The organism is Streptomyces sp. NPDC051243 (genome assembly GCF_044455405.1).
GTDB lineage: Bacteria > Actinomycetota > Actinomycetes > Streptomycetales > Streptomycetaceae > Streptomyces.
Genome location: NZ_JBITES010000001.1, coordinates 340,171 through 397,370, shown reverse-complemented (window position 1 = coordinate 397,370; position 57,200 = coordinate 340,171). Strand labels below are relative to the sequence as shown.

At 71.6% G+C, this 57,200-nt stretch carries 47 protein-coding genes and 2 pseudogenes (2 of these 49 only partly in view); 25 read left to right on the top strand and 24 right to left on the bottom strand.

The annotated features are described in order from the left end of the window. On the top strand, positions 1 to 3,268 hold the 3' portion of the coding sequence (locus ACIBAG_RS01775; RefSeq protein ID WP_399099783.1) for a carboxyl transferase domain-containing protein. The gene continues 68 nt to the left of window position 1, outside the view; the window shows 3,268 of its 3,336 coding nt (coding positions 69-3,336); the start codon falls outside the window, past its left edge; its stop codon occupies positions 3,266 to 3,268. Between the two features lie 397 nt (positions 3,269 to 3,665). Continuing rightward, positions 3,666 to 4,814 (top strand): glutathione-independent formaldehyde dehydrogenase, encoded by a 1,149-nt coding sequence (locus ACIBAG_RS01770; protein ID WP_399099781.1) that lies wholly within the window; start codon positions 3,666 to 3,668, stop codon positions 4,812 to 4,814. A gap of 111 nt (positions 4,815 to 4,925) precedes the next feature. Here ACIBAG_RS01770 and ACIBAG_RS01765 read toward each other — a convergent pair. Then, positions 4,926 to 5,848: pseudogene (locus ACIBAG_RS01765) on the bottom strand (AraC family transcriptional regulator). Between the two features lie 114 nt (positions 5,849 to 5,962). On the opposite strand from ACIBAG_RS01765, the gene ACIBAG_RS01760 reads away from it, so the two are divergent. Next, complete coding sequence (locus tag ACIBAG_RS01760; RefSeq protein ID WP_399099779.1) at positions 5,963 to 6,955, top strand: zinc-dependent alcohol dehydrogenase family protein; 993 nt, start codon at positions 5,963 to 5,965, stop codon at positions 6,953 to 6,955. A gap of 77 nt (positions 6,956 to 7,032) precedes the next feature. Here the strand turns inward: ACIBAG_RS01760 and ACIBAG_RS01755 are convergent, their stop codons facing one another. Further along, complete coding sequence (locus ACIBAG_RS01755) at positions 7,033 to 9,984, bottom strand: ABC transporter substrate-binding protein (protein WP_399099777.1); 2,952 nt, start codon at positions 9,982 to 9,984, stop codon at positions 7,033 to 7,035. A 177-nt stretch (positions 9,985 to 10,161) separates the two neighbouring features. Between ACIBAG_RS01755 and ACIBAG_RS01750 the strand changes: the two genes are divergently transcribed. Next, entirely contained in the window at positions 10,162 to 10,833 is a 672-nt protein-coding gene (locus ACIBAG_RS01750; RefSeq protein ID WP_399099775.1) for a TetR/AcrR family transcriptional regulator, read from the top strand. Positions 10,834 to 10,869: 36 nt separating this feature from the next. Here the strand turns inward: ACIBAG_RS01750 and ACIBAG_RS01745 are convergent, their stop codons facing one another. The 4 genes from ACIBAG_RS01745 to ACIBAG_RS01730 all read right to left on the bottom strand — a co-directional run bounded on the left by ACIBAG_RS01745 (position 10,870) and on the right by ACIBAG_RS01730 (position 16,516). Then, positions 10,870 to 12,528, bottom strand: coding sequence for a carboxylesterase/lipase family protein (locus ACIBAG_RS01745; protein WP_399099773.1), 1,659 nt, complete (start codon positions 12,526 to 12,528; stop codon positions 10,870 to 10,872). A gap of 51 nt (positions 12,529 to 12,579) precedes the next feature. Beyond that, positions 12,580 to 13,842 carry a choice-of-anchor Q domain-containing protein gene (locus ACIBAG_RS01740; RefSeq protein ID WP_399099771.1) on the bottom strand — a complete coding sequence of 421 codons (1,263 nt, stop codon included), beginning with the start codon at positions 13,840 to 13,842 and terminating at the stop codon, positions 12,580 to 12,582. Between the two features lie 588 nt (positions 13,843 to 14,430). After that, positions 14,431 to 15,483: an alcohol dehydrogenase catalytic domain-containing protein gene (locus ACIBAG_RS01735; RefSeq protein ID WP_399099769.1), complete on the bottom strand. Its 1,053-nt coding sequence runs from the start codon at positions 15,481 to 15,483 to the stop codon at positions 14,431 to 14,433. Positions 15,484 to 15,508: 25 nt separating this feature from the next. Continuing rightward, a complete protein-coding gene (locus ACIBAG_RS01730; protein WP_399099767.1) occupies positions 15,509 to 16,516 on the bottom strand; it encodes an NADP-dependent oxidoreductase in 1,008 nt (335 codons plus the stop codon). A gap of 369 nt (positions 16,517 to 16,885) precedes the next feature. On the opposite strand from ACIBAG_RS01730, the gene ACIBAG_RS01725 reads away from it, so the two are divergent. From ACIBAG_RS01725 to ACIBAG_RS01710, 4 genes are all read left to right on the top strand, one after another. Continuing rightward, positions 16,886 to 17,284, top strand: coding sequence for a hypothetical protein (locus ACIBAG_RS01725; protein WP_399099765.1), 399 nt, complete (start codon positions 16,886 to 16,888; stop codon positions 17,282 to 17,284). 180 nt (positions 17,285 to 17,464) lie between these two features. Further along, complete coding sequence (locus ACIBAG_RS01720) at positions 17,465 to 17,917, top strand: hypothetical protein (RefSeq protein ID WP_399099764.1); 453 nt, start codon at positions 17,465 to 17,467, stop codon at positions 17,915 to 17,917. A gap of 147 nt (positions 17,918 to 18,064) precedes the next feature. Beyond that, complete coding sequence (locus ACIBAG_RS01715) at positions 18,065 to 19,207, top strand: PLP-dependent cysteine synthase family protein (protein WP_399099762.1); 1,143 nt, start codon at positions 18,065 to 18,067, stop codon at positions 19,205 to 19,207. Positions 19,208 to 19,257: 50 nt separating this feature from the next. Next, a complete protein-coding gene (locus tag ACIBAG_RS01710) occupies positions 19,258 to 20,505 on the top strand; it encodes an MFS transporter (protein ID WP_399100545.1) in 1,248 nt (415 codons plus the stop codon). A gap of 103 nt (positions 20,506 to 20,608) precedes the next feature. Here the strand turns inward: ACIBAG_RS01710 and ACIBAG_RS01705 are convergent, their stop codons facing one another. Continuing rightward, positions 20,609 to 21,256 (bottom strand): TetR/AcrR family transcriptional regulator, encoded by a 648-nt coding sequence (locus ACIBAG_RS01705; RefSeq protein WP_399099760.1) that lies wholly within the window; start codon positions 21,254 to 21,256, stop codon positions 20,609 to 20,611. A 122-nt stretch (positions 21,257 to 21,378) separates the two neighbouring features. On the opposite strand from ACIBAG_RS01705, the gene ACIBAG_RS01700 reads away from it, so the two are divergent. Beyond that, positions 21,379 to 22,815 carry an MFS transporter gene (locus ACIBAG_RS01700; RefSeq protein WP_399099757.1) on the top strand — a complete coding sequence of 479 codons (1,437 nt, stop codon included), beginning with the start codon at positions 21,379 to 21,381 and terminating at the stop codon, positions 22,813 to 22,815. Positions 22,816 to 22,841: 26 nt separating this feature from the next. Here ACIBAG_RS01700 and ACIBAG_RS01695 read toward each other — a convergent pair whose 3' ends face one another. From ACIBAG_RS01695 to ACIBAG_RS01685, 3 genes are all read right to left on the bottom strand, one after another. Continuing rightward, positions 22,842 to 24,851: a spermidine synthase gene (locus ACIBAG_RS01695; protein WP_399099754.1), complete on the bottom strand. Its 2,010-nt coding sequence runs from the start codon at positions 24,849 to 24,851 to the stop codon at positions 22,842 to 22,844. A gap of 209 nt (positions 24,852 to 25,060) precedes the next feature. Beyond that, positions 25,061 to 25,531 carry a GNAT family N-acetyltransferase gene (locus tag ACIBAG_RS01690; RefSeq protein WP_399099752.1) on the bottom strand — a complete coding sequence of 157 codons (471 nt, stop codon included), beginning with the start codon at positions 25,529 to 25,531 and terminating at the stop codon, positions 25,061 to 25,063. Further along, the gene (locus ACIBAG_RS01685) at positions 25,528 to 25,746 is read right to left on the bottom strand and encodes a hypothetical protein (RefSeq protein ID WP_399099750.1); all 219 of its coding nucleotides are present in this window, start codon (positions 25,744 to 25,746) and stop codon (positions 25,528 to 25,530) included. The genes ACIBAG_RS01690 and ACIBAG_RS01685 overlap by 4 nt, the downstream gene beginning before the upstream one ends. A 203-nt stretch (positions 25,747 to 25,949) precedes the next feature. Between ACIBAG_RS01685 and ACIBAG_RS01680 the strand changes: the two genes are divergently transcribed. Both ACIBAG_RS01680 and ACIBAG_RS01675 read left to right on the top strand, forming a co-directional pair. Beyond that, positions 25,950 to 26,276, top strand: coding sequence for a hypothetical protein (locus ACIBAG_RS01680; RefSeq protein ID WP_399099748.1), 327 nt, complete (start codon positions 25,950 to 25,952; stop codon positions 26,274 to 26,276). A 204-nt stretch (positions 26,277 to 26,480) separates the two neighbouring features. After that, positions 26,481 to 27,401 carry an RNA polymerase sigma-70 factor gene (locus ACIBAG_RS01675; RefSeq protein WP_399099746.1) on the top strand — a complete coding sequence of 307 codons (921 nt, stop codon included), beginning with the start codon at positions 26,481 to 26,483 and terminating at the stop codon, positions 27,399 to 27,401. On the opposite strand, the gene ACIBAG_RS01670 is transcribed toward ACIBAG_RS01675, so the two are convergent. Then, on the bottom strand, positions 27,377 to 28,270 hold the full coding sequence (locus ACIBAG_RS01670) for an RNA polymerase subunit sigma (protein ID WP_399099744.1): 894 nt from the start codon (positions 28,268 to 28,270) through the stop codon (positions 27,377 to 27,379). The genes ACIBAG_RS01675 and ACIBAG_RS01670 overlap by 25 nt on opposite strands. Positions 28,271 to 28,411: 141 nt before the next feature. Further along, positions 28,412 to 31,180 (bottom strand): AAA family ATPase, encoded by a 2,769-nt coding sequence (locus ACIBAG_RS01665; RefSeq protein ID WP_399099742.1) that lies wholly within the window; start codon positions 31,178 to 31,180, stop codon positions 28,412 to 28,414. 268 nt (positions 31,181 to 31,448) lie between these two features. On the opposite strand from ACIBAG_RS01665, the gene ACIBAG_RS01660 reads away from it, so the two are divergent. Then, positions 31,449 to 32,102: a sigma factor-like helix-turn-helix DNA-binding protein gene (locus ACIBAG_RS01660; RefSeq protein ID WP_399099740.1), complete on the top strand. Its 654-nt coding sequence runs from the start codon at positions 31,449 to 31,451 to the stop codon at positions 32,100 to 32,102. Between the two features lie 87 nt (positions 32,103 to 32,189). Here the strand turns inward: ACIBAG_RS01660 and ACIBAG_RS01655 are convergent, their stop codons facing one another. From ACIBAG_RS01655 to ACIBAG_RS01635, 5 genes are all read right to left on the bottom strand, one after another. After that, positions 32,190 to 32,933: an SDR family oxidoreductase gene (locus tag ACIBAG_RS01655; protein WP_399099738.1), complete on the bottom strand. Its 744-nt coding sequence runs from the start codon at positions 32,931 to 32,933 to the stop codon at positions 32,190 to 32,192. A gap of 116 nt (positions 32,934 to 33,049) precedes the next feature. Next, entirely contained in the window at positions 33,050 to 34,750 is a 1,701-nt protein-coding gene (locus ACIBAG_RS01650) for an FAD-dependent oxidoreductase (protein ID WP_399100542.1), read from the bottom strand. A 350-nt stretch (positions 34,751 to 35,100) separates the two neighbouring features. Further along, positions 35,101 to 35,598: an Ohr family peroxiredoxin gene (locus ACIBAG_RS01645; protein ID WP_399099736.1), complete on the bottom strand. Its 498-nt coding sequence runs from the start codon at positions 35,596 to 35,598 to the stop codon at positions 35,101 to 35,103. Between the two features lie 101 nt (positions 35,599 to 35,699). Continuing rightward, positions 35,700 to 36,596 (bottom strand): RNA polymerase sigma-70 factor, encoded by an 897-nt coding sequence (locus ACIBAG_RS01640; RefSeq protein ID WP_399099734.1) that lies wholly within the window; start codon positions 36,594 to 36,596, stop codon positions 35,700 to 35,702. Positions 36,597 to 36,680: 84 nt separating this feature from the next. Further along, positions 36,681 to 37,442: a class I SAM-dependent methyltransferase gene (locus ACIBAG_RS01635; RefSeq protein ID WP_399099732.1), complete on the bottom strand. Its 762-nt coding sequence runs from the start codon at positions 37,440 to 37,442 to the stop codon at positions 36,681 to 36,683. A 220-nt stretch (positions 37,443 to 37,662) separates the two neighbouring features. Here ACIBAG_RS01635 and ACIBAG_RS01630 point away from each other — a divergent pair, with 220 nt between their 5' ends. Continuing rightward, positions 37,663 to 38,592, top strand: coding sequence for a UTP--glucose-1-phosphate uridylyltransferase (locus ACIBAG_RS01630; RefSeq protein WP_399099729.1), 930 nt, complete (start codon positions 37,663 to 37,665; stop codon positions 38,590 to 38,592). Positions 38,593 to 38,688: 96 nt separating this feature from the next. Here the strand turns inward: ACIBAG_RS01630 and ACIBAG_RS01625 are convergent, their stop codons facing one another. From ACIBAG_RS01625 to ACIBAG_RS01605, 5 genes and pseudogenes are all read right to left on the bottom strand, one after another. Next, positions 38,689 to 39,636, bottom strand: a complete 948-nt coding sequence (locus ACIBAG_RS01625) for a hypothetical protein (protein ID WP_399099727.1) — start codon at positions 39,634 to 39,636, stop codon at positions 38,689 to 38,691. Next, entirely contained in the window at positions 39,633 to 40,118 is a 486-nt protein-coding gene (locus ACIBAG_RS01620; RefSeq protein ID WP_399099725.1) for a hypothetical protein, read from the bottom strand. Before ACIBAG_RS01620 ends, ACIBAG_RS01625 begins: the two co-directional genes overlap by 4 nt. Before the next feature lie 3 nt (positions 40,119 to 40,121). After that, positions 40,122 to 41,345 carry a macrolide family glycosyltransferase gene (locus ACIBAG_RS01615; RefSeq protein WP_399099723.1) on the bottom strand — a complete coding sequence of 408 codons (1,224 nt, stop codon included), beginning with the start codon at positions 41,343 to 41,345 and terminating at the stop codon, positions 40,122 to 40,124. Beyond that, complete coding sequence (locus ACIBAG_RS01610) at positions 41,342 to 42,307, bottom strand: patatin-like phospholipase family protein (protein ID WP_399099721.1); 966 nt, start codon at positions 42,305 to 42,307, stop codon at positions 41,342 to 41,344. Before ACIBAG_RS01610 ends, ACIBAG_RS01615 begins: the two co-directional genes overlap by 4 nt. A 117-nt stretch (positions 42,308 to 42,424) precedes the next feature. Continuing rightward, positions 42,425 to 42,897, bottom strand: a pseudogene (locus ACIBAG_RS01605) (carboxymuconolactone decarboxylase family protein). Positions 42,898 to 43,236: 339 nt separating this feature from the next. Between ACIBAG_RS01605 and ACIBAG_RS01600 the strand changes: the two are divergent. The 5 genes from ACIBAG_RS01600 to ACIBAG_RS01580 are packed head-to-tail and all read left to right on the top strand — an operon-like array spanning position 43,237 to position 47,219. Beyond that, on the top strand, positions 43,237 to 43,422 hold the full coding sequence (locus ACIBAG_RS01600; protein WP_399099719.1) for a hypothetical protein: 186 nt from the start codon (positions 43,237 to 43,239) through the stop codon (positions 43,420 to 43,422). A 23-nt stretch (positions 43,423 to 43,445) separates the two neighbouring features. Next, positions 43,446 to 44,174, top strand: coding sequence for a hypothetical protein (locus ACIBAG_RS01595; protein WP_399099717.1), 729 nt, complete (start codon positions 43,446 to 43,448; stop codon positions 44,172 to 44,174). Further along, positions 44,171 to 45,181 (top strand): DUF6895 family protein, encoded by a 1,011-nt coding sequence (locus ACIBAG_RS01590; protein WP_399099715.1) that lies wholly within the window; start codon positions 44,171 to 44,173, stop codon positions 45,179 to 45,181. The genes ACIBAG_RS01595 and ACIBAG_RS01590 overlap by 4 nt, the downstream gene beginning before the upstream one ends. Continuing rightward, positions 45,178 to 46,101 (top strand): DUF6895 family protein, encoded by a 924-nt coding sequence (locus ACIBAG_RS01585; RefSeq protein WP_399099713.1) that lies wholly within the window; start codon positions 45,178 to 45,180, stop codon positions 46,099 to 46,101. The genes ACIBAG_RS01590 and ACIBAG_RS01585 overlap by 4 nt, the downstream gene beginning before the upstream one ends. Next, the gene (locus ACIBAG_RS01580) at positions 46,098 to 47,219 is read left to right on the top strand and encodes a serine hydrolase domain-containing protein (RefSeq protein ID WP_399099711.1); all 1,122 of its coding nucleotides are present in this window, start codon (positions 46,098 to 46,100) and stop codon (positions 47,217 to 47,219) included. The genes ACIBAG_RS01585 and ACIBAG_RS01580 overlap by 4 nt, the downstream gene beginning before the upstream one ends. A gap of 319 nt (positions 47,220 to 47,538) precedes the next feature. Here the strand turns inward: ACIBAG_RS01580 and ACIBAG_RS01575 are convergent, their stop codons facing one another. Next, entirely contained in the window at positions 47,539 to 48,906 is a 1,368-nt protein-coding gene (locus ACIBAG_RS01575; RefSeq protein ID WP_399099709.1) for an alpha-lytic protease prodomain-containing protein, read from the bottom strand. A 306-nt stretch (positions 48,907 to 49,212) separates the two neighbouring features. Between ACIBAG_RS01575 and ACIBAG_RS01570 the strand changes: the two genes are divergently transcribed. From ACIBAG_RS01570 to ACIBAG_RS01540, 7 genes are all read left to right on the top strand, one after another. Further along, a complete protein-coding gene (locus ACIBAG_RS01570) occupies positions 49,213 to 49,662 on the top strand; it encodes a Fur family transcriptional regulator (RefSeq protein ID WP_399099707.1) in 450 nt (149 codons plus the stop codon). 24 nt (positions 49,663 to 49,686) lie between these two features. Beyond that, the gene (gene katG, locus ACIBAG_RS01565) at positions 49,687 to 51,903 is read left to right on the top strand and encodes a catalase/peroxidase HPI (RefSeq protein ID WP_399099705.1); all 2,217 of its coding nucleotides are present in this window, start codon (positions 49,687 to 49,689) and stop codon (positions 51,901 to 51,903) included. Positions 51,904 to 52,157: 254 nt separating this feature from the next. Continuing rightward, positions 52,158 to 53,264, top strand: coding sequence for an NAD(P)/FAD-dependent oxidoreductase (locus ACIBAG_RS01560; RefSeq protein WP_399099703.1), 1,107 nt, complete (start codon positions 52,158 to 52,160; stop codon positions 53,262 to 53,264). Positions 53,265 to 53,536: 272 nt separating this feature from the next. Further along, positions 53,537 to 54,226, top strand: coding sequence for a hypothetical protein (locus ACIBAG_RS01555; protein ID WP_399099701.1), 690 nt, complete (start codon positions 53,537 to 53,539; stop codon positions 54,224 to 54,226). Continuing rightward, positions 54,223 to 54,510, top strand: a complete 288-nt coding sequence (locus ACIBAG_RS01550) for a BON domain-containing protein (RefSeq protein ID WP_399099699.1) — start codon at positions 54,223 to 54,225, stop codon at positions 54,508 to 54,510. The genes ACIBAG_RS01555 and ACIBAG_RS01550 overlap by 4 nt, the downstream gene beginning before the upstream one ends. Next, positions 54,507 to 55,274, top strand: a complete 768-nt coding sequence (locus ACIBAG_RS01545) for a metallophosphoesterase (RefSeq protein ID WP_399099697.1) — start codon at positions 54,507 to 54,509, stop codon at positions 55,272 to 55,274. Before ACIBAG_RS01550 ends, ACIBAG_RS01545 begins: the two co-directional genes overlap by 4 nt. A 137-nt stretch (positions 55,275 to 55,411) precedes the next feature. Then, a complete protein-coding gene (locus tag ACIBAG_RS01540) occupies positions 55,412 to 55,939 on the top strand; it encodes a hypothetical protein (protein WP_399099695.1) in 528 nt (175 codons plus the stop codon). A 500-nt stretch (positions 55,940 to 56,439) separates the two neighbouring features. On the opposite strand, the gene ACIBAG_RS01535 is transcribed toward ACIBAG_RS01540, so the two are convergent. Beyond that, positions 56,440 to 57,200, bottom strand: the 3' portion of a protein-coding gene (locus ACIBAG_RS01535) for an MFS transporter (protein WP_399099693.1). The gene runs 502 nt beyond the window's last position; the window shows 761 of its 1,263 coding nt (coding positions 503-1,263); the start codon falls outside the window, past its right edge — the gene reads right to left on this strand; its stop codon occupies positions 56,440 to 56,442.

Genomic DNA, 57,200 nt, shown 5'->3' with positions numbered 1-57,200 from the left:
CGAGCTGGACCTGCTGACGGTGGCGCTTCGCTCCCGCGACGACGCGGACGCTCTGCACACCCGCATGGCGGACGAGGTCGTGGTGCTCGACGGGGAGGGGCCGGGGGCCTTCCTGGACGCGGCCGCCCTGGTCGGCGCGGCGGTGCGCACGGGCTGCGACGCGGTCCACCCCGGCTACGGACTGCTGGCCGAGCACGCCGACTTCGCACAGCGGTGCACCGACGCCGGACTCACCTGGGTCGGGCCGCGCCCCGAGGTGCTGCGCACCCTCGGCGACAAGACCGCGGCCCGTGAACTCGCCGCGCGCCTCGGCGTGCCGGTACTGCCGGCGACGTACCGCGACACCGGCATCGAGGAGGCGCGTGCGTTCATGGCCGGCCTCGGCGAGGGTGCCGCCGTGATGGTCAAGGCGGTCGCCGGCGGCGGCGGGCGCGGCATGCGGCCGGTGTACGAGGCAGGGGAGTTGGAGGAGGCCGTGCGGCGCTGCCGTTCCGAGGCCTCGCGCGCCTTCGGTGACGGCGCGGTCTACCTCGAGCAGTTGCTGCGGCGTGCCCGCCATGTGGAGGTGCAGGTGCTCGGCGACGGCACGGGCGCCGTCGTCGGCTACGGCGACCGCGACTGCAGCCTGCAGCGGCACCGGCAGAAGCTCGTGGAGATCGCGCCGGCGCCCGGCCTTGACCAGGCGGTGCGGACCGGGCTGCACGATGCGGCGCTGCGCATGGCCCGGGAGGTCGCCTACGCCGGTCTCGGCACGTTCGAGTTCCTCGTGGACACCGGCGAGGGGTCCACGGGCTTCTACTTCCTCGAGGCCAACCCGCGCATCCAGGTCGAACACACCGTCACCGAGGAGGTCACCGGCATCGACCTGGTCAAGGCGCAACTGCGGGTGGCCTCCGGCGAGAGCCTCGACCGCATCGGGGCGGGGCAGGCTCCCGTGCCCCGCGGCTGCGCGGTGCAGATGCGGGTCAACGCCGAGACGGTCCGCCCCGACGGGACGGTGCTGCCGTCCGCCGGCACGCTGGACGTCTTCTGGCCGCCGGCCGGCCCGGGTGTGCGCGTCGACACCGCCGCGTTCCCCGGCGCTCTGGTCAGCCCGCGATTCGACTCGCTGCTGGCCAAGCTCGTCGCCCACGACGGTTCCGGCAGCCTGCCCGACACGCTCGTCCGCGCCCGCCGCGCCCTGGCGGAGCTGAGGGTGGAGGGAGTCGCCACCAACGCCGGGGTGCTGCGGCGCCTGTTGGAGGCGCCCGAGGTCGTCGCCGGGCGGCTGCACACGGCGCTCTTCGACGAACTTCTGCCCGCACTGGTCCCGCAGGGGACAGAACGGGAGACAGAACGGGGGAGAGAACGGGAGACAGAACGGGGGAGAGAACGGGAGACAGACCTGGGTAAGGACGCGGAGAAGGACGCGGAGAAGGACGCGGGGTTCGCCGACGCTTTCGAGCCGCAGGGCACGCTCACCGTCACCGCGCCCATGACGGCCACCGTCGTCGACGTCGCCGTCGCCGAGGGCGAGCGCGTACGGGCCGGCAGCACCCTGGTGGTCCTGGAGTCCATGAAGATGGAGCACCTGCTCCAGGCGCCGGGTGACGGCGTGGTCGTCGCCGTACGGGCGGGGCTGGGTGAGCTCGCCGAGCACGGTCAGCCGCTGGTGGTGATGGAGGCCACCGGCGCGGCGGACGGTGAGCCGCGCCCCGAGGAGCGGCCGGACCCGGACGCCCCACGCGCCGATCTGGAGGAGGTGCGGGCGCGCAAGCGGTTCGGCGACGACGCCCACCGTCCCGAGATGGTCGCCCGGCGGCACGCCGAGGGGCGGCGCACCGCCCGCGAGAACATCGCCGACCTGTGCGACCCCGGCAGTTTCATCGAGTACGGCGGCCTGGCCATCGCCGCCCAGCGCAGCCGCCGGTCCCTGGACGACCTCATCCGCCGCACCCCCGCCGACGGCCTGGTCGGCGGCGTGGGCACGGTGGGGGCAGACCGGTTCGGCCCCGAGTCCGCCCGCGTGGTGGCGATGTCGTACGACTACAGCGTGATGGCCGGCACCCAGGGCATCACGGGCCACCGCAAGAAGGACCGGCTCTTCGCGCTGGCCGAACAGGCGCACCTGCCCGTCGTCCTGTTCGCCGAAGGGGGCGGCGGCCGGCCGGGCGATGTGGACGGCACGGTGGTCTCCGGCCTGGACTGCACGGCCTTCGCGCTGTTCGCGTCCCTGAGCGGGAAGGTGCCGCTGGTCGGCATCGGCTCGGGGCGCTGCTTCGCCGGCAACGCCGCGCTGCTCGGCTGCTGCGACGTCATCATCGCCACGCCCGAGGCCACCATCGGCATGGGCGGCCCGGCCATGATCGAGGGCGGGGGACTGGGCAGCTACGCCCCGGAGGACATCGGGCCTGTCGAGGTCCAGCGGGCGAACGGCGTCATCGACCTCGAGGCCGAGGACGACGCGGACGCCGTCCGGCTGGCGCGCACGTATCTGTCGTACTTCCAGGGCCCGGTGACGGAATGGGAGTGCCCCGACCAGCGCCGACTGCGCCACCTCGTTCCCGAGAACCGCCGGCGGGCGTACGACGTGCGCGCGGTCATCGCCACCCTCGCCGACGCGGACTCCGTCCTTGAGCTGCGACGGCACTTCGGACGCGGCATCATCACCGCGCTGGCCCGGGTGGAGGGCCGCCCGTGCGGCATCCTCGCCAATGATCCGCGGCAGCTGGGCGGCGCCATCGACTCCGACGCGGCCGACAAGGCGAGCCGCTTCCTGCAGCTGTGCGACGCGTTCGGGCTGCCGGTGGTCTCCCTGTGCGACACGCCCGGCTTCATGGTCGGCCCCGAGGCGGAGAAGACCGCGACCGTCCGGCATGTCAGCCGCATGTTCGTACACGCCTCGGCGCTCACGGTGCCCTTCGGGATGATCGTGCTGCGCAAGGGCTATGGGCTGGGCGCCCAGGCCATGGCCGGCGGCGGCTTCCGCATCCCCCGGTTCACGGTGGCATGGCCCACGGGCGAGTTCGGGCCGATGGGCATCGAGGGGGCGGTGCGGTTGGGCTACCGCCGGGAGCTGGCGGCCATCGAGGACGCGGACGAGCGCGAGCGGGAGTTCGCCCGCATGGTCGCCGCCGCCTACGAGCACGGCAAGGCCCTCAACGTCGCATCGGTCTTCGAGATCGACGACGTCATCGATCCGGCCGAGTCCCGTCGCTGGATCAGCACGCTGCTGCATGATCCCGAGCCCGGGCAGCGCGGCCCGCGCAGCTGCGTCGACACCTGGTGAAGGCCCGCCGACGCCCGCCCCAAGGCCCGCTTCTTCCGTGGTCGCCGTAGGTCTGCCGGCCGACGTGCGCGGCGACGCCGGAGCACCGCCCCGCCCCCCGGCGGCGGACCGTGACTGGACGGCGCAGGCTCTTGGCCTCGGGCGCGCGCCTGCCTCGTCTCTCTCGATGACACGACGTGTGCAATGGGTAACTCGACGCCGGGGGGTTCCCGGCCTGACGCGGGTTGCAGCGCATGCGTCATCGGCGTTCCCTGGAAGTGTCCGGAGGGGGGAAGCAAGGGCGCCTGGGCTACGACATGGATCGACGGGCTCCGCCTCGACACCCGTTCTCCCGGCAAAGGCCGCGACCGGGGCGGATCGTCGTCGTCACCCGGCGTTCGACGCGGAGGTGATCCAGGTGAAAGCCGTCGTCTACGAGAAGCCCTTCAGCGTCGCCGTCAGGGAGGTCGATGATCCGCAGATCCAGCACCCGAACGATGTGCTGGTACGGGTCACATCGACCGCCATCTGCGGATCCGACCTGCACATGTACGAGGGCCGCACGGCGGCCGAGTCGGGCATCGTCTTCGGACACGAGAACCTCGGCATCATCGAGGAAGTCGGCGCGGGAGTGACCTCCCTGTCGAAGGGCGACCGTGTCGTCATGCCGTTCAACGTCGCCTGCGGATTCTGCAAGAACTGCCTCGCCGGGAGGACCGGCTTCTGCCTGACGGTCAATCCGGGCTTCGCCGGTGGAGCCTATGGCTATGTGGCCATGGGCCCGTACACGGGCGGGCAGGCAGAGCTCCTGCGGGTGCCGTTCGCCGATTTCAACTGCCTGAAGCTGCCGACGAACAACTTCGAGACCGATTTCGTGCTGCTCGCCGACATCTTCCCGACCGGCTACCACGGCTGCGAGCTCGCCCAGGTGTCCCCCGGCGAGAGCGTGGCCGTCTTCGGTGCCGGCCCGGTCGGGCTGATGGCCGCGTACTCCGCGCTGTTGCGCGGTGCGTCGAAGGTGTTCTCCGTGGACCGGGTGCCCGAGCGGCTCGCCAAGGCCGAGGAGATCGGAGCCGTGCCGATCGACTTCACCAAGGGCGACCCGGCCGCGCAGATCAAGGAACAGACCGATGGCGAGGGAACCGACAAGGGCGTCGACGCCGTCGGCTACCAGGCCCAGGCGCACGACGCCAGCCACGAGGAACCCGCCGTCGTCCTCAACACCCTCGTCGAGACGGTGCGGCCGACGGGCATGCTGGGCGTACCGGGCCTGTACGTGCCGTCCGACCCGGGCGGACCCGACGAGAACGCCAAGCACGGCCAGCTCTTGGTCTCCATCGGCAGGATGTTCGAGAAGGGCCAGCGGATGGGCACCGGTCAGTGCAACGTCAAGCAGTACAACCGCCAGCTGCGTGACCTGATCATCGCGGGGCGCGCCAAGCCCAGCTTCGTGGTCTCCCACGAACTGCCGCTGGAGGAGGCGCCGAGCGCGTACGAGAAGTTCGACCAGCGGATCGAGGGCTACACCAAGGTCGTCCTGCATCCCGGTCACGCGCTCGCGGCGTAAGGGCGGACGGTACGCCACACCGTCCATCCAGTGCGGCGGGCCGGCCGCTGGGAGCCAAGCCCAGTGCGGCCGGCCCGCTACCGGCTGCCGGCGCAGACTCGGGCCGCCGACTCACGACGCCCTGCGCCGGTACTGCCCCGGCGCCACGCCGAACTCGCGCTTGAAGGCCTTGGCGAAGGCGAACTCCGAGGTGTACCCGGTGCGTTGGGCGACGAGCCGGAGTGGTGTGTCGTTCTCGCGGAGCAGCGGCCGGCCGTGGTCATGCGCCACCAGGTGAGGTACGTCAGCGGAGGCTGGCCCACCAGGGAGGTGAAGCGGCGGGCGAAGGCGGCGCGCGACAGGCCTGCCCGGAGACCGAGTTCGCCGACCGTCCAGGGATGGGCGGGGTTCTCGTGGACGGCGCGCAGGGCCGCCGCGATGCCGGGGTCGGCGAGGGCGGCCGCCCAGCCCGTGGGGTGCCCGGGGTTGTCCTGGCCCGCGCGCTGCCACCAGGCGCGCAGTATGTAGAGCAGCATGGTGTCCAGGAGGTTCGTGACGATGGTGTCCGAGCCGGGCTGCGGTTCGGTGAGTTCGGCGCCGAGCAGCTCGACCGCCGTGCGCAGGGAGCCGTGCGCTCCGACGCGGGCGGGCAGGTGGACCACCTCGGGCAGTTCCGTCAGCAAGGGGTGCGCCCGGGTGCGGTCCAGTAGATAGGCGCCGCACAGCATCACGGTGTCCGGCGTCGAATCCCTTCGCGGGACGGGCAGTTCGGGCCAGTTGCCCTCGCCGTCCAGCCGTACGTCCTCCAGCGGCGCGTCCAGGGCACTGGCGATCGCGTGGCCGCGCCCGTGCGCCAGGAACGCCACGTCTCCCGGCGCCAGTGCGACCGGCTCGCCGTGCGACGGCATCAGCCAGGCCGACCCCCGCAGCACCACATGGAACCCGGCACCGCCCGCGGCCTCGAACCGCAGCCCCCAGGGCGCGTGTTTCTCCCGCAGTCCCGAGTGCGGCCGGCCGGTGCGTATCGCGGCGACCGCGTCACTGAGCACGTCCATGTCCGCAACGCTAACGGCCGCGCACGGCGCCGTACCGCGTGGAAGACGATCGGACAGGAAACCGAGACAGTGAGGCATGGCTCGTCTCGCGGGCCGCTGCCTAGCGTGGACGGCATGTCAACTACCGCACGTACCGTGCTTTTTCATGAAATCGGCGGACCCGACGTCCTGACCGTCGAGGAGACCGAGCTCCCCGCCCCCGGCCCCGGCGAGGTCCTCGTCCGTGTCGAGGCGCTCGCCCTCAACCGCGCCGAGGCGCTCTTCCGCTCCGGCGGCTACTTCTACCAGCCGACCCTGCCGGGCTCCCGCAACGGCTACGAGGCCGCCGGCCAGGTGGCGCAGGTCGGCCCGGGGGTGACCGCCTTCGCGCCGGGCGATCTCGTGCTGACGGCCGCCAATCACGAGCTGAGCGCCCACGGCGTCTACGGCGACCTGATCCTGATGCCCGAGACCGCCCTGGTCCCGCGCCCCACGGGGGTGGACGCGGTGACCGCGGCCGCGGTCTGGCTGACGTACTCGACGGCCTACGGCGCCCTCGTGGAGCGGGCGGGGATGAAGGCGGGCGACCACGTGCTGATCACCGGGGGGTCCAGCGGAGTGGGTACCGCCGCGATCCAGGTGGCCCGCCGGGCCGGTGCCGTGCCCGTCGTCACCACGCGCACCGAGGCCAAGCGGCAGCGGCTGCTCGACCTGGGCGCGGAGCATGTGATCGTCTCCGAGGGGGAGGACGTGATCAAGGAGGCGAAGCGGCTGACCGGAGGCCGCGGTGCCGAGATCGTCCTGGACGCTGTCGGCGGCGCCTGGTTCGCCGCCCTGGGGGACGCGGCCGTGGAGGACGGCACATTGATCTGCTACGGCTGGCTGAACGAGGAAACGGTGCTGTTGCCCATGCAGTGGCCGCTGACCGTGCTGGGCTACAACAACTTCAGCCTCACCGGCTCGGCGGACGGCCGCCGCCGCGCCGCCCACTACATCGGCTCCGGACTCTCCGACGGCACCCTGAAACCGGTCGTGGCGGAGGTCTTCGACGGCCTGGATGCCATCCGGGACGCCCATCGCCTGATGGACTCGAACGCGCACACCGGCAAGATCGTCGTACGGGTCTGACCTCACCCGAGCGGCGGCTCTCTCGCGCCCGCCCCGCCCCAGACCCGGGCAGCGGGCCCCACCCCTGAACCGTGCGGTCACTCCTCGCTGCACACCGTATCCGGGTCGGCGCCCTTGCGGCCGGGTGGTGCGGAGAGCGGCTGGTCGCTGCCGGCCGGCCGTCCGCACACCGTTTCCGATCGCACCTTGTGATCCCGGTAGGTCACCCGAACGATCTTGTAGCCGTGCCCCCGCTGGTCGGCGTAGGGCTGGCTGCCGGCGAAGCTGACCGTGCCGACCGGCAGGTTCGGGTTGGGGCGCCACCGCAGGTCGGCCCAGGTCTCCGGGGCGGTCTGCGGGGCGTCGCCGTTCTTCGACGCCCGGTACAGCACCGCGGTGGCGCTGTAGGCCAGAACGGTCTGGCCGCTGGAGAACAGCGCGTCGTCCCAGGGCCGGGCAGGGTCGGCGAGCGCGGTCGGCGACGCGCCCGCGGGGAGCAGATCGCCGAGCACGGCGTGGGAGTCCTGGTAGAAGCCCGTGTCACCTACGAGATCCATCGGTGCCAGCGCGAAGTGGTAGAGGGTGACCTCCGCCGGGATACGCAGGCTCTCGCCCTCGGCGTAGTTGCTCTTGGCCAGGTCGTCGCCGGTGAACACGGTGATGTCCCGGCCGTTGCAGCCGGGTGTGGAGCCGAGTTGGGACATCAGGTTGGGCACGTCCTCCACCCGGCCCGCGAAGTACAGGGCCCTGGGCACGGGGCGACTCGCGCAGATCGACTCGACCGGGTCGGTGAGTTCCGGCTCGCCGTTGGGGCTCAGTCCGTAGGACCGGGAGGGCAGCAGGCCGAAGCCGGCCTCATCCAGCATCTGCCGGCCCACCCTGGCCTGTTCGGTCGTGTAGAAGTCCTTCTCGCTGCCGACCTTGCGGGCCAGCACCACGGCCCGGGCGCCGTCCGCACGCCGGGCGAGCTGCCTGGCCAGGACGAGCATCGCGTTCGCCTCCTCCTCGTCGGTGGCGGCCAGACCGAACCAGTTCGACAACTTGCGCGCCAGACGACTGCTGGAATTGGTGGTGCTCACCACGGGCAGCCCCGCGCCCTTGAGGATCTGCACGGCACCGGCGCTCTCCGTGGTGTTGCGTCCCATGCCGACGACCCCGACGATCGACCGGTCGCGCCGGGCCAGGTCCGCTATGTGCCGGGCCATCGGCAGCACGTGGAGCATGTTCTGGCCGCCGTTGGCGAGCAACACCCTTATCTTGGTCGGCTGGTGGGTGCTGACGTTGGCGTAGTGCTGATAGAGGTAGACCCCCGTGATCTCCTCGAGTCCCTTGCGGGTGGCGGCCTCGTCCGCCGCGGTGACCGGGCCGGCGTAGACGATCGTCACGTACTTGTCCTTCGGGCCGATCCGCGCGTTCTCGGCCCTGATCGCCTGCTCGACGGTGTCGAAGGTGATGCCCTTGCCGGCACCGTACAGTTCCAGCCCGTTGCCCGCGGCCAGCCGTACGTCTCCGGTCGCGATGCCCACGCACTCGCCGCCCACCAGAACGGAGTCCGTGTTGGAGCCGATCAGCCGGCCCGCGCAGTAGCGCTCGGCCATCCACCGGTTGCCCAGGAAGCCGAGAGCGAGGGCGATGGTGAGGACCACCGCCAGGCAGGGCCTGGACCACAGCAGCCAGGCGGCCGTACGGCGGATCCTGGTCGTGGAGTGCTGCGCGGAATGCCGGCGGCGCAACTCGTCGGCGGACAGCGGTATCCGCAGGATCCACGGCAGCGCGGCCGACCGCCCGGGGGACTGGCCGACGTTGAGGCCGGTCACCCACTCCTGGTACCTGGCGTCCGCTCCGACTGCGCGCTCCCCGTCGTCCTGCGCCGAGCCGTCGGAATGCGGTACGACGGGCAGCACGGGCCCCTCGAAGCCGGGCGGCCGCAGGCGCTCGGCCGCCGGGATCGCGGCCAGCACCAGCAGCGGGTCCACTTCGCTGCGGCGGCTGCGCACATTGCTGATCGCCCGCAGCAACAGCAGGCCGCCGTCGTCCTCGGTGGCGCACGGCAGGTACACCACGGGCGGCACCGTGCGCTTGCGGCGGCGCAGATCCAGCGTCCTGGGCCGGAAGTTCTCACGCAGATCCTCGAGCAGCGCCAACACCCTGAGCTCCAAGTGGAACTGACGTGCCGTCATATCGCCTGCCTCGGCGGCGACGACCTGCTGAGCCGCCGCGAAGGCCCGGCCCCGGATGGTCTCCCAGGACTTCGTCGGCCGCCACCGGGACCACTCGGCGGCCTCCGGCCGGTCGCTCGACGGCGCCAGGAACGTGGTGGTCGCGAACCACCGGCTGGCCCGGCGCAGCCACAGCAACGGCGGAGCGCTGCGCGCCAGCAGGTGCACCACGCCGAACGCGGCCAGCGCGAGCGCGCCACCCCACACAGCCGTCTGCCAGCCGCCCTCACCGAGCAGCACGCTCAGGCAGGCGATGAACATCGCCCCCACGAAGCCGGACGGGTTCACCACCGCGCCCACGGTGTCCGCCACCGCCGAGACGCGGCTCTCCTCGTCGGCCCCGTCCGGATCGCGCCCCGGCCGCCAGCGCAGCTCGGCCAGCCGTCGCATCAGCCGTTCGCGGCGCTGGGCCGCGGACCACACGGTGCTCACCTCCCCGCCGACCTCCGGCGCGGCCTGCTCGATCGCCCGCAGCAGCCGCGAGCGCGGAAAGGTGAACGGCTTGTACTGCGACTGGCTCTGGTTGTCCCAGGGGTGCTCGCACAGCTGGCGCACCATGTCGATCGCGGACGAGTACGCGTCCACGCCGCCCCCGCCGTCCAGCCGTTTGGCGATCAGCCCCCGCGGCTGATGGCCCTGGCGGACGAACTCCACGACCTGTGCGGCCCGTCGGTCGAGGGTGCCGGTCGGGTCCTCCTCGGTGGCCTGCAGGACCACCAGCGGCGTCACCGGCGGGTTGTCCCGGAAGTTGTCGATGAGCCGTCTCATCAACTCGAACACCGCGTCCGCAGCCTCGATCCCGGCGCTGCCGCTCCATGCCTCTCTCGCCACTTGATCCGCCCCCGTCGCATCCGCCCGACCCGGCACTCCCGGATCCGATGGAGATACCCATACCGGAAGTCGCTGCACCGCACAGGCGTTCCGAGGCTTACGGACTTTCCCGGAACCGGCGTGCGGGCCGATCGGCCGGAGGGCACACCGGCCGGCGCTTCCTCTAGAGTCGGCCGTATGACGCAGGCACCGGCCCAGGGCCGCGGCGCCCGGTCCCGGGACGCGATTCTCGACAAAGCCGGCGAACTGATGGCGCGTTACGGCTATGCCGCCACGTCCATCTCGATGATCTCAGCCGCGTGCGGTCTGCCGGTCAGCTCCCTCTACTGGCACTTCGGAAGCAAGGACGGGATCTACGTCGCGGTGCTGGAGCGGGCCAGGACCACACTGCTGGCGGCTCTGCCCGTGGCCGACATGCCGGGCACCGACATCAACGGGCGCCTGGAGGCCTTCCTCACCGAGGTCGGGGACGCCTTCCAGCGTCATCAGCCCGGTGTGCGGCTGCTGTTGGGGCTGGGCATGGTGCAGCAGGACGCGAGTGAGGCTGCCGTGGCCGAGGTGCGGCACTACCGGGACGCGCTGGTGGTGTGGGCCCGGGACGCGCTGAGCGGTGTCTTCGGGCTGGGTGATCGCCCCGAGGTGGCGGACGAGTTGGCCCGCTTCACACTGAGGATGGCGAGCGGCACGGCCGTGGCCCGCTGGTTCGACGCGGGCGCCGTCCTGGAGACCGGGCCACTGCGTGTGGCGTTGCTGGCACTGGCGGCTCACCACGGCGTCAAGGTGGGGGACGCCCCGGGCGGGGGCGCCCCGTCGCGCGGCCTCACGAGCCGTCCGAAGGCGCAGCCGTAGACAGGGCGAGGCTCTTGTCGCCGGCGTTGGCGTTGATCAAGTGCGCGGCTCCCAGAACGCGCAGTGGTGATCGGCCGCGAACCCGTTGGTGGAGCCGACCCGGTCGGGCGCCAGTACCTGGATGCGGTCCTCGTCGGGCGTGTAGCGCGGCCAGGATGGCGTTCCGGGCCCGTTGGGATCGCCGGTCGCGGCGAACCGGGCCCAGTAGGCGGTCATCGTCGCGGACAGTCGGCGCTGGGCCGGGGTCAGGGGCCGCACCGCGTTCATGGGGAAGAGATAGGCCAGTTCGGAGGCGTGGAAGGCGCCCTGTGGTGTGTGGGGTGCCGGGATGAACGGTGGTGCCTGGGGGTCGGCGAACTCGTAGGCGTAGACGGGCGCCCGAGTGCCGTACAGCCGGCTGTCGGCCCGGGCCGGGCAGGCGAACCGCTGGTCGGTGCCGACGGCGGAGTAGGCCAGGTTCGGGGAGGGATGGGCCGACGCCGGGTACGTGTCGAGGACCGCGGTCGCACGGTCGCCGTGCTGGAGCCTGATCAGCGCGGCGTACGAGGCGGGGGTCAGTGGGCCGCCGCCGAGCAGGTCCACGTACAGCGCGGTGAAGTAGCGGTATTCGTGGTGGGTGCTGCCGCTCAGCGTCGGGACCGCGTTCACTCGTCCCTGCGCCCACGCCGAGTCCGGAGGGTGCGGCAGGACGCGCGGGCCGGTGTTCGGGCCCCACAGGGACGCCGTCCCGGTCCCGGCGGCGCGGATGAGCTCGGTGACCGGCACGGCGCGCAGACAGGCCGCCGCGGTGGTCGGGTCGGGGCAGCCCACTAAGGCCGCGAAGCCGTTCCCCTTGCGCTCCGCCGCGTCGAGGGTGAGGGGTGCGAGAGCGCCGGGTGAGACGCAGCTTCCGCTCTGCTGGATCGCCCGGTGGAAGAGCCCCTTCGCGGTCGGCGAGGCGATGTGGGCGCAGGTGTCCACCGATCCGGCCGACTGGCCGCCGAGCGTCACCCGGTTCCGGTCGCCTCCGAAGGCGCCGATGTTGTGCCGCACCCAGCGCAGCGCGGCCTGCTGGTCCAGCAGACCGTAGTCGCCGGAAGCGTTGTCCGCGCTTTCCGCGGACAGGGCGGGATGGGCGAGGAACCCCAGTGCGCCGAGGCGGTAGTTGACGGTCACCACGACCAGGCCCCGCGCGGCGAGCGCCGAGCCGTCGTAGTCGCTGCCCGCGCCGTAGGCGTTGCCCCCGCCGTGCAGCCAGACCAGCACCGGGAGGGGGCGGCCGGTGATGCGGGCCGGGGTCCACACATTGAGGTACAGGCAGTCCTCCGTGGTGCTGCCGGTGCGGTTGGACTCGCCGGGCAGGACGGGACCGCCGTCGGGGAGCAGGGTCAACGGCAGCTGGGGACAGGGGCGGGCCGGTGCGGTGGCGCCCCGTACGCCGTGCCACCGGGCGGCGGGCCGCGGCGCACGCCAGCGCAGCGCGCCGGTCGGCGCAGCGGCGAACGGCACCCCGTGGAAGACCCGCCCGCCGTCGCGGCCGACCGCCCCGCGCACCCAGCCGCGATCGGTGCGCACGACCAGCGAGTCGTGGCCGGGGCCGGCGTCGGCGCGGGCCGTGGGCGGGGGAGTGGTGAGGGACAACAGCAGGGGCAACAGCAGGACCGCGACGGTGGCCATGGCGCGGGCAAGGGTGTGGCGCGGACTCGGAGAGCTCATCTCATCGCGTCCTCATCAGTCTTGATGCCGGTGCGGGGTCGGGACGCACGGTCACGGCGTGCGCTCGTAGGCGCCGATGTCGCAGGCGGTGCCCTGGGGGCGGGCGATGCCGCGCTGGTCGGTGGCGGGGCAGTCGGCGGCGGCGTCCAGGGCGGGGCTGCCCGGGAGCAGCGCCACGGTGTCCGTATGGCCGCCGTTGTCCGTGAGCGGCCCGACCAGCGGGACACGGCCGGGCAGATCGCCGGCTGCGGTGAGGTGACAGCTTCCGTCGGCGTCGATGTTGTGGCCCAGCGAGGTGATGGTGGCGAAGGCTTTGGCGCAGTCGGCCGCGGCGCCGCCCGCGGTGTTGCCGGCGACGAGGGAGTTGCGCAGGATCATGCGTCCCAGCGGCAGATCGACGATGTCGGGGATCGGCGCCGGCAGACTGTCGAGATAGGCCGGGGCGATGTTGATACCACCCCCGCCGTCGCTGGAACTGTTCCCGGTGATGGTCGAGTTGAGGATCCGGACCGCTCCCGTGCCGCGGATGTCGATGCCTCCGCCGTAACCGCCGAGGCTGCCCGGACGGTCGCCGGGGTCGGTCACCCGGTTGTCGGCGATGGTCGAGTTCGTCACGGTGCCGCTGTCGTCGAACCTGATGCCCCCGGCCTCGCCGGCGGTGTTCCCGCTGACCGTGCTGTCGACGAGATCCAGATGGGAGTCCGGGACGTTGAAGACACCGCCCCCGTAGCCGGCGGAGTTACCCGTCACCGCGACCCGACGCAGTGTCAGATGCCGCCCGTTGGCGATGCCGCCGCCACCGGTGTCGGTGAAGGGCAGCTCGCGCTGCGCGGCCCGACCCCCGGTGATCGTCACGTCCGATATGCCGGTGTCCGCCCGCAGGCGGAAGACCCGGTCCAGGAGGTTGGCGTCGATGACGGTGGTTCGCGCGCCGGACCCTCTGATCGTGGTGGGCGCTTCGACGTTCAAGTCGCCTGTGGTGGGGTCGGGACGGGACCCGATGATCAGTCGGGGGTCGGGTGGGATCGTCAGCCGGTAGTGGCCGGGTGGCAGCGTGATCGTGCTGCCGGGCCGGGCGTTGGCGGCCATCACCGCGGCGCGCAGGCTGCACCTGCCGGACGCGGTGAGGCACCGGCCGTCCGAGGCGTCGGCGTCCACCGCGTCGAACGTGGTGTCCACGGTGAACTCCGCCGGCCCGGCGGACGCGGGCGTGGCGGCGGATGCGGCGGATGCGGCGGTGGCGGGGAGGTGCATCCCCGTGGCGACGGTGACGGTGATGGCGGCCAGTGCCGCCGGGGTGATTCGGACCCTCATGCGATGTACTCCTCTCGGCGAGGAAGCTGGGCGTACGAGGACTCGACTGGTTCGAGGACTTGCCGGCGGTTCGGGGACTTGCCGGCGGTTCGGGGGCTGCGCGCCTCGTGCGGGCGCGTGCCTCGTCGGGTGCGCGGCTTGTCGGGTGCGCGGCTCGTGCGGGTGGGCGGCCGGCGCAGTGGTGCCAGGTCGCTCCGGGCCGCCAGGCGGACCCGGGGAGCAGGGAGGCCGTAGGGATGGAACGACCGGCGTGAATCACCCTGCTCTGGAGCGAGCGTTCCATTCAGACGGGTCCGTGTCTACCGAGGGGTAGGGGAATGACCGAATGGAGGCGGTGCCGCAGGGTGCGCCCGGCACGTCGCCGAAGCCCCGCCCGCCGCGAGTGCCCTGCTCGCCGCCGCCCCGGGCGCAGGCCTCCCATACCACCCACCGACGCGCACAGGCATGGCCAACTCGGCCACCCACGGCTGGTTTGGGTCAAGGGGCGGCAACTGGATGGATACCCGAGGCCTTTCATCCCCGACGGCCCACCAGCGCCGCCCGGTCTTCAGGGAAGCCGCCCGGTCCTCAGGTCTGCCCCCAGGCGGATCAACCGGTGGGGTCGAGGAGGATCTTGCGAACCCCGTCGGAGCGGCCTGCGAACAGTTCGTACGCCGCGGGCCCCTGGGAGAGGGGGAAGCGGTGGGAGACCACGGCCTCGGGCTTGATCCGGCCGGCCTGGGCCAGGGCGATCAGGGCCGGGAGTTCGTAATGGATCGAGCAGAGCCCGATGGCGAACTCGAGTTCCTTGATCTGCGCCAGCCCCATGTGGAAGGGGAACGCCTTGTTCTGGCTGACCCCGATCACGCTGACCCGGCCGGCCTGCCGTACGGCCTTGAGGGCCAGCTCGATGGTGGCGTCCGCGCCCACGGCCTCCACCACCGCGTCCGGTCCGCGTCCGCCGGTCATCTCCCGTATGGCCGCCTTCGTGTCCTCGCCCTCGACCGGCTCGACCCCCATGCCGGCGGCGAAGGCGCGGCGCTCCGCGACCAGGTCCGCCCCGAGCACGCGTGCGGCGCCCATCGCGAAGGCGGACTGGGCGGCCATGAGGCCGACGGGGCCGAGGCCGATGACCAGGACGGTCTCGCCGGGCTGGATGCGGGCGCGGCGGCAGCCGTACCAGGCCGTCGGGGCGTTGTCCGTCAGGACGACGGCGGCCTCGTCGGAGATGCCCTCGGGCAGGCGCACCAGGTTGATGTCGGCGTACGGCACGGCGAGGGCCTGGGCCTGGCTGCCGGGGAGCTGTGGGCTCACGCCGTAGCAGAGCTCCGTACTGGACTTGGCGCGCTCGCACCGGGCGGTGAACCCGGCCGCGCACGACCGGCACCGGGTGCAGCCGGCCGAGGCGGGCACCAGGACGCGGTCGCCGGGCTTGAAGCGGGTGACCTGGTCGCCGGTGTCGACGACCACGCCGACGCACTCGTGGCCAGGTGTGTAACCCAGTTCCGGGCTGAACGGGTTGCCGTGGTAGATGTGCAGGTCGCTGCCGCAGATGCCGGCCGTGGTCACCTGGACGACCGCGTCGGTGGGGCTGGTGACGGCCGGATCGGGGACGTCCTCGAAGCGGATGTCGTGCCGGCCGTGGTAGGTCAGTGCCTTCATCGGATCACTCCCTCCCGCTGCCCGCTCAGTCCGCGATCTTCAGCACGAGCTTGCCGTGGTTCTCGCCGCGGAAGAGGCGCATCAGGGTGTCGGGGAACGCGGCCACTCCACCGGACACCACGTCCTCCAGTGACTTCAGCCGGCCCTCCGCCCGCCACGCGGCCATCCGCGCGATGCCCTCGGCGTAGCGGTCGGCGTAGTCGAAGACCACCATGCCCGTCATGGTGGCCCGGTTGACCAGCAGCGACAGGTAGTTGGCGGGGCCCTGCGGCTTGGTGCTGTTGTACTGGGAGATCGCACCGCAGACGACGACGCGGGCACCGCGCGCCAGTCGCAGCAGTACGGCGTCCAGGACGTCGCCGCCGACGTTGTCGAAGTACACGTCGACGCCGTCGGGGGCGTGCTCGCGCAGCGCCTTGCGGAGGTCCTCGCTCTGGTAGTCGATCGCGGCGTCGAACCCGAACTCGTCGACCACCAGCCGGCACTTGGCCTCGCCGCCGGCGATGCCGATGACCCGGCAGCCCATGATCTTGGCGATCTGACCGACGACGCTGCCGACCGCCCCCGCCGCACCGGAGACGACGACGGTCTGGCCGGGCTCGGGGCGACCGATGTCGATCAGGCCGAAGTAGGCCGTCAGGCCCGACATGCCGAGTGCGCCGAGATACGTCGGCAAGGGTGCCGCCGCCGGATCGACCTTGGTCACGTCGCGCCCGTCCGACACGCAGTACTCCTGCACGCCGAAGGACCCCGTCACATGGTCGCCGACCGCGAAGCCGGGGTGCCGTGAGGAGAGCACCCGTCCCACCGCACCCGCGCGCATGACCTCACCGATCTCCACCGGGCGGATGTAGGACCGGCCCGCGTTCATCCAGCCGCGCATCGCCGGGTCGATCGACAGACAGAGCACCTGGACCAGGAACTCCCCGTCGCCGGGTTGCCCGACCGGCTCCTGCACGTGCTCCCAGTCGGTGGGCCGCGGCTCTCCCACGGGACGTGCGGCCAAGCGCACCTGGCGGTTGGTTCGGCTCATCTTCGGCGGCTCCTCGGACGGTCGCTTCTCAGTGGCGGCGGGCACGCTGGGCAGATCGCCCGTCGTCGCGAGCTGAGACGGCCAGGTGACATACCAGCTGGTCGGTATGGCTGTGAGCGTACGGTGCCGAGGCGTGGGAGGCAAGAGATGCCGGTCCCGTACGAACGGAGGCGGGCGGGGGCCCGCGCAGGCCGGCCGGGGGAAGCGGTCCGCGGAGTCGCCGCAGCAAACCAGCCATTCGCCGGCGAGTTGTCCCGCTGTCCCGGGAGTGGTGGTCGACCGGGGTCGAGGGGCCGCTAGGATCACGGCATGGTTACGGCTCGGTCGCCCTGGCGTATCGTCAGTGCCCGCACAGGTGCGGGTCCACTGGTGCGCGTGCCGGCCCTGGCCGTGCTCCTGTTCGCCATCCTCCTCACGCACGGCGTGCACGGCGAAAGTGTCCAAGGGCACCTCTCCACCAGCGCGACGGCGTCGGCGGTACGGTCGGCCGACGGCGTACACCATGCCGTCGTCGAGACCGCGCCGCTGATCACCGCGGAAGCCGACTATCACCGTGGCGGCCACGAGCCGTCACATCCCGGCCAGCACTGCGCATCCGGGCAGCCGCAGCAGAGTTCCTTCCTCGCGTCACCCTGCTTTGCAGCGTCGGTTCGCGAATCGACCGGTGCCGGCGGCCTCCCGGCTCTGTGGGTGCCGACCTCTGACGGGCCCATGGACGGTGCGTCCACCGCCGCTCTCAGAGCAGCCTCCGTGGTGCGGCAGGTCTAGGAGTTCGGAGTCCGCCGACCGCCCCGCCGTTGGGAACCGGTTCGGCCGACATCGCGCGACGAGCGTCGAATCCCCCGCACATGATGGGGCGTCACGTTCGTCGAAGCCGTCCTGCCACCACCCCATGGCTGCGCCTCACTCCAGCTCCCACCGGACGCGTGGCAGCAGCACGGAGGACCTGTGCCGACACATCCCCCGATTCCCGCGCACGCCGCAAGCCCGTGGGCCCCGTACGGCTCACCCCTGTGGCGCCGACTGCTCCCGTCGATCCGCTCGATCCGCGGTGCCTGCGTGATGGCGCTCATTCTGTGCGCCGTCCTGCATGGTCTGCCCGAGGGGACGCACGTGTCGGTGCCCGTACCCGCCGGAATCCCGGCGACGGCCGCGGCGCCGGACGAGCACCCTCACGGGCCCCATGGCCCCCACGGAGCGGAGGACTGCGCGGCGGACGTGATCGTCCCTACCGCGGCCCAGACGAGTGAGGACCCTTCCCTCGGCGCGATGGCCGTCGTCGTGCTCGTCGCCGTCTCCTTGTCGGTGGGACGACCCCTCGTACGGCGGGAATTCCGCAGGCGTCGCAGCGCACGCACCGGCCGCGCGGCGCTCGTCCGTACGTCGCGGTGGCGGATCTAGACCACTCGCTCGCAGCCGACCGACCTCGTCGGCTGCCGCGCACCCGTGGCGTGAGCGCGGACCCGCGGTCCGCCCGTCGCCAGGGGGCGCGAGATGAACCGCACGCGCATTCATCGGCATTCATCGAGCGAGAGTGACAACACAGACATGCAGTCATTGACCAAGGCGGCGATCGCCTCGGGCCGGTCCGCCCTGTCCGGGCTGGTGGGCAACACCCCGCTGCTGCGGGTGTCGGAGCCGCTGGCCCCCGCCGGACGTGGGTTCTGGGCGAAGCTCGAGGGGTTCAACCCCGGCGGTATCAAGGACCGTCCGGCACTGCACATGGTGGAGCGGGCCCGGGCCCGGGGCGACCTGCGGCCCGGCGGGCGGATCATCGAGTCCACCAGCGGGACCCTCGGCCTGGGGCTGGCCCTGGCCGGGATGGTGTACGGCCACCCGGTCACCCTCGTCACCGATCCGGGACTGGAGCTGTCCATGACCCGGCTGCTGACGGCGTACGGCGCCCAGGTCAACGTCGTCTCCGAGCCCCATCCCACGGGCGGCTGGCAGCAGGCCCGCCGCGACCGCGTGCAGCGGCTGCTGGAGCAGTACCCCGACTCCTGGTGCCCGGACCAGTACAACAACCCCGACAACGTCGCCGCCTACACCCCGCTGGCCCTCGAACTCGCCTCCGAGACGGGCCACATCGACGTGCTGGTGTGCAGCGTCGGCACCGGCGGCCACTCGGCCGGCGTCTCCCGGGTCCTGCGCCAGCTCTACCCGGAGCTGACGGTCGTCGGCGTCGACACGACCGGTTCGACGATCTTCGGCCAGCCCGCGCGGCCCCGGCTGATGCGCGGACTCGGGTCCAGCATCCATCCCCGCAACGTCGCCTACGAGCAGTTCGCCGAGGTGCACTGGGTCGCCCCGCACGAGGCGGTGTGGACCTGCCGCCAACTGGCCGCGTCCCACTACGCCACCGGCGGATGGAGCGTCGGCGCGGTCGCGCTGGTGGCCGGCTGGCTGGCCCGGACCATGCCCGCGGACGCACGGATCGTCGCGATCTTCCCCGACGGCCCGCAGCGCTATCTCGGGACGGTCTACGACGACGACTACTGCACCGCCCACGGTCTGCTGGCCTCCCCGCCGGCCCCCGAACCGGAGCTGATCGGCCGCATGGACGAGAAGGAGGTCCACCGCTGGAGCCGGTGCACCACGGTCACCGATCCCCTCAGCCGCGGAGGTGCGGTGCCCGTCGTCGCCGAGGACGTCCCGGGCGTCGGGCCCGACTCGGCGGAGGAGGGCCGGTGACGGGGTTGCTCGCGCAGGTTCGGTCGTACGAGCGCAGCGTCCGGCTGTTGATGCTGAACCAGTTCACCATCAACCTCGGGTTCTACATGCTGATGCCCTATCTGGCCGCCCACCTGTCCGGGACGCTCGGGCTGGCCGGCTGGATCGTCGGACTCGTCCTCGGCGTACGGAACTTCAGCCAGCAGGGCATGTTCCTGGTCGGCGGGGCGCTCGCCGACCGGTTCGGCTACAAGCCGATGATCGTCGCCGGGTGTGTGCTGCGCACGCTTGGCTTCGCGACGCTCGGACTGGTGGATTCCCTGCCCGCGCTGCTGGCCGCGTCCGCGGCGACCGGGCTGGCCGGGGCGTTGTTCAATCCGGCCGTACGGGCGTACCTCGCGGCCGACGCGGGGGAACGCAGGGTCGAGGCGTTCGCCTTGTTCAACGTGTTCTACCAGGCGGGGATCCTGCTGGGTCCGTTGGTGGGCATGGTGCTGACCGGCGTGGACTTCCGCGTCACCTGCCTGGTGGCGGCCGGGATCTTCGCGCTGCTCAGCGTCGTACAGATCCGCGCGCTGCCCGCCCGCCGGGCCGAGGACGGCAAGGGGCGGAGGACGGAGGCGGATCGGGGGGTGCTCGCCCAGTGGCGCGGTATCCTCGCCAACCGGCCGTTCCTGCTGTTCTCCGTCGCCATGATCGGGTCGTACGTCCTGTCCTTCCAGGTCTATATGGCGCTGCCGCTGGAGGTGCGCCGGCTCGGCGGCGACGGGGAGTTCGGTACGGCGGCGGTCGCGGTGCTCTTCGCCGTGTCGGGGCTGAGCACGATCCTCGGCCAGACGCGGGTGACGGCATGGTGCAAGGCGCGGTACGAGCCAGGGCAGGCGCTCGTGCGGGGGCTGGCGGCGATGGGGCTGGCCTTCGTTCCGCTGCTGGTGGCCACCGCCGTGCCCGTACCGGAGCCCGGGATCGGGCTGTGGCTGCTCGCGGCGGTTCCGCCGACGCTCGCCGCGCTGCTGCTGGCCGTAGGCACGATGATCGCCTACCCCTTCGAGATGGACACCATCGTCCGCCTCTCCGGTGACCGTCTCGTCGCCACCCACTACGGGCTGTACAACACGATCTGCGGTATCGGCATCACCGTCGGGAACCTGGGCACGGGCGCCGCCCTCGACGCCGCCCGCGCGGCCGGGGTGCCCGCACTGCCGTGGCTCACACTGTGCGCGCTGGGCCTGGCGTGCGCGGCCGCCCTGTACGGCCTGCACCGCACCGGCCGACTCACGGCACGGGACGCTTCCGCGCCGCTCGCCGCGACCGCCTGATCAACCGGCCGTCCGGCTGTCCGACCCGGGGGCGGGGCACCGCACGGTGCGGCGAGAGTGCGTGCCAGGCGTCGCGGGGCAGGCGGGACTTCGCGGACACGGCCTAGGTGCTCTCTGGGCCGTAGTGGCGCAGGAACATGTCGACGCCGCTGGTGATGAGACGGTCCGTCAGGTCCTGGTCGATGTGCGTGCCGTAGGAGCTGAAGACCATGTGGGGGAAGACCAGCAGGCCGTAGAACTGGATGATCGCGACCTGGAGGTCGGGGATCTCCAGACGGCCCTGCTCGGTGAGGGTGCGCAGCGCGCCCGCGACGGCGGGGTGGTGGCTTTCCGTGCCGCGGTGTCTCCAGGCCTCGCCCAGCTCGGGGAAACGGTGGAGTTCGGCGGCCACGAGGTTGCGCAGTGCCGTGACCTCGTGGTTGCCGCGGACGGCGTGGACCCACGTCCGGGCCGCTTCGACAAGGGCGGCCCGCAGGTCCTCGGCCTCGGCCAGGCCCTCCAGTGCGGCCGACGACTCCCCGGCGAGCGGCTCGTCCAGGGCGCTGGTGATGACCGCTGTGAACAGGGCTTCCTTGCTGCCGAAGTGGTTGTAGACGGTCACCTTGGACACCCCGGCCTCGGCGGCGATCGTGTCCATTCCCACCCCGAAGCCCTCCCGCAGGAACAACTCGCGGGCGGCCCGCACGATGGCCTGCCGCTTGAGCTCCGCGCGGGGTCCGCTCGGCGGCCGTTTGACGCTCTCCACGCTCATGACACGACCGTAGCACCCATCTGAACTGTACGGTTGAGTTCATATGAACTGAACAGTATGGTTCAGTTAGCTCGGCGAGGTTCGCCGTGCACGACCGGAACACCGCATCAGGAGGACTCCTCATGACCCACGCCGCAGCCGGTGCGCCGCACACAGCCGGACACGCACCTCACCCACCCCCGGACCCGCGCCGCTGGGCCGCCCTCGCGCTGATCTGCCTGGCCCAGTTCATGCTGATCCTCGACGTCACCGTCGTGAACGTCGCCCTGCCCGACATGGCGGCCGACCTCGATCTCGGCCGCGAGACCCTGACCTGGGTGGTCACCGCCTACACCCTGTGCTTCGGCGGCCTGATGCTGCTCGGCGGCCGGCTGGCCGACGCCCTCGGCGCCCGCCGCACCCTGCTCGCCGGGCTCGCGCTCTTCACCGCCGCCTCGCTGCTCACCGGTCTGGCCCAGAACGCCCCGACACTGCTCGGCGGCCGGATCGGCCAGGGCGTCGGCGCGGCACTGCTGTCGCCGGCCGCGCTCTCCCTCGTCACGACGACCTTCCAGGGCGCCGAACGCAACAAGGCGCTCGGTGTCTGGGCGGCGATCGGCGGCAGCGGCTCCGCGGCCGGCGTGCTCCTCGGCGGGGCCCTGACCGACGGCCCGGGCTGGCCATGGGTCTTCTACATCAACGTGCCGGTCGGGCTGCTCCTCCTGATCGCCCTGCCGGCCTTCGTGCCGGCCAGTGCCCCGCGGCCCGCCCGCCTCGACATCCAGGGCGCGCTGCTGGTCACCACGGGCACCGCCGCGCTGATCTACGGCCTGGTCGAGGCGGGCGACTCCGGCTGGACGGACACCTCGACACTGCTGCCGCTGTTCGGCGCGGCGGCAGCGTACGCCGCCTTCGCGGCGGTCGAACGGGCGGGCCGGGCCCCGCTGATGGACCTGCGGATGTTCACCCGACGGCCGGTGCTCGCGGGCGCCTTCCTGATGCTGATCGCCACGGGCCTGCTGATCGCGTACTTCTTCCTCGGATCTGTCTATCTGCAGCACATCCGCGGCCTCAGCCCGTTGCGGACCGGAGCGCTGTTCCTGCCCGTCGCCGTGGCCACCGGACTCGGCGCCCACCTGGGCTCCCGCCTGGTCGGCCGGATCGGAAGCCGCCCCACGGCCGTCGCCGGCCTGGCCGTCGCGGCCGCCGGCTCCGTCCCGCTGACGCGCCTCTCGGAGACCGGCAGCGTGTACGCCGGTCTCCTGCCGGGCTTCGTGATCGCATCCCTCGGCCTCGGCGCGGTCTTCGTCACCGCCACGACGACCGCGCTGGCCATGGTGGAGCACCACGAGGCGGGGCTCGCCTCGGGAGTCGTCAACACCTTCCACGAGGTGGGTGGCTCGATCGGCGTCGCCGTCGTCTCCACCGTCGCGGCATCCGGCTTCGAGCGGGGCTCGGCAGGCGGCTTCGACGACGCGTTCACGGTCTGCGCGGTGGCGGCCGCTGCCGCCGCCGTAATGGCCCTGGGCCTCGTACCGCGAGGCAGGCCCCAGCCGGCCGACGGCCCGTATGTGCACTGAGCGCGCCGGCCGTCGACCGACGTCGCTCAGGTCTTGGCGGCCACCGTCTCCTCCGGCACCCGCGTCGCCTGCCCGCCCGGCCCCGTCCAGGTGAAACGCATGGCCACGCAGGCCCCCAGGTACAGCGTGGCGACGACCAGCAGCAACGCCTGATAGCCCGTCACCAGAGCCAGGTACTCCAGCGCGCCCCCGGTCAGCGCGCCCAGCAGGTTCGCGCCGAACGCGGCTGTCGGGTCGGGGGCCTGTGCGAGGCGGTCCGAGAAGATGAGGTTGGCGCAGAAGATGGGGGCGAAGGCCAGGGCGATGGCGGCGGCGAGACGTCCGGCGAAGGGCAGGGAGAGCACGGCCTGCGTGGGTACGAGCCAGGCCACGGCGAGGGAGCCGAAGAGCAGCAGCTGCAACAGGAGTTGGTTGGCCTGTCGCATTCTGCGCCGGACCTCGACCGCCGCGAGGACGGAGAGCAGCACGCCGAAGAAGACGAGGGCGTTGACCAGCCACGTCGTACCGAAGTACAGCGCGAAGCCGATCACGTTCTTCGTCTCGAGCAGCATGAAGGCCGCGCCCAGCAGGAACATGTCGAAGTAGCGGAACGTGCTGCGGATACGAACACCGGTCAGACGCACCGACAGCAGCGTCACCAGCAGAATCGCGCCCAGGGCACCCAGATAGAGCGTGGGGATGGTCCGGTGGAGCAGATACGGGAAGGGGTGGTCGTCGCTCGCAGCCGCCGGGACCGGGCCGCTGGGCTGCCAGACCTGCTTGCAGGACTGGTCGGCAGGGGTCATGCCGGCCACCAGCACGGCCGCGTTCCGTTTGAACGTCGTCATACAGGGGGCGTGGCCGTAGACGCTGTCGAGGTCGCCGGCGAAGCGGTCCACCAACCAGCTCTTGCGGTAGTAGTTGTACATGGCGAAAGCGCCGTCCGGCGCCAGGTGATCGCGCGCGGCCTCGAACGCCTGACGGGTGAACAGGTAGCTCTCCAGCCGCAGGTTGCTCGCGCCCGACACCAGGGTCAGGGAGTCCGGGAGGGCCAGGACGATGAGGTCGTACTTGGCGTCGGTCCGCTCCAGGAACGCCCGTCCGTCGTCGATGTAGGCATGCACCCTGGGGTCGTCGTACGGCTTGGCGGGGTGCAACGTCGCGCCGATCTCCTGCAGGCGGGGGTCGATCTCGACGGCGTCCACCCGCTCTGCTCCGTGCGCCAGTGCGACGGCGACGTCGTTGCCGTTGCCGGCTCCGATGATCAGCACGCGCTTGTGCGGGTTCTGCGGTGTCTGGTCGTACGCCTGCCGGTACGGCGAGTTCTCGCGCATCAGCACCGGGAGTGGCGCGGTGCTCTGGTGGGGGACGCCGTTGGCGGAGATGTAGTAGGTCCGGGAGGCGCTCGGCGAGGGTTTGAGCTGGATCTTGTAGTAGGGCGACCAGGAGACACCGGTCGTGGTCGTCTCCAGGAACAGCGCGGCGACCATCGCCGTGAGGGGGATCCCGTACAGCAGGGTGTTGCGGCGCCCGCCGAGGACCAGCAGGGCCGCGGCGGCGAGTACGCCCCACACGACCGAGGGGGCGCGGAGCCAGGACAGTACGGCGAAGGAGACCGAGCCGGCGATGCTGCCGAGGAGGTCGTAGCGGTAGGCGTCGAGTGAGGGGAGCCGGCGGAAGAGATCGGCGGTGATCTTGCCGATCCCCGCCATGATCACCGCGGTCAGCAGGAAGATGGCCGGCAGGGTCACCCACTGGGGCAGGCCGGTGGTCTTCACGGCGGTGAAGTAGATGACCTCGCTGCTGCTCTGACGCACCTGCACCGGATACGCGCGTACGAGGATGACGAGAAGCGCGAGCGGGATCGGCGTCCAGCGTTTGAGCCACTGCCCGCGCTCGGCGGGGATCAGGAAGCCGATGCCGATCCCGAGGAACGATCCGAGCAGGATGAAGTTCGAAAAGTAGCTGAGGTGGACGACGTTGGCGCCCGCCCATCTGATCAGCGCCAGCTCGACGAAGAGCATGGTGGTGCTGGCCAGCACGAGTCTCCAGCGCACCGAGCTTTTCGTTTGTCCGACTTCGTTCCACTTCATGCCGGTTCACGGTGCCAGCTTCGGGGCGGTGAGTCGAGATGCCTTGCCGGTGGATGACGAAGGTCGCGTCGGGGCGTGGGTGGGACAGGTCGCTTGGGCAGGAAAGGAGCGGCGGGACGGGTGGCAGTCCCGCCGGCTTCTGCAGGTCCATCCACCCCCGACGACAGCCGAGTTCAATCGACAGGCAAGTGATAGCGAAGCTTCTCCTTCGCACGGCCTCCCAGCCGGTCGTAGAACCTGATCGCATCCGTGTTCCAAGGCGGGGTCTGCCACTGGACGTGCCCGAGCCCCAGCGCACGCGCTTCCGCCACCACGGCCTCCACCAGCAAGGGGCCGACTTTCAGACCCCGGTGACCGGCTCTCAGGAAAAGGCAGTCCATATGGAGGTACTCCGCCCCGTCCCACGTGGAGACTTCCGGGGCGCACGAGGCGTAGCCGATGAGCTCGCCGTCGTCGGACTCGGCGACGAAGCACCGCAACCGCGGGGCGTGCGTGCCGAAGAGCAGTGCCTCCAGTCGCCGGGCCAGGTCCGGTGGCGGGGGCGCCGCCTCCGCGTAGGCGGCGTGCTCGGCCGCCATACGGGCGACATGAGGAAGATCGGCAACGCGCGCACGTCGCACCTGGCCCCCTCCGGTGGCCGTCACCGGACCTCGCCATCCAGCGCATCGCCGCGCCAGGCCACAAGCCGCTCGTCGAGGGCGCCGTGGCCGTCCAGCACATGTCGGGTGAGGGCATCCCGCTCGTGCGCGAGGACCGCCGCCTCCCACACGCACGGGGCCAGGCCCATCCGGCCGGGCCTGAGCCGGGTGGCGTCGCCGGCCGGGCCGGTGAAGACGGCGAGGTGCGACCGGGCGGCCACGGCCGCATACGCACTCGTCCTGGCCGGAACGCGAGGTTTCACTGTGAAGGCTGCGAGGAGGTTGGGAAAGCACCGCTCGTGCGGCCACCGCGATCTTGACCGGACGTGGCCGAATGAGTCGCGCAGCCGGGTCCGGCGACGATGGTCGACTTCACCGGGCCGGGCGGACGGGTAGCGCCGGAATGGGAACCATGATCATACGGATGCGTGCGCTGGCGGAGGCCCCGCCACAGGTGTGGATCGCGGTGGGGGGACTCCTCGGTCCCGCCACACAGCCCCACGTCCGGCGGGGGCTGCACGACCGTGCCACGGCCGGAGCCCGCGAGTTCTTCCTCGACCTGCGGGAACTGCACTGCGACGGCGAGATGTCGAGAGGCGGCATACGGGCCCTGTTCCCCGATCACCCCGACGCGCGGTTCCATCTCGTGGGCGCTCCCGACCCAGTCCGCGACTGCGTCGGCGGTGATCCACGCTTCACCGTGCACACCCGTCTGGAGTCCGCCTGGAACGCCTGGTCCAGGGAGCCCTGACCGTTCGTTCCGCCATGCCGTTGCCGTGTCGGTCGAAGCGACGCGACTGCCCTGCGAGCTGCGAATGCCGGTGGGGCTCCGGCCCGGCAGCCCTGTCACAGAGCGGGGAGCCTCCCGGTCTATGAGGGAGACGCGTCGGACAGAGCCGTGACGTTCGGTGACCGACGGGCGACCGACACTCGGAGGAACGGAGACAGCAGGAGCATGCATCTCGAGACGTCCCCCGCGGAAGGCACTCTGGATGACGCCGTTTCTGTCTTCGTCGAGCTCCGTCCGCGGCTCTTCGGAATCGCGTACCGCGTGCTGGGAAGCGCCGTCGAGGCCGAGGACGTGGTCCAGGAAGTCTGGATGCGCTGGCAGAGAACCGACCGTTCCGTGGTGATCAGCCCGGTGGCATTCCTGTCGAGCACCACCACCCGGCTGGCCATCAACGTCGCTCAGTCCGCTCGTGTGCGCCGCGAGACCTACATCGGCCCGTGGCTGCCGGAGCCCGTCGACACGAGTGACGATCCAGCAGTGGGCGCCGAGCGGGCGGAAGCCCTGGAACTGGCTCTGCTGCTCGTACTCGAGAAACTCACTCCCACGGAGCGGGCCGCATACGTCCTGAGAGAGGCGTTCGACTACGCCTACTCCGAGATCGCGGACATTCTGCGGCTCAGCAGCGTCAACGTCCGACAGATAGTGAGCCGGGCCCGCAAGCACCTCGCGGCCGGCCGGCGGGAGACCGTGGACACGGTGGAGCATCGGCGGCTCCTCGAAGCCTTCGTTTCGGCAGCTCAGAACGGAGACGTCGCCTCACTGGAGGCTCTCCTCACGCCGGACGCCGTCAGCCTGTCCGACGGCAATGGCATCCGGGGCGCCGCTCGCGTCCCCGTGCTGGGACGCGCACGGGTGGCGAATCTGTCGACCGCAACTCGGCGGTTCTGGCACGGGGTTGACATCCGCCAGGTCGAAGCCAACGGACGCAGCGGAGTGCTGCTCCACCGGGACGGGCAGCCTACGACGTTCATGACACTGTCGGCCTCGCCCGAGGGCATTCACCAGTTGATGTGGGTGTTCAACCCGAGCAAGGTCTCGGCGTTCGTCAACTCGCGCTCGCGTCACGTCGGGGCGCCCGGCGCCTGATGGGTCCGGGGTACGCCGGGCCGGTTCCAGGTGCGGAGCTTGTCGGGGTTCAGGGTTGCCCAGACCTGGACGACGTGGGGGCCGGCGATGTCGAGGCCGATGACCGCTGCCACCTGACGTCCGTACCGCACGACGAGGCCGGTCCGTCCGTTGACGGGATGAGTGTGCACGCTGGTCCGTGGATGCCGGGCCAGCAAGGTGAGCAGGCTGCGGGCCACGTGGGTCCTGCCGTGCACCGGCTTGATGAGCGCGCGCACCTTGCCGCCACCGTCGAAGAACGCCGTGGCATCCGCCGAGAGGAGCGACGCCAGTAGCGCCTCGTCCTCCGTCGCGCACGCCTCCCGCACCGCACGCGCCACCGCGTCGTGCTCCCGGGCCGACGTGGGCCGTTCGCGACGCGCCCGCAGACCGCGCCGGGCCCGGTCGGCCGGCTCCGCGCACTCCGGCTCGGTCCGGCGCACGATGCCGGCCACCGGTGCCATCCCGACGACATCGTGCGGTACGAACGCCGCCCGCTCGGTCGGCGACAGGGACTGCAGCGCGTCCAGCAGAACCCCGGTGATCTCCTCCGCCGGCATTCCGCGCGCCACAGCACTCGCGGCCGGCTTCCCGAGCGCAGGCTTCCTGTCCGGGCCCGGCACGGTCAGCCGCGACAGACAGATGCTCCCCGCGACCTTCGCCAGCCACGACCGCGGTGCCGTGATCCGCGCCCGCGCCGGATCCGGCAGCTCGAACCACCGCCGGTAGGTCTCGTCGATGACGATCTCGGCCTCGCGGCCGCTGCCCAGCATCCAGGCCGCGACATCCAGCAGATGCCGTCGTTCATCGAGCAACTCCGCGATCGGTACGGCGTCGTCCGTACCCGTCATACGGCATCCCTCCGTCTCCCACACAGCCACACACCACATCCACCGCGTCGATCCGTGTGCGTCCGCTCGATAAGTGAGACCGGACGGGCACTGATCCCGTGACAACAGCCGGAACAGGAACGACACCAACGGTGCCCCGGACTAGGCCGAGGACGCAGTACCGTCGAAACGCATGGTCCGGATCTCCCGGCGGGAGGCGATGCCGAGCTTCGAGAAGACCTTGCGCAGGTGCCATTCCACCGTGTGCGGACTGATGAACAACTGGGCGCCGATCTCCGGGTTGGTGAGGCCCTCGCCGGCGAGGCGAGCGATCTGCGCTTCCTGAGGGGTGAGAGGCGTTTGTGTCGTGACGGCGCGTCTGCGGATCGTGGCTCCCGTGGCCTGCAGCTCACGCCGCGCGCGTTCCGCGAAGGCCTCCGCCCCGATGTGGCCGAGCAGGTCGTGGGCGGTGCTCAGCTGGACACGCGCGTCGGCCCGGCGGTTCTCGCGGCGCAGCCACTCGCCGTAGAGAAGCCGGACGCGGGCGACATCCATCCGGACGTCCGTGGTGCCGAGTCGCTCGATCGCCTCGCGGTACAGAGCATCGGCGGTCTGCCCGTCGCTCACCAGGGCACGCACGCCGGCCGAGGTGCCCAGAGCCCAGTCGGTGCCCGCGGCCCGCGCCATGCCGCTGATCCTCTGCACCGCGTCGGCCGCCTCGGCGGTCCTTCCGAGGCGAACCGCCGCCTCGATGAGCTCCACCGACGACTGGAGGGAGAGACCGAGTTCCTGCGGGTTCTCACAGCCGCGCACGGCCGCCGCGTAGGCCTCCTCGTACCTGCCGAGGCCGTTGTAGAGCACCGCTGCCGCCCACTGAGTGGCCGTCACCACCTTGCCTTCCCCACGCAACAGGAGGTCCTGGGTGATCGCCTCCATCGCCTGCCGGGTCGTCGACTCCCGGCCCTTCCACGGCTCGACGACCAGCGCCGCGTAATGCGCGAAGAAACTGCTGCCGGTCGCCTCGCCGATGGCGGTGGCCTCGACGACCAGCGAGTCGGCGCCGGCGAGATCACCGGCGAAGACCCGATTCGACAGGCGTAGCAGCAGTGCCGACGGCAGCACGGACAGCGCTCCCGTGCCGCGTGCCAGGTCGACCAGCCGCGCCGAGAGAACGGACCAGGTCTCGAAGTCCCATGTGCTGTGAGCCATCCGGCAGGCGAGCGGGAGCCAGCCGAGTCCCTCCGCTCCCGAGACCTCGGCGGTGCGGAAAGCGGTCAGCGCCTGGAGCACCGTCGGCGCGCCGACGGCGTAGCCCTCCGTGATCATTCGCGCCAGGCCGTCCAGAAGGAGATCGTCGCGGGTCGGTTCGGACGGCGTCGGCGCGCTCAGCACGGCCTGGGCGACTTCGAGGATCCCGTCCCCGGGCAGCCGTCCGGCCGTGAGAGCCGCGTACAGCGCGTCCCGGTAGGTCTCGCGGGCGAGTGTGGCATCGAGCGGCCAGAGCCGCTTGGCCGCTTCCAGCATGAGCGGCAGGCCCGCGCCGGCACTCCGGGACGCGGACATGATCCGGCCGCGCAGCAGCTTCGACTGGGCGGCTCCGAACTCGTCGAGGGGGCCGAGCTCAGCCGCATCCGTCAACTCTCGTGCGGCGTCGAAGGCGCCGGCCCGGTACTTGGCCTGAGCCGCTGCCAGCGCCCGGCCGGCGCGGCGCACGGGGTTGGGGGTCAGCTCGGCGGCTCGATCGAGAAAGGCGGCCGCCGCGGCGACTCCGCCCCGCGCCTGTGCCCGGCCCGCCGAACGCTCGAGCTCCTCCGCCACCGTCTCGTCGGGCCTCGCCGTCGCGTGCGCCAGATGCCACGCCCGGCGATCCGGATCACGCCGGGCGTCCGTCGCCTCCGCCAGCGCTCTGTGGACCTCGCGCCGGTCGTCCGGGCTCGCCGCGCGATAGGCCGCCGAGCGCACCAGCGGGTGCCGGAAGCGCACCCAGGCACCGAGAGCGATCAGGCCCGACGCCTCCGCGGGCACCGCGGCGGCGTCCACGTCGATTCCCAGCCGCTCGGCCGCACGCCGCAACAACGTCACGTCACCCACCGGCTCGGCGGCGGCGGTGAGCAGCAGGCGTTGGGTGTCGGCCGGGAGCGACTCGACCCGGTGGCGGAAGCCCTGCTCGATCTGACTCGACAGGGGCCCCGCGCCGGGACGTCCCACACCCACGGCCATCTCCTCCGGGGTCAGCCCACGAGGCAGTTCCAAAAGCGCCAGCGGGTTGCCGCGCGTCTCGGCGACGATGCGGTCGCGCACCCGCCGGTCGAGCGGACCGGTGACCACCGAGGCGAGCAGGCTTCGGGAGTCGCTCTCGCTCAGCCCCGCCACGCGCAACTCGGGCAGACCGGGCAGCATCGCGCCGACGGTCGGCTCGCGGACGGCGAAGACGAGCAGGATCGATTCCGCGAGGAGTCGCCGCGCGACGAACTCCAGCGTCTGTGCCGAGACGCGATCCATCCACTGCGCGTCGTCGACGAGGCAGACCAGCGGCTCGTTCCCGCCGGCGTCCGCGAGGAGACTCAGGGTGGCCAGGCCCACGAGGAACCGGTTGGGCGCAGGGCCGGAACGCAGTCCGAACACCGTGCAGAGAGCGTCGCGCTGCGGCTCGGGCAGACCCTCGAGACCGGCCAGCAGGGGCGCACACAACTGGTGCAGGCCGGCGTAGGAGAGCTCCATCTCGGACTGGATGCCGGCGGCCCTGACGACGCGGCACCCGGTGGCACGGTCGAGGAGGTACTTCAACAGCTCGCTCTTCCCGATGCCGGCTTCACCGCGCAGGACGACGACACCGCTGCGCCCGGCCCTTGCATCGGCCAGGAGATCGTCGAGGACCTGGCACTCGCTTCGTCGCCCGAGGAGTCCGGCCTGCGAACCGCTGCTCGTCATGGCACCTCCCGCGTCAGGTACTCCGAGCGGCGTGTCAGCCGGTTCGATTCCGGATCACTGCGGCCGGCTTCGACCGAGGTGAGCCACGTCCATCCTAAGGGCCGGGGACAGGGGGGTCTTGATTCGACCGGAGGCTCGGCCAAGGGAATGCCACGGAGGACCACGAAGCCGACTACGGCATTCCAAGGGCGCGGTCGGCTGCCTTTGGACGCGACGTTGGTGTGGGCGGCCTTGCGGGCCGCTGACCCACGGAGCAGAGGAGCCGACCGTGAACACACATGTGATCGAATTCGCGCAGGTGCCGGACGAGGCGACGTCGGTGTTCATCCACGCCAGGCCGGGACTGCTCAGGATCGCCCACCGGATCGTCGGCAACGCGACCGAGTCGGAGGACGTCATCCAGGAAGCCTGGCTCCGGTGGCAGCGGGCGGACCGTACGGTGGTCCGCAACCCGTCGGCGCTGCTCCGCAAGACAACGGTCCGACTGGCCGTCAACCTCGTCCAGTCGGCTTGGAAGCGTCGGGAATCCTGTGCCACTCCGTGGCTCCCGGAACCGATGGACGGCGACGTCACCCCGGAGGCGGTGGCGGAGCGGCACGATGCTGTGGATCGGGCGGTTCTCCTGCTGATGGAGACACTGACGCCGACGCAGCGGGCCGCGTACGTTCTGCGGGAGGGGTTCGGCTACCCGTACAGCCGGATCTCCGAGCTCCTCGGCCTCGGCGCCGCCAACACGAGACAGCAGGTATCACGCGCCCAGGATCGTCTCGATGCCGACCGTCGTGGGCAGCCCGTGGACTCGGCCGCGCATCGGCGGCTCGTTCAGGCCTTCCTCGCGGCGGCGCAGTCCGGGGATCTCGCGCCTTTGGAAGCCGTGCTCACGGAAGGCCGCGACGGAAATTCGTCGCCGTGCCGGAAGTGAATAATCTGTGGCTCTGCCGGAAGTGAATTGGGTGGCCCCTGCCGGAAGCAGGGGCCACCCAACCGGTTTCACCGGACTGTGCGGGATTTACTGTTGCGTCAACCAATCGGACAGCTTGGTTTCGGCGATGTCCGCGTCCGGACCGGGCAGCAGCGTGTTCTCGTCCAGTTGGGCACCGGAGTACGGGGCCTTCGGGTCCGTCACCACCGTGCGCGGGTCGTTCTTGGCGGCGAGTGCCTTGCGGATCAGCTCGTCGAGCTGGAACACGTCGGGACCCGCGATCTCCACCACGCCGTTGACGGGAGCGCCGACCGCGGTGCGGCCGACGGCCGCGGCCACGTCGTCGGAGTAGATGGGCTGGATCTTGGCCGGGGACAGACGCACGGTGTCGCCCTCGGTCGAGATGTCCGCGATCCCCTTGATGAACTCGAAGAATTGCGTGGCGTGGACGATGGAGTAGGGCATCCCGGACGCCCTGATCAGGTCCTCCTGGGCCTGCTTGGCCCGGAAGTACCCGCTCTCCTGGAGGCGGTCGGTGCCGACCACGGACAGCGCCACGTGGTGTGTCACACCGGCCTCCGCCTCGGCCTTGAGGAGGTTGGCCGTGGAGGTGCGGAAGAAGTTCAGGACGGCGTCGTCCTCCCACGAGGGCGAGTTGGACACGTCGACCACGACCGACGCGCCCTCGAGGACCTCGGCGAGACCCTCGCCCGTCAGGGTGTTGACGCCGGTGTTGGGCGAGGCCGCGATCGCCTCGTGCCCCTGCTCGTTGAGCTTGCCGACCAGTTTCGAACCGATCAGCCCGGTTCCACCGATCACGACGACCTTCATAGCGGATTCCTCTCGGAGAAAAATTCGGCCTGCACAGAAGAGACAGGACAGGGGATCTATGTGTGACAGTCGCCGAGCGAGAATCGGGAAATTTCTTTCAGCCCGGCGCCGCCAGGTCATTCCACAAGCTTTCCTTCGGACGAGACCTCTTCCATCAGAGAGGAAATCTCGTCCGGAATGCCCGGAACAGGCTCGTGGGTGACGCCGGTCGTCGGGGACCACACGAGATTGACTCGCAGGGCGGGATCGAGGCCGGGGTGGTCGCTGCGGTTGTGGCAGCCACGGGTCTCCCGACGCTCCAGTGCCGATTCGAGGGTGGCCCGGGCCGCCAGGGCGGCGGACTTGAGATCGAAGGCGTGCGCGAGGTCCTGATAGCCGGCGATGTCCGGGTGCACGCCGACCTCCGCCATCCGCTTCTCGATCACCGCGAGCTCCGCCAGCCCCGCGCGCAGGCCCTCTTCGTCGCGTACGACTCCCGCGTGCTCGGTCATGGTGTTGCGGATGGCGCGTTGCAGGGCACGCACGTTCTCCGGCCCGTCCGCCGCGAGTAGATCGTCGATCTCCGCGCGGGCCTCGGCGACGGCCGAGGCGGAACGCCGCTGCGCGGGCAGGGACTGCGAGTAGGCGGCGGCCGCCCGACCCGTGATACGGCCGAAGACCAGCAGTTCGATGAGGCTGTTCCCGCCCAGGCGATTGGCTCCGTGCAGTCCGCTCGACGCCTCACCGATGGCGTACAGACCCCGCACATCGGTGCTGTGGTCCTCGGGGCGCACCCACACGCCGCCCATCGAGTAGTGCGCGGTGGGTGCGATCTCGATGGGCTCGCGGGTGATGTCCAGCATCTGCAGGTCGAGCATCGTCTGGTAGACGCGGGGGAGCCGCGTCATGATCGTCTGCCGGGGCAGGTGGGAGACGTCGAGCCACACGCCGCCCTTGGGGGTGCCCCGCCCTTCCTTGATCTCCGTGTACGAGGCCAGGGCGACGCGGTCACGGGTGGACAGCTCCATCCGGTCGGGGTCGTAGCGGGCCATGAAGCGTTCCCCGAGGGCGTTGCGCAGGATCCCGCCCTCGCCCCGGGCGGCCTCGCTGACCAGGGTGCCGGCCGCGTTCTCCGGCTCGATGATCCCGGAGGGGTGGAACTGGACCAGCTCGGCGTCGCGCAGGCGGGCGCCGGCCTCCACGGCCAGACGGAAGGAGTCGCCCGTGTTCTCGTCACGCCGTGAGGAGGTGCGCCGCCAGATGCGTGTGTGGCCGCCCGCGGCGAGGATGACGGCGTCCGCGTGGATCAGGTACCGCCTGCCGTTCGCGAGGTCGAAGCCGTACGCACCGAAGACGGCACCGTCATGCACCAGCAGCCGGGTGATGTAGACGCCGTCGAGTACGGGTATGTCGAGCTGCTGGGCCCGCCTGACGAGGGTGCGCTGGATCTCCAGACCGGTGTAGTCGCCGGCGAAGGCGGTCCGCCGGAACTTGTGCGCGCCGAAGAACCGCTGGGAGATGCGGCCGTCCTCTTCCCTGGCGAAGGCCATGCCGTAGCGCTCCAGGTCGTCGATGCCCCGGGCGGCGCCCCGGGTGACGATCTCGACGGTGCGGGGATCGGCGAGCAGATAGCTCTCCTTGATGGTGTCCGCCGCGTGCTGTTGCCAGCTGTCCTCGGGATCCATGGTGGCCAGAGCCGCGTTGATTCCTCCGGCGGCAAGCGCCGTATGTGCGTCCTCCTTGGGGCGTTTGCCGACCGCGAGGACGTCGACACCGGCCTCGGCCAGCTCGATCGCCGCGCGCAGACCGGCACCGCCGGTGCCGATCACCAGCACCATGGTGGAAAGACGTTGTTCGGTGATGGCCACGGTCTTCTCCGATCAGGGGGCATCACTCATTACGACCGGGCCGTCGGCGGATCTGTGACAGCGTTCCGTCGCCCGGGCACCCCTTCGGCCTGTGTTCGATCAAGAAAGTTACCCTTCGGACCGCACAGCCCCTCATTCTCGGGTAATCCGGGCGATGGTGCATGGTGGGCACATGGTGTCGGCAGGCAACTGGTGCCGGCAGGTAACTGGTGGCGGCAGGTAACTGGTGGCGGCAGGTAACTGGTGCAGGGCAGGTACTGGTGCAGGCGGGAGGCAGCCGGCCGTGGCGCTCAGCGGACCGGGTCGGCTGTCGCTCCCCTTCAGGACGCCAGCGTGATGGTCGTCGGTGTTCCCTGCCAGGCCATCCTTGCGTAGGGGCACAGGGAGTCGGCCTTCTCCAGGAGCGGAGCGGCGATCTCGGGTTCGACGTCCGGCCACCTGACCACCAGGTCGATGTGCAGCAGGTAGCCGCCGTCCCCGGGATCCCGCCCGAAGGCGACGGTCGCGTCCACGGAGATCGGGGCCGGGTCGAGTTCCTCCTGGCGTGCCACCAGACTCAGGGCGCCGTGGAAGCAGGCGGCGAAGCCGGCCGCGAACAGCTGCTCGGGGTTCGTCCCGCTGCCGTCTCCGCCCAGTTCGGCAGGCATGCGCAGGTCCAGATCGAGGACTCCGTCGGCCGAGCGCGCCCTGCCCGAGGCCCGCCCGTGACTCGCCGGCCCACCGCTCACCGTCACCGTCGTGGTGTAGATGGGCGAGAAGGACTCTCCGACGTAGTCCTTCTCGGTGGACAGGTCGGGCAGCTGGAACGGCTCGCTCATTCGATGCATCCTTTGCCGCGCGGAGGAACTCCCGGTCCGGGACAGCTGGTTGACCGATCAGTCACCCACCTTGTGACAGACGGACCCGCGCCGCGCCGCCCTCAATCGGCCAGCGAGGCCACGTAGGGAGCCAGCTTGGCCGGATTCATGACCCACATGATGCGTTCGACGCCGCGTGCCGACACATCGACGCAGAGCAGGGCCACCGCGTTGCCGTCGGCGCAGACGAGGACGGCCGGCCTGCCGTTGGCCTCGACCCAGCGGACGTCCGTCGGAGGCCAGAAACGTGGGGCGAAGGCGGCGAGGTACCTGGAGACGCGGGGACGCCCCACGACCGGGATCCTGGAGGCCCCGCGCATGCCTCCGCCGTCGGAGTAGCTGACCACGTCCTCGGTCAGGACGTCCTCCAGCTCCGACAGGCTGCCGGTCCGGGCCGCGGTGAGGAACACCTCCAGCAGACGCCGGTGAGCGGTCGAGCTGACCGGTGCGCTGCGTTCCGCCGCCAGGTGCTTCCTGGCGCGGGTCACCAGCTGGCGCGTGTTGGCCTCGCTCGTCTCCAGGATGTCCGCGATCCGCCGGTACGGGTAGTCGAAGGCCTCCCGCAGCACATAGGCGGCCCGTTCCACGGGGTTGAGCTTCTCGAGGAGGAGGAGCACCGCCAGATCGAGTGCCTCGGCCCGTTCCGCACCCAGCTGTGGATCCGTACGGGTGTCCACCGGCTCCGGAAGCCACGGCCCGACGTACGACTCACGGCGCATCCTGGCGGACTGGGCGAGGTTGATCGCCAGACGGGTCGTGACGGTCGCCAGGAACGCCGTCGGTTCCCGGACCTCGGTGCGGTCGGTCTTCTGCCACCGCAGCCACGCGTCCTGGACGATGTCCTCGGCCTCCGTCGCGCTGCCGAGCACGCGGTACGCGATGCCGAAGAGCTGGGGACGCGCCGCCATGAACTGCCTGGTCGCCCGGTCGAGGGAGCCTGCGTCGTCCTCGGCGCGCATGGATGTCCTCCAGTCCTGGACGACCAGGCTACAAGCGGGCGCGGCAGGGCGCGCGTCGCCGGACCCGACTTCACCGGGCATCCGTCAGTGCCGGCGGAGGCGTACGGCCAGCACGGCGGGATCGGCCCGTCCGGGACGCGGAACGAACCCGGACCCCAGCAGTTCCCCGATCACCTCCGCACGGGAGGCCGGCCACATACGGAACGTCTCGGTGTACTCGCGCAGCAGACCGCTCTCGCCCCGCACCCAGTAGTCGAACCGCGTCCGGATCCGGTCCCCGTCGGCCGACATCACCATGCGTGCCGCGTACTCGTGCCGGCCCACCTTCTGGGCCGGGAGAAGGTACGTGACCTCGTCCCGGGGAACGCGGTCGGGCGGGAGCTGGACGAGGAACACCCCTCCGGGTACGAGCGCGTCGGCGACGGCCGGCCACAGGGCCCGGCGCGCGGCCGGATGAAGGCAGGCGATGGTGTTGTGGCATACGCCCACGTCGGCCACCTCGTGCAGGGCGGCCTCGTCGAGGCTGCCGGGGTGCACGGTGACGCGCGCTCGCACGTCCACGGCGAGCGCCGCCAGGCGCGTCATCAGCAGCGACCGCATGGAACGCGCGGGCTCGACGGCGTGCACGGGAACCCGCGACTCCGCGAGGCTCATGAGCGTGACCCGCCCGGTACCGGCGCCGACGTCCAGCACACCGCGGCGGGCGAGGCGGACATCACGGCCGTAGAACCGGCGTACGCGTGCCCTGTCCTGGTCCGCCTGCAGGATGTCGTAGAACTCGGCACTGACCGTGTAGGCGTCCGGGTGCTCTTCGCGGGCGGGAGGAGCGAAGGAGACATCTGACAACAGAGGGAGCATGTAAAAGAAGACCGGTCAGGTGACTCATCTGTGACAGCGAGACCCGCTGTCACGTCGTCGAGCATCGGTAGCTGCACGGCTCCTGCGCCGGGCGAAGTCCTGTGACGTCGGCGAAACAGGCGACCGGCAGGGCGGCGGCAGGCGTTGATAGCGTCGGCCGTGTGGCGTGCCCGCCCGTACGACGCGCCGATCGACCGAGAGAGATGTGATGTCCCCGACGATCCGCAGGGCTGTGATCCCCGCCGCCGGACTCGGCTCCCGACTGCTGCCCCTGACGAAGGCGACACCCAAGGAGATGCTCCCGGTCGGCGACAAGCCGGTCATCGAGCACACCGTGCGCGAGCTGGTGGACTCCGGCATCACCGACATCACCATCGTGGTCTCCGGCGGCAAGAGCCTCATCCAGGACCACTTCCGCCCCAATCCCGCCCTCGTCGAGCAGCTCCGCGAGGACGGCAAGACGGCGTACGCCGACGCGGTCGAGGAGGTCGCGGAGCTGGCCCGCCGGGGCCACATCACCTACCTCGACCAGTACGGCCCGTACGGCAACGGCACCCCGGTGCTGAACGCCGCCCGTTCCTTCGGCGACGAGCCCGTGCTGGTGCTGTGGCCCGACGACGTCTTCGTGGCCGAGGTACCCCGCGCCCAGCAGCTGATCAGGGCGTACGAGCAGACCGGCTGTCCGGTGCTGGCCCTCATGCCGATGGACCCGACCGAATCCCAGCGCTACGGCGTGCCCATCGTCAAGGAAGACCTCGGGGACGGCCAGCTGCGCATCACCGGTCTGGTCGAGAAGCCCGAACCCGCCGCCGCCCCGTCGTCGTACGCGGCCATCGGCGGCTACGTCGTCACCCCCGGCATCATCGACGAACTGCGCGAGCAGACCCGCCGCTGGTACGAGCACCGGACCGGCGAGGTCTACCTGACCGACGCCATCAACGCCTACGCCGCCACCCGCGCGGTGTACGGCCAGGTCATCAAGGGCCGCTGGTACGACACCGGCAACCCGGCCGACTACCTGGTCGCGCAGATGGCGTTCGCCCTCGCCCACCCGGAGTACGGCCCCCTCCTGCGTGGCCTGGTCGCCGGTCTCGACGACGACCGGGCAGCGGCCCTCCGGGCGGAACCCGACAGCTGACCGGCAGCCGGCTGGTCCGGGACCGATCGGCCGTGTGGGGGAGCCGGCCGCCGCGCCGGACCGACGGCGTCGCGGCGGGGGCGCCGACACGCGCTCTCACGGCGCCGGGTTCTCGATGGGCCAGGAGGCCGCGGTCGTCTCGCCCCGTGCGCGAATGAGCGTGATCACCGTGTCGGTCGTGCGATCGAGGTAGGTGCGGCCGTCCGGCAGCCTTTCCTCCGCGCTGATGTAGCTGCGCGGCCCGAGATGGGTGGCCGGCTCCAGCCGGTGCACGGTGATCTTCCCGGCGCGCCGGGCGCGGTTCCATCCACTGCGGCGGAACAGGCGCCAGCGCTGCGGGAAGAGCCAGGTGCCGACCCGCTCGATCCGGTCGTGGGCGCTGGTGAGCTGATGCACCTGCTCGGCATGGGTGAGGTCGTTGGCGCCGTTGTGGAACCCACCGAGCGTGATCACCGTGAGCGGGCAGCGCAGCCGGGTGTGCAGTTCGTCGACCGCGCCGGTGGCGACCTGCGCCCCGCCGCTGTAGCTGAGCAGCACTACGGGGACACCGCTGTCGGGCCGGTAGCCGGCCAGCCGCAGCTGCGTGGCGATCTGGGAGCCGACGGCCCGGTTGTACAGGGGGCGGTACCGGTGGTCGGCGGCGACGAAGACCTGCATGACGTTGTGCAGGAACAGCAGCAGCCCGATGTGGCGGCGCAGCCACGCCCACACCGGACGGTCGGCCAGCGGGTCGGCCAGCGGTGAGTACGGCTGCACCTGCCCCAGCACCCGCAGCTCCGGCGCTCCGGCGAGCAGGGCCCTGACCAGCTGACCGCCGTCCCGGGTGTCACGGACGCGGCGCTTGCCGATGCCGTCCAGGTAGACCAGGTAGGCGTCCGGGGGCCGGTCGGCGGTCGCTCCCCGGGCGTAGGGCACGCCCGCGGGGAGATCGGTGGTGGGAGCCCGGAAGCCGGCGCTGTAGACCAGCACCTCGTAGCGGGCCAGCAGACCTTCGGCCAGCAGGACCGGCCCGAGCACGCACGCCCAGAGCAGGAAGTCGTTCATACGATCGGCTCCGTCGTCCGAGGCGCGCTGATCCTCACGACCAGCCGCCGTACGGCCTCCACCGCGACCCCGAGTCCGACGCCGGCGACGGCCACGCAGCCGGCGGCGCCCCACCAGCCGAGCCCGCTCGCCGCCGCGAGCGGACCGGCCAGGCCGGCCCCGACCCCCACGAAGAGCAGCAGATGGAGCAGCGGCCCGAGCAGTGGGAAGGCCAGGACGGCGGCGAGCACCAGCGGCGCCACCAGGCCCGGTGTCCACTCCAGGCCGTCGCCCGGCGGGGGAGATGACACCACCAGCTCGGCCAGGCTCCACGCGGTCAGCGGCCACAGCGCGAACACGGCCGCCTCGACCAGACCGGCGGCCAGCAGCGACCCGGCGACCAGAGTCGGTGGCATGCCGGGCCGGCGCGCCAGCAGGGGCAGGATGCGGCCGGCGGCCTCCGACAGCCCGGCGAACAGCAGCAGCACGACGACGGCGGACATCGCTCAGCCTCGCCGTGACGGATCGGCGGGGACCGGCCGACGCAGCCGGCCGGCAGTTTGCGCGTACCGCTCGAGTTCGTCGGCGGCCCGTCGATATCCACCCGCGTCGTGCTGGGCGGCCTTGAGCTCGGTCGCGGCTGCCCGGAAGCCGGGCTCGTGCAACAGGCGCCGGGCGAGCGAACGCACGGAGCCCTTGGTGACATCCTGGGTACGGATCGACAGGCCCGCGCCGAGCTCGACGACGCGACGGGCGATCATCGGCTGGTCGGCGCCCTGTGGCACCACCAGCACCGGGACCCCGGCGTACATGGCCTCGTTGACGCTGTTCATCCCGCCATGGGTGATGAACAGTGCCGCCCGGGCCAGCACCTGCGGCTGCGGCACGAAACGCAGGGGCAGCACATTCGCCGGCAACGGACCCAGCGCCTCGGGATCGGTCTGCCCGGTGGAGACGATCACGGTTCCGCCGAGAGGGGCGAGGGCGATGGCGAACGTGCGCAGCAGCTCGGGGTCGGCGTTGAACACAGTGCCGAGCGAGGCGTACAGCACCGGGTCCCGGAGCCGGTCGGCCTCGAACGACGAGTCGAGCGGGCGGGCGCCGATGCTCGGGCCGACGAAACGGTAGGACCCGTCGAAGTGCTCGACGGCGGGCTGGAAGGCCGGCGAGGTATAGACCAGGTTGAGCGGCTGGCGGATGTTCAGCAGGTCGAGCACGGGCAACCCGCGCGCGTCGAAGCGGCGGTGCAGCTCCCAGCGGGACCGCAGATAGCCCTGAACGCTGCGGGGCTGTTTCCGCGCCATCGCGAACAGGTCCCACGAGCCGCTCGTGGGACTGGGGACATGCCGGCTGAAGGCGAACGTGGTGAACGACGAGGCCGCCGGCACACCCGCCTCGCGGGCGGCGACCGCGCCCCACAGGCACGAACTGTCGTGGACGATCAGGTCGGGCCGGTCGCGGCCCAGGTCGTCGAGCACGGCGGGCAGCAGACGGACGGTGGTGCGCGCCAGCGACTCCAGCAGTGTGACCGGTGTCGGCGGATCGGGGAGCGGAGGGTCGCCCCCGGGGTAGAGGTACACCTTCGCGCCCGCGGCCTCGATCGCCGCCCGGAACGCCGGTGAGGTGTGGTACGTGACGTTATGGCCGCGCCGGACCAGCTCGGCCACGACCGGCAGCGTCGGATTGACGTGCCCGTGCATGCCGATGTTGAGGAACGCGATGGTACTCACAGCCCGGCCTCCACTACGCAAGAAGTCGATGCCCCGCCCGGACCGGCGGGCGTCGCCGAGGGTTCGTCGACCCGGTACAGGCCCGGCCCGTTGACGCGGAGCCCGTCGAGGAAGCGCCCGGCCGTACGGGACGTGGTGCTGATCAGCCGCTGCGAGTGGCCGAAGTCCCACGGGGCGGGCCACGCCTCGATGCCGGTGGGAAGCACGACGGTCGGAATGTGCCGGGCCACCTCGTGCAGGTCGCGCTCGATCTGATGGCGCAACAGCAGCGTTCCGGCCCGGGCGGCGATGGCGCCGGCACGGCGGCGCGGACCGACGGAGCGCGGCGGCGAGCTCTCCGGCCCGGTCGACACCACCACCACGCTCGCCGCCCCGGCCCGCAGGGCCGCCAGGACCGGCACATACGCGATCACTCCGCCGTCGACGAGCGTGCGCCCGTCACGGTCCACCGGAGGCAGCATGCCGGGGATGGCCGCGCTGGCCAGCAGCGCGGACTCGAGGTCTCCGCGGTCGAGCAGGACCGGCTCACCGGTGACCAGGTCCATGGCCACCGCGGTGAAGGGGACCGCCAACTGCTCGATCAGCGCCGGCAGTCCGGCGCGGGCGATCAGTCGGCGCAGGCCGCGGTCTGTGAAGACACTGGCGCGGGAGGACAGGTAGCCGAGCGGATACACCTCTCGGCGGCGCAGCTGCGTCCACACATGGTCCAGCCACGGCGCGGCCCGGTCGGGGTGGGCGGCGGCGATGGCCCCGTTGAGGGCACCCACCGAGGTTCCGATGATCATGTCCGGCACGAATCCGCGCTGCTCCAGCGCGTAGCCGACCCCGACATGAGCCGCTCCGAGCACACCACCGGCGCCCACGACGACGGCGACCGGACGAGGGAGCGTGCGCAATCCCGCCGGCGGGTCTGCGTCCGACGGGACCGGCGAAAGGCGGCGTGTCCCCTTGGCTCCCGTCATGATCCACCTCTCTCGTCACGGATCGGGCTGCTGACCCAACGGACGGGCTGCTGACACATAGGACCGAGCGGCGACCGGCTGTGTGACACCGTGGGCCCAGACAGGTGCCGGGGCGGTTCAGCCGAGCTGATCGGGCTGGTAGTCCCCGGCCGGCTGCTGGTTGATGACGTTGATGCGGTTGTAGGCGTTGATGACGGCGAGGAGGGACATCAGGGCCACGAGCTGGTCCTCGTCGAAGTGCTCGGCGGCGTTGGACCAGGCCTCGTCGGTGACACCGCCGGCGGCGTCCGCGATGCGGGTGCCCTGCTCCGCCGGGTCCAGGGCGGCTCGCTCGGCCTCCGTTAAGACCTTGGCCTCCCGCCAGGCCGCGACCAGGTGGAGGCGCTGCGCCGTTTCCCCGGCGTGGGCGGCGTCCTTGGTGTGCATGTCCGTGCAGAAGCCGCACCCGTTGATCTGGCTCGCGCGGATCTCCACCATTTCCTGGACCGTGGCCGGCAGCGTTGAGTCCGAGACCAGCCTGGCGGCCGAGCTGATGTGTCGCAGCACCTTTCCCGCGAGGGGTGGCCGAAGTGGTCGAGACGCGATTCCACGGTGATCTCCTTGGCGTGCGGAGGCCTACGCACTACTGACCGGGGCAACCCACGCTGTGTGACAGAGGGCTGTGCGTGAACTGCGTCTGCCCGCAGTGCGATGCGCAGGGCGCAGGTGAAGGTGTCTGCGCAACTGGCGTCGGGTGTAAGGAAGTTGGCGGTGTGCAGCTGAACGGCGTCCCCGCCGCCCGGTGTAATGCCCGCAGTTCACGCGATGGCGGGGTGCCCGGGATGTGTTGGAAGTGACCTATGTTCACTTCTGGGAAAAGATGCGCGTTCTGTGGCGGTGTGGTGACCTTGGTTGTGGAGGCTATGGCTAACCCCAGAGGAGATGGTGTTATGCCTTCCATTGACAAGACGATCGAGGACATCACCGGCGTCCGGAGCGACCTCGACGCGGCACTCGACCCCGCAGAACCCGACGGCGTCTACCGTGACAGCCGGGAGTGCGCCGCCCTGGCGCTGCTCTCCGCAGACACCAAGCTGCTGCTGTCCCCGCCGACCCCCCGCCCCAAGAAGGGCTGAGCGGACCGACGGGAGCAGGCTGAATGGAGCAGTCAGGCACTTCGGCCCTCTTGCAGGGCGCGGTGCAGGACCTTGCGTCCGACGTGGTCTCCGCCCTTCGGGGTGGAGACCACCTGCGCATGTCCGGCACCGGGGCCGTGGACGAGATCGAGGGAAGCCTCGACCTCGCGGCCGTACGCGTGTTGGGAGCGGATCTGCTGCTGCCGCACGTACTCTTCCCCTCTCCGCCCGACCCGGAGGCAGTCGCCGTGTTCCGGAAGACGGTGGAGACCTTCCCACCCCGCGCCGACGCGGCCCCCACCGTCAAGTGGAGCCACTGGGCGATGAGTCGGACCCTGCGGCGGTTCGACATGCCCTTGTCCGGCGCACCGGAAGCACCAGGCGCGTCCTTCGAGGACGAGGCCGCCGAACCCGACGCCGGCTGGCTCGAGGAGGCGACCTGGCAGGCGCTGACGCATCAACTCGCCGTCCTGGCACCGCTCGCGCTACCCGCGGAGGACTGTGCCGTGGTCCGCGCCGCCCGGCGCCGTCCGGTCGACCTGGCCCGGGGTTTCGTACGGGCCGTACGGCGCAGGGACTGGCAGCAGGCGGCCGGCGCGGGACGCTGGCTCACCCTGCTCGACGGTGTGCCCGAGACGCTCGGCCTCGAAGCCGGGCTGGACTTCGTCGAACTCATGGGCGGCAACGATCCCCGGGTCGCCCTTCAGGTGCAGGCCGCCCGCGTCATGAGGACGGCCGGAGCCCTCGTATGACCGGCGAGGGCATGACCGGCGGGGCCGTGTCCGCCCCGCGCCTCGACGAGATCCGGGAGGTGGGAGCCGCCGCGTTCGCGTGGCTGTCCGCGCACCGTGACGACTTCGCCCTGGGCGAGGACGCGCTCACCCTCGACGGCCACGTGGACGCCACCTGGAAACCGCTCGGGGAGCTGGCCCAGACCTGCGCGAGCGTACGCGCGCACACGCAGCCGACCGATCCCCTGCACGCCCGCGCGGCCGATCTGTTGCGCTTCGCCTGGCAACAGACCGGCCGGGGCGACCTGTTCCTCCGCCTCCAGCGGCTGGAGCCCTTCGCGACCTACCCCCTGGAGATCTACTCCGTCTTCGCCTCGGCCGGTTTGCGGCACGCCGGATACGAGGCCGCCGCCGCCACGACGGCCCGTACCCGGAGCTGGCGGCTCACCGAGCACGAACCGACCCGCCGGCTCGGCGTCCTGCGAGCCGAGCGGCGCAGCGGCATCCACCGGCCGGAGCGGGCCGCGCAGACGCTGCGGCGCACCTGGCTGGGCGGACTTCCGGAACCGTGGACCTTCGAGCGCTCCTCCGGATACGCGCTCACCCACGTCGTCTTCCACCTCACCGACTGGGGCCGCGTCCCCGCAGGCGTCCCCGGCGATCTCGCCGCCTACCTCGCCCACTGGCTGCCGCCCTGGCTCGACACCTGCCTGGACGCCGGGATGTGGGACCTGAGCTGCGAGCTGCTGGTGGTGGCCGGCAGTCTCCCGGACCCGCCCGACCCGGCGACCCTGCACGACGCCTGGACCCGCATCGCGCGGGCCCAGCACCCGTCCGGCGCGCTCCCGGAGCAGGCCCTTGCGGAGCAGGCCCTCCGGGAACCGGCCCTCCCGGAACCGGACCTCCCGGGCGACCCTGGAGCGGACCGGGAGCCGGACTTCCTCCGCTGCTACCACTCCACGCTGATGGCCGCCTTCGCGGCGGCGCAGACCGTCAAGTCCCTTGCCGCCGAAGGAGTGCCCGGATGACCGACACCCGTCTCATACACACCGTCGGCGTCCGCGCCCTGGAGTGGCTGTGGGCTCATCGCGACGGATTCCGCCTGGAGCCCGACGTCGATCCGGAGGTGGGCTTCCTGGAGCGCTTCAAACCGGTCGGCGAACTGGCGCTGATCTGCCGGGTGTTGTTCCGCGAGGGCGTGGCCGGATCGCGGCAGGCCGACCTGGCTCGCCGGCTCCTCGACCACACCTGGCGGAACACGCTGGACGGCGGTCGCATGCTGGTGCGCGGCCAGCGCGTCGAACCGCTGTCGCCCATCCCCTTCGAGGTGTACCTCCCGTACAAGGAACTCGGGTACAGCGAGCCCGAGGTGGAGCGCGCCACCGTCCTCTACCACCGGCTCGACAGCTGGGCGGCCCTCGAACTGGACCCGACCCGCCGCCTCGGACTGTCCGCGTTCCAGCGCCGCTTCGGCCTCACGCCCCGCGTGCCCGAGGCGGACAGCGTCGGTTCCACCTGGCTGGGACAGAGGCCCGAGCCCTGGACGGTCAGCGGGCACATCGCCTACGACGTCACGCACACGGTGTTCCACCTCACCGACTGGGGAGAGCACCCCGAAGGCCTGCCGCCGGACATCGCGGACTACCTCGCCACCTGGCTGCCCGTCTGGATCGACGACTGGCTGGACCTGCAGCGCTGGGACCTGCTCGGCGAACTCCTCGTCGTCGACGCCTGCCTGCCCCGTCCCACCCTGGACGAGCGTGCCTGGCGGGGCTTCGCCGCCGCGCAGCAGCCCGACGGCGCCATGCCCGCCGTACGGACGATGCCCGAGGGCGAGCCGGACGAGGTGTTCGACATCGTCTACCACCCGACGCTGGTCGCCGCGTTCGCGTCCGTGCTGGCCACCTCCCGGGCCCTCGCCGAGCTGACGCACGCCACCGCCCCATGACCGGCCGGTCCACGCCCTGGCCGGGTGTCACCGACGAACCGGACGAGGCACACGAGGCAGCCGAGGCGGGGTCGGGCGGCGCCCTAGGCAGCACGCCGGGAAGCATCCCGGGCAGCGACGACGCGTTGCGCGAGCGGCTGGTGAGCGCGGTCGACGCGGTGGACGCGCCCGACGTCGTCCTCGCCGTCTCCCGGTCCGGTCGCCGCACGCTGCACTGCGGTGGCACCGCCCCGCCCCCGCCGGTCCCGCGGGAGGACCTGCGCTACGAGATCGGCTCGGCGTCGAAGGCGTTCACCGGACTCCTGCTGACCCGGCTCATCCAGCGCGGCCTGCTGACCGGGGGCGAGTCGGCCGCCGCCTGTCTGGACCCCGACCGGCGCGGCGATCCGGCCCCGGTGACGCTCGCCCACCTCATCACGCACACGGCCGGACTGCCCGCTCTGCCGGGCGACTTCTACGTCCGGGCGCTTCCGGCCTGGCGCACCAACCCCTACGGTCGCTATCCGCCCGCGCGGGTGACCGGCGCCTTCCTGCGCCATCGCCCCCGCCACCGGCCCGGCACCCGGTGGCACTACTCCAACTTCGGCGTCGCCGTGCTCGGTCACGCCGTCGCCGCGGCGACCGGCACGGAGTGGGAGGAGCTGCTCGGCGCCCATGTGCTGCGTCCGCTCGGTCTGAGCGGCACCGCCCTGGCGGCGGTTGATCCGAAGACCGACGCCGTCGGGCACGGGAAGGACGGGCGCACGCCCACCCTCGCCTTCGACGCCGGGGGTTTCGGGGCGGCGGGTGCCGTCCGCGCCACCCCGCACGACCTGCTGACGTTCCTCGAAGCCCACCTCGACCCGGCCGGCTCCCCGCTCGCCGACGCGCTGCGGGCGGTGCGCACACCGGTGCTGCGGCGCGGACTGGACCGCCGGCACATCCATACGGTGGCGTGGTTCCGGCACCCCACGAGCGGCGGGCCAATGTACTTCCACAGCGGGGCGACACTCGGCCAGCAGGCGTTCCTGGGCTTCAGGCCGGACACGGGCACGGCCCTGGTCGCGCTGTGCACCCGCCGGTTCCGCGCCCGCGATTCCTTCGTCGCCACCGCGTACGCGCTCCTCGCGGAGGACTAGGCCCTGTCGTTTGGATCATCCCGGCGTCGCGGGCCCTGGCACGCGCATCTGCCGCGTTGTCGTCACTCGCCGACTCCCCCAAGCTCTCGACTTCGCTCGGGCAGGGGGGACCCCCATCGCGTCGACTCCCTCCTCCGCCTTGCAGCTGCACGCACCAGACCCCGCTCGGGTCGGCTGAAGGGCGCAGCACCTCACAGCCGGCCTGATCCAAACGACCGGGCCCAGGGCCCGTCCTGCGAAGACGGGCCGGGTCCTGGCGGACGGTGCGGGAGCGGACGGTGCGGGAGCCGGCCCCCGCACCGCCATGGCCGTACGACTCCTACAACCGCTGCCACAGGGCCGGGGTGGCGACCGGCGACCAGCCGCGCTGGGCCTGGTGGGACTGCAGGCACTGGTACCGCACACCCGCGTGGGTCACGGTGGCGCCGGCCTCGTAGACGCGGCCCGCGGTCCAGGTGTCGACGGCGTTGTCCTCCGGAGCCGGGGTTCCGGGCTCGGTGGGCGCGGTCTTCAGGACGAGGTCGAAGTCGCTGAGGATCGGGTTGATCGGCTGGTAGAAGGTGGTGCCGCCGCTCGTGCAGTTGCCCGAGCCGCCGGAGGTCACACCCTGCGCCTGGGTGCCGGAGAGGTAGGGGCCGCCGGAGTCACCCGGTTCGGCGCACACCGTGGTCTCGGTGACGCCGTCGACGGTGCCCTCGGCGTAGCTGACACTCGTGTCGTGCTGCGAGATGGTGCCGCAGTGCCAGCCCGTGGTGGAGCCGGAGCGGCAGATCGACGCCCCGACGAGCGCCTGGACCGAGCCGGTGACCTGTGTGCGCTGGCCGCCCGCGCCCTTCACGTCGGCCGTCGCGGTCCAGTCGCTGGTGACGGCGATCCAGGACATGTCCTTGAGGGGGAACGTCGACCCCTGGAACGTGCCCTGCTCCGCCATGTTGTGGCCGGCCGTCGAGTCGCCGCGCTCGCCGCAGTGGCCCGCCGAGGCGAAGCCCTCCTGGTCGCCCTTGGTGACGGAGAATCCGACGGAGCAGCGGGCGGAGCTCTCGATGTAGTAGGCGTCGCCGCCGACCACGTCCGCCAGCAGCCGCGGCCGGGCCGCCGAGACGCGGATGCCCACTCCCTCGTCCTCGAGGCCGGCGGCTTCGATGAAGGCGGTGGCGGCCGACCGCTTGGTCGCCTGTACGACGACCCGGTTGGCCGGTACGTCCGCGTACCAGACCGGTGTGTCCCGGGTTTTGACCTTGCGGGCGGCCGCGTCGAGCTTGTTCTTCACCGACTGGAGCTCGGTCAACGGCCGCTTGACGACAGCCGCCTTGGCGCCCTGGGCCTCGATGGCGGACACGTCGGCGGCGTGAGTGGTGGCGACGGTGAGCTCGGCGGAGGTCGCCCCGCGTACCCAGGCCCCCGCGAAGTGCGTGCCGAGGGCGTTGCGCAGGCGGCCCGCACGGGCGCCCGCCTCCGCCTCGTTGACCAGCCGTTCCGCGGCCTGACCCGGCTTCAGTTTCAGATCACGCTCCATGGCACGCAGCACCGCCGCCGGCGGCCGGTCGGCCCCGAGGGTCTGCGCGGCCGTGGACGCGGGCGCCGGCGGCGGTGCTGCCGTGGCTGCCGAGGCGGCCCCGGTGAGGACGAGGGTGCCGAGAGCGGTCAGGGCGACGCGGCGGCCGGCCGCGGTGTGTCTGCCGAGCATGCGATGTACCTCCATCGAGTACGAGTGGGATGTCGGCCACGTCGAGGCCTTGACGGAAAGGCATGTCGCGATGCGGGGAGAGGTGCTTTTTCGCGCTTTGGGGGACGTCGGGGGTGCGGCCATGTGCGCTAGCGGACGGAAAAGGGGAGGTCCCGTGCGCCTTATGCCTGAAATGAGCCTTCCGGTTGCCCTCGCCCTGGTTGTCCCGCCCTGTCGGCGGGTGATCGAGTCGGCGACCGGCGGGCCACCAGACTTTCATCATTCGTTTTCTTGAATCATTCGTGTTTAGCGAGGTAGGTTGTCGCCATGACCGCATCCCAGACACCGACCCCCGCCGAGGAGCTGCGCGGTGCCGGCCTGCGGGTGACCGCCGCGCGTGTCGCGCTGCTGGAGGCCGTCCGATCCGGTGACCACCTCGGCGTCGAGGCCATCGCCTCCGGGGTGCGTGATCGCGTAGGTCATGTCTCCCTGCAAGCCGTGTACGAGGGCCTCCACGCGCTCACCGCGGCGGGGCTCATACGCCGTATCGAGCCGGCCGGCAGCCCGGCCCGGTTCGAGGGGCGTGTCGGCGACAACCACCACCACGTCGTGTGCCGGTCGTGCGGTGTCGTCGCCGATGTCGACTGCGAGGTCGGCGAGGCGCCGTGCCTGACCGCGTCCGACGACCACGGCTTCTCGATCGACGAGGCCGAGGTCATCTACTGGGGCCTGTGCCCCGAATGTTCCACCGCCAGCAGTGCACCCCGAGCACTGTGATCCACCTAGTTCGGAAGGTTTCCCATGGCTGAGAACCCCGATGCGATCGTCACTGACGCGAAGGCTGAGGGCACCGGTGGCTGCCCCGTCGCACACGGTCGCGCCGCGCACCCCACGCAGGGCGGCGGCAACCGTCAGTGGTGGCCGGAGCGGCTCAACCTGAAGATCCTGGCGAAGGACCCCGTCGTCGCGAACCCGCTCGGCGAGGAGTTCGACTACGCCGAGGCGTTCCAGGCCCTCGACCTCGCGGCCGTGAAACGGGACATCGCCGAGGTGCTCACCACCTCGCAGGACTGGTGGCCCGCCGACTTCGGCAACTACGGCCCGCTGATGATCCGTATGGCCTGGCACAGCGCCGGCACCTACCGCATCAGCGACGGCCGCGGCGGTGGCGGCCGCGGTCAGCAGCGCTTCGCGCCGCTGAACAGCTGGCCGGACAACGGCAACCTCGACAAGGCCCGCCGTCTGCTGTGGCCGGTGAAGAAGAAGTACGGCCAGTCCATCTCCTGGGCCGACCTCATGATCCTCACGGGTAACGTCGCCCTGGAGCAGATGGGCTTCGAGACCTTCGGCTTCGGCGGCGGCCGCGCCGACGTCTGGGAGGCCGACGAGGACGTCTACTGGGGCCCCGAGACCACCTGGCTCGACGACCAGCGCTACAGCGGCGACCGTGAGCTGGAGAACCCGCTCGGCGCCGTCCAGATGGGCCTCATCTACGTCAACCCCGAGGGCCCGAACGGCAACCCGGACCCGCTGGCCGCGGCCCGCGACATCCGCGAGACCTTCCGCCGCATGGCGATGGACGACGAGGAGACCGTCGCCCTCATCGCCGGTGGTCACACCTTCGGCAAGACCCACGGCGCCGGCCCGGCCGACCACGTCGGCAACGACCCCGAGGCCGCCTCCATGGAGGAGCAGGGCCTGGGCTGGAAGTCCACGTTCGGCACCGGCAAGGGCGGCGACGCCATCACCTCCGGTCTCGAGGTCACCTGGACCACCAAGCCCACCCAGTGGAGCAACGACTTCTTCGAGATCCTCTTCGGCTACGAGTGGGAGCTCACCGAGTCCCCGGCCGGCGCCAAGCAGTGGGTGGCCAAGGACTCCGAGGAGATCATCCCGGACGCGCACGACCCGTCGAAGAAGCGCCGTCCGACCATGCTCACCACCGACCTCTCGCTGCGCTTCGACCCGATCTACGGTGAGATCTCGCGTCGCTTCCTGGAGAACCCCGACCAGTTCGCGGACGCCTTCGCCCGCGCCTGGTACAAGCTGACGCACCGTGACATGGGCCCGAAGTCCCTGTACCTCGGCCCGGAAGTCCCGCAGGAGACGCTGCTGTGGCAGGACCCGCTGCCGCAGGCCGAGGGCGAGGCCATCGACGCCGCCGACGTCACGGCCCTCAAGGCCAAGCTCCTCGACTCGGGCCTGACCGTCTCGCAGCTGGTCAGCACCGCGTGGGCGTCGGCCTCGTCGTTCCGCTCCAGCGACAAGCGCGGCGGTGCCAACGGCGCCCGTATCCGCCTGGAGCCGCAGCGCAACTGGGAGGCCAACGACCCCGACCAGCTCGCGCTGGTGCTGCGCACCCTCGAGGGCATCCAGCAGGAGTTCAACGCCGCCGGTGCCAAGAAGGTCTCCCTGGCCGACCTGATCGTCCTCGGTGGCTCGGCTGCTGTGGAGAAGGCCGCCAAGGACGCCGGTCACGACATCGAGGTGCCGTTCGCCCCGGGCCGTGTCGACGCGACCGAGGAGCACACCGACGCGGAGTCCTTCGCCGCGCTGGAGCCGGTCGCCGACGGGTTCCGCAACTACCTGGGCAAGGGCAACCGCCTGCCGGCCGAGTACCTGCTGATCGACAAGGCCAACCTGCTCGCCCTGAGCGCGCCCGAGATGACGGTCCTGGTCGGTGGCCTGCGTGTCCTCGGCGCGAACAGCAACGGGTCCAAGCACGGCGTCTTCACCGAGACCCCGGGCAAGCTGACCAACGACTTCTTCGTCAACCTGCTCGACCTGGGCACGACCTGGAAGTCCACCTCCGAGGACCAGACCACGTTCGAGGGCCGTGACGCCTCCGGTGCGGTCAAGTGGACCGGCACCCGTGCCGACCTCGTCTTCGGCTCGAACTCCGAGCTGCGCGCGCTCGCGGAGGTCTACGCGAGCGACGACGCGAAGGCGAAGTTCGTGAGCGACTTCGTCGCCGCGTGGGTCAAGGTCATGAACGCGGACCGCTTCGACCTCGTCTGAGTCCGACCGATCCGCACCCGACGTCCAGGCGGGCCCGCACGGGCCGGCCTGGACGTCGGCGTTCGTACCGCCACCTCGGCGGTCGGCCGATGTGCGCCACCTCAGACGGCCCACCTTTCACAGAACGTGCACACCGCCTCGGCAAGCTCTTTAAGTTTCAAACGCTACGCTCCCCGACAGGGGAGTGGCCAACGGCGGCCCACCCGCCGCCGCGCCCGCTCCTTCTTCCCCCACCAGCGCACAGGAGACCCGGCGTGCTCGACGGCGACGTACTGATCATCGGCGGCGGTTACGCCGGCGTCCGACTGGCCAAGCGACTGGACGCGACGGCGCGCGTCACGCTGGTGGACCGCAAGGACGTCTTCTTCCACCGCATCGCCTCGCTGCGCGCGGGAGTTCGGCCCGACTGGTCGTTCACCCCCTTCATCCCGTACGACCGGCTGCTGACCAACGGCCGTGTGGTCGTCGGCAAGGCGGTCCGCATCGACACCGCCGAGCGCCAGGTGGCGCTGGCGACGGGGGAGCGGCTGCCGTACGACGTGCTGGTGATCGCCACCGGCGCCGACTACCCCGAACCGGCCCGCTTCTCCGGCACCACCGCCGAGGAGGCGGCGAAGTCCTTCGCCACGCACCAGCAGCAGATCGCCGGCGCCGAGCACATCCTGGTCGTCGGCGGCGGGCCCTCCGGCGTCGAACTCAGCGCCGAGATCCGCCTGGCCCGGCCGGACGCCCGGGTCACCCTCGCCCACTCCGGCCCGGAACTGCTGCACTCCACGGGCAGCACCCGCGCCGGACGCAAGGCGCGAACCTGGCTCGAGTCCCACGACGTGGCGGTGCGGCTGGACGCCTTCATGTCCCCCGGCTTCGAGTTCGGCACCTATCGCGACGCCCAGGGCAACATCATCGAGGCCGACCAGTCCTTCTGGGCGACCGGCACCACGCCCAACACGCTCTGGCTACGGCTGGCGGGGCACGGCGACTGGCTGAACCCGACGGGCCATGTGAAGGTCGACCAGGCGCTGCGCGTCCAGGGATGGCTGGACGTGTTCGCCGTGGGCGATGTGAACGACGCCACCGAGATCAAGATCACCCCGGCCGCCCTCGCCCAGGCGGACCTGGCCGCGCACAACATCCGCGCCTATCTGAACAGCGCCGGCAAGCACCGCAAGGAGCCCCGCTTCTACCGGCCGATCCACCGCACCCCGATCATCGTGCCGTTCGGCCCGGCCGACGGAGTGACGCTGCTGCCCGTGCCGGGCGGCGAGACGGCGGTCCTCGGCAGCCGCACCACGACGCTGGCCAAGGCGAAGACGCTCATGACGCCGTTCATGAGACGCCAACTCGGCTACACCGCGGCCTGAGCGGACGTACGGGCAACGAGCCCGGCCCGGCGACGCCCCGCCGTCTGTCCACCGACGATTGTGCCGCGTCCGAAGCGCGCCTGTGGAGGCGCGTCGTATCCAGGGCACGGCGTACTGAAACCGGGCGTGTCGGGTCGTGGATCGAAACCGGGCGGGTCGGTCATGGCGTGCCGTATCGAAACCGGGCCGGTCGGGTACTCGGGGGTTTTCCGAGTCCGCACGGGCCCTGGCCGGGGCCCGCGCCGGGCGGCCGGACGGCGAACGGAGTCGGCATGACGCGCAACCGGGAGCGTGTGACGCCCGCTCGGCAACCCGGGTCTCCCGATCTGCGCCCGGTCGCGGAGGCACCGCCGTCGGTGCGGGAATCGCAGCCGCTGAACAACCAGGAACTGCCCCGTGATCGCAGCCAGGCGATTCTCGAAGCGGCGAAACAGGTGGGCGCGCTGCTGAAACGCAAGGGGCACAGCTTCGCCCTGGCCGGCAGCGTCGCCGTGTACGCACACGGCGGGAGCGGTCATCTGCAGCACGACGCGGACTTCTGCGTACGCCGCTCCGACGCCGAAGCAGTGGCGGCCACCCTGGCCGAGGCGGGTCTGACGGTGCGCATCCCGCCGGAGGACTGGCTGATGAAGACCACCTGCCTCGGGCAGGACGTGGACTTCCTCTTCGAGCTGGCGCACCGGCCGGTCACCACGGACCTGCTGGCCCGGGCGCAGGACGTCCCGGTCGACTCGGTGCACATGCCGGTCCTGCCGCCGACGGAACTCATGCGGGGCCTGATCGAGGCATTCTCCGAGCACTACTGCGACTTCGGGCCGGCCCTCGCCACCGCCCGCGCCCTGCGCGAGAAGGTCGACTGGGAGGACCTGCGCCGCTCCTGCGGGGACGAGCCGATGCCCGCCGCGTTCTTCTTCCTCCTCGAACGCCTCAACGTCATCGCCCCCCGGGAGGAGCCCCGATGAGCGAATACGCCGCCAGGCCCGCGCCCGGCGCCGGTGGAGCGGGGAACCTTGACTACCGCGTGGCCCATCTCGCCGAGCACCTTGCCGCCGGGGACCTCGGCGAGCTGGGGGTACGGATCGAGATCCGCGGCGCGGCGGTCCTGCTGACCGGCACCGTCCCGTCCGAGCAGTCTCGTGACGACGTCCTGCGCATGGCCCGCGAAGAGCTGCCGGGCACCCCGGTCCATTGCGACATCGTGGTCGCGGACACCGCCGCGCCCGATCACGCCGAGGAGGTCGAATGATCCGGATAGCGGCCGTCGGGGACATTCACATGGGGCCCGAGAGCAAGGGCCTGCTCCGTCCCTCGTTCGAGACCCTGCCCGACTGCGCCGACGTCCTGCTGCTCGCCGGGGACCTCACCAGGCACGGCACGCCGGAGGAGGCGCGGGTGGTCGCGCGTGAGATCGAGGGCCTGGCGGTCCCCGTCGTCGCGGTCCTGGGCAACCATGATCACCACGCCGACTGCCCCGACGAGGTCAGCGCCGTGCTCCGGGACGCGGGAGCGCAGGTACTGGAAGGGCAGGCGACCGTGGTGGGCAACGACCACGCGCGCATCGGCGTGGCCGGTACGAAGGGCTTCGGCGGCGGGTTCGTGGGGCGCTGTGCCGGTGAGTTCGGCGAGCCGGTCATGAAGGAGTTCGTCAGGTACTCGCGTCGGCGCGCCGACACCCTGCTGGCCTCCCTGCGGGAACTGGCGGGGCAGGACTGTGACGTACGCATCGCCCTCACCCACTTCTCCCCGGTGCCGGACACACTGGCCGGTGAGCCGCCCGAGATCTACCCCTTCCTCGGCAGTTACCTGCTGGCCGAGGCGATCGACACGGCGGGCGCCGACCTCGCGGTGCACGGGCACGCGCACCTGGGCACGGAGCACGGCATGACCAGCGGCGGTGTGAAGGTGCGCAACGTCGCACAGCCGGTCATCGGGCGGGCGTTCCACGTCTACCATCTCGCGCGGCCCGGGCGGGTGAAGTCCGTCGACGCCGAGGACCGCTCCCGGGGCTGAGGCGTCGCCTCGCAGTGTGGGGGAGGCCACGCCGCCCATGGGGGAACAGGCGTGTTCGCCGGGCGGGGCGTCGGGCTACCGTTTGATGAATCCCGTTCATCTGAGGGATCCCCTCCCGTACCCCGGACGGCTCGGCAGTGCTCGCAGATCTCTCCCCGCTCATCGCGGCGACCACCCAGTGGCTGACACGTTCCTACCCCGCGTCCGGCGGCGCGCTGGCCGCCGCCCTGGGCGAGGTGCAGGCCCGGCAGGCCGTCACCGTCGCGGCATGGCTGCGCTACCCGACGTCGACGGACGCCGCGCTCGTCGGCATGGCCGGCCCCGGCGGCTCGGCCGGTCTGGACTGGATCACCGGCGCGGACGCGACGGCACACGACGCGGAGGACGACTTCGCCTGGCGGACCTGGGTCGACGAGGTCGTGGCCAGCTGGGCGGCGTGCCTGCTCACCGACGGCGAGCTGGCCCGGCTGGCGGTCGCCGCGATCGCCGACGGCGGCCACACGAGCGGTGTGCCGGTGGAGTTCCGGCGCCTGGTGTCCCCCGACACCCGCGACCGCCAGGCCGCGGCCCTGCTGCGCCACCCCGACCTCCTGGCCCCCGTGGCGGCCCTGCACCGCCCGGCGCTCCACGAGCGCCTCGGTCCGGGGCAGGCGCTCATCGCCTGAGCGTCCCGGGGGCGCCCACGGTACGGATCCCCCGGCTGCTGCTGGGCGGGGTGCCGGGTGCGGCGGCCGTATGGCTTGTGTCTGAGTGTTTCGGGGGCGCCCACGGTAGGGGTCCCCTGGCTGCTGCTGGGTGGGGTGCCGGGTGCGGCGGCCGTATGGCTCGTGTCTGAGCGTCCCGGCGTGATCACGGACGGATCCCCCGGCCGTTGCTGCCCGGCGTGCCGCGAGCAGCGCCCGCCCGGCTCGTGCCCACGACTGGCCTGCGAGCCCCCGGCCCACCTTGCTCGCGGCCATGTGCCCCGAGCGACCTCCCGACGAACGGACCGGGGCGGAGAGACTCGCCCGCGCCCTGCCCGTCGTCGCCGAGGGCGTTGGCGCGCAGGGCGCGGGCGCCGTGCAGAGCGCGCCGGCCCGAGGGCGTCGCCGCGCTGCTCGCCGGCACTCAGCATGTGAAGCGCGGCCCCACGTCGCGCCTTCCGTCGCGCGCCCGTGCCGAGCGGTCAGGCGGCCGTGCCGAGCGCTTCGCGTTCGGTGACGTCCCCGTCCTTGGTCGGCAGGGTCACCGGCGTGGGCACCCGGCGGGTCCGCAGGACGAGGCCCGTTCCGATCGTGACCGCGATGATCAGCCCACCCGTCACCAGGGCGCCGCGGGCCCCGGCCAGCTCCATGAGGAGGCCGAGTGCCGGCGGGCCGCCCAGACCCCAGACCGTGCCGATGCTGCTCCACACGCCGAGCACGCGTCCCCGCAGGTGGGCGGGCGGGTCGGTCTGGAGTACGGCGGTTCCGGCGGTGTCGGAGACGGACTCCACGACGGCCATCGGCAGGACCATGACGAGCAGTACCGCGAGCGACGGGGACAGCCCCGCCGCCACCTGCAGCAGACCGCCCGCGGCCGCCAGCGTGCCCACGAGCCGGACGGAGGGCCGACGCAGCCGGGCGCCGAGGACCGCGCCCAGGATGCCGCCGACGGCGAGAACCGTGGAGACGGTGCCGAAGGCGCCCGCGCCGCCCGCGAGCGGTCCGGTGACGAGCACGGCCAGGGTGAGGCCGTAGTTGCGGCCGAAGACCGAGCTGAGCCCGGTGACCGCGGCGAGCGCGACCAGGCGGGGCCGGCGTGCGAAGAAGAGCAGGCCCTGGCGCACGGTCATGTCGGGATCCGCCTTGCCGCGCTCGCGGCCGGGAGCCGCGCGCAGCCGCGTGGCGTGGCGGACCGCGCCGGGCGCCGGGCGCAGGAACGGGATGACCGAGGCCACGAAGAGGA

Bases quoted from the DNA above. Each gene is read 5' to 3' on its own strand.
- ACIBAG_RS01760 (WP_399099779.1), top strand. From the start codon at position 5,963: ATGTCAACTACCGCACGTACCGTGCTTTTTCATGAAATCGGCGGACCC.
- ACIBAG_RS01750 (WP_399099775.1), top strand. From the start codon at position 10,162: ATGACGCAGGCACCGGCCCAGGGCCGCGGCGCCCGGTCCCGGGACGCG.
- ACIBAG_RS01745 (WP_399099773.1), bottom strand. From the start codon at position 12,528: ATGAGCTCTCCGAGTCCGCGCCACACCCTTGCCCGCGCCATGGCCACC.
- ACIBAG_RS01740 (WP_399099771.1), bottom strand. From the start codon at position 13,842: ATGAGGGTCCGAATCACCCCGGCGGCACTGGCCGCCATCACCGTCACC.
- ACIBAG_RS01735 (WP_399099769.1), bottom strand. From the start codon at position 15,483: ATGAAGGCACTGACCTACCACGGCCGGCACGACATCCGCTTCGAGGAC.
- ACIBAG_RS01730 (WP_399099767.1), bottom strand. From the start codon at position 16,516: ATGAGCCGAACCAACCGCCAGGTGCGCTTGGCCGCACGTCCCGTGGGA.
- ACIBAG_RS01715 (WP_399099762.1), top strand. From the start codon at position 18,065: ATGCAGTCATTGACCAAGGCGGCGATCGCCTCGGGCCGGTCCGCCCTG.
- ACIBAG_RS01710 (WP_399100545.1), top strand. From the start codon at position 19,258: ATGCTGAACCAGTTCACCATCAACCTCGGGTTCTACATGCTGATGCCC.
- ACIBAG_RS01705 (WP_399099760.1), bottom strand. From the start codon at position 21,256: ATGAGCGTGGAGAGCGTCAAACGGCCGCCGAGCGGACCCCGCGCGGAG.
- ACIBAG_RS01700 (WP_399099757.1), top strand. From the start codon at position 21,379: ATGACCCACGCCGCAGCCGGTGCGCCGCACACAGCCGGACACGCACCT.
- ACIBAG_RS01680 (WP_399099748.1), top strand. From the start codon at position 25,950: ATGCGTGCGCTGGCGGAGGCCCCGCCACAGGTGTGGATCGCGGTGGGG.
- ACIBAG_RS01675 (WP_399099746.1), top strand. From the start codon at position 26,481: ATGCATCTCGAGACGTCCCCCGCGGAAGGCACTCTGGATGACGCCGTT.
- ACIBAG_RS01670 (WP_399099744.1), bottom strand. From the start codon at position 28,270: ATGACGGGTACGGACGACGCCGTACCGATCGCGGAGTTGCTCGATGAA.
- ACIBAG_RS01665 (WP_399099742.1), bottom strand. From the start codon at position 31,180: ATGACGAGCAGCGGTTCGCAGGCCGGACTCCTCGGGCGACGAAGCGAG.
- ACIBAG_RS01655 (WP_399099738.1), bottom strand. From the start codon at position 32,933: ATGAAGGTCGTCGTGATCGGTGGAACCGGGCTGATCGGTTCGAAACTG.
- ACIBAG_RS01650 (WP_399100542.1), bottom strand. From the start codon at position 34,750: ATGGTGCTGGTGATCGGCACCGGCGGTGCCGGTCTGCGCGCGGCGATC.
- ACIBAG_RS01645 (WP_399099736.1), bottom strand. From the start codon at position 35,598: ATGAGCGAGCCGTTCCAGCTGCCCGACCTGTCCACCGAGAAGGACTAC.
- ACIBAG_RS01640 (WP_399099734.1), bottom strand. From the start codon at position 36,596: ATGCGCGCCGAGGACGACGCAGGCTCCCTCGACCGGGCGACCAGGCAG.
- ACIBAG_RS01630 (WP_399099729.1), top strand. From the start codon at position 37,663: ATGTCCCCGACGATCCGCAGGGCTGTGATCCCCGCCGCCGGACTCGGC.
- ACIBAG_RS01625 (WP_399099727.1), bottom strand. From the start codon at position 39,636: ATGAACGACTTCCTGCTCTGGGCGTGCGTGCTCGGGCCGGTCCTGCTG.
- ACIBAG_RS01620 (WP_399099725.1), bottom strand. From the start codon at position 40,118: ATGTCCGCCGTCGTCGTGCTGCTGCTGTTCGCCGGGCTGTCGGAGGCC.
- ACIBAG_RS01610 (WP_399099721.1), bottom strand. From the start codon at position 42,307: ATGACGGGAGCCAAGGGGACACGCCGCCTTTCGCCGGTCCCGTCGGAC.
- ACIBAG_RS01600 (WP_399099719.1), top strand. From the start codon at position 43,237: ATGCCTTCCATTGACAAGACGATCGAGGACATCACCGGCGTCCGGAGC.
- ACIBAG_RS01595 (WP_399099717.1), top strand. From the start codon at position 43,446: ATGGAGCAGTCAGGCACTTCGGCCCTCTTGCAGGGCGCGGTGCAGGAC.
- ACIBAG_RS01590 (WP_399099715.1), top strand. From the start codon at position 44,171: ATGACCGGCGAGGGCATGACCGGCGGGGCCGTGTCCGCCCCGCGCCTC.
- ACIBAG_RS01585 (WP_399099713.1), top strand. From the start codon at position 45,178: ATGACCGACACCCGTCTCATACACACCGTCGGCGTCCGCGCCCTGGAG.
- ACIBAG_RS01580 (WP_399099711.1), top strand. From the start codon at position 46,098: ATGACCGGCCGGTCCACGCCCTGGCCGGGTGTCACCGACGAACCGGAC.
- ACIBAG_RS01575 (WP_399099709.1), bottom strand. From the start codon at position 48,906: ATGCTCGGCAGACACACCGCGGCCGGCCGCCGCGTCGCCCTGACCGCT.
- ACIBAG_RS01570 (WP_399099707.1), top strand. From the start codon at position 49,213: ATGACCGCATCCCAGACACCGACCCCCGCCGAGGAGCTGCGCGGTGCC.
- katG (WP_399099705.1), top strand. From the start codon at position 49,687: ATGGCTGAGAACCCCGATGCGATCGTCACTGACGCGAAGGCTGAGGGC.
- ACIBAG_RS01555 (WP_399099701.1), top strand. From the start codon at position 53,537: ATGACGCGCAACCGGGAGCGTGTGACGCCCGCTCGGCAACCCGGGTCT.
- ACIBAG_RS01550 (WP_399099699.1), top strand. From the start codon at position 54,223: ATGAGCGAATACGCCGCCAGGCCCGCGCCCGGCGCCGGTGGAGCGGGG.
- ACIBAG_RS01545 (WP_399099697.1), top strand. From the start codon at position 54,507: ATGATCCGGATAGCGGCCGTCGGGGACATTCACATGGGGCCCGAGAGC.